Source organism: Pseudoalteromonas distincta (assembly GCF_000814675.1).
GTDB classification, from domain to species: domain Bacteria; phylum Pseudomonadota; class Gammaproteobacteria; order Enterobacterales; family Alteromonadaceae; genus Pseudoalteromonas; species Pseudoalteromonas distincta.
This window is the reverse complement of sequence record NZ_JWIG01000008.1, coordinates 1-57,671: the sequence shown is the minus strand read 5'-3', so window position 1 is coordinate 57,671 and position 57,671 is coordinate 1. Positions and strand designations below refer to the sequence as shown.

Sequence of the window (57,671 nt, the reverse complement as noted above, 5' to 3'; positions counted from 1 at the left end):
CTGCATCAGGCGCTTTAGTTTGGCCTTTAGGGCGATGAAATGTTTGACCCGATACGTCAATAGATGAAGAGCGACCATGATAACCAATAGGTACCCATTTATAGTTAGGTAGTAATGGGTTATCAGGGCGAAATAAACTACCCACAGCAGTAGCATGATAAATAGAAGTGTAAAAGTCGGTGTAATCACCGATACGACAAGGCAAAGAAAACTCTATATCAGACTGTGCAACCAATGTATCGCTAAGCGCTTGTTGGTGCTCAGAGCCTGCTCTTAGTGCTTTTGAAAGCGCTAAACGAAGAGCTGACCAATACTGCTTTCCTAAACCCATAAATGTATTTAAGGTTGCTTCACTTGCTGCATCTGCGGCTGTTTTAGCGTCACCTGTTAAAACATTTAATTTACTCAGTTTTGCTAAATCGATTACTTGGTCACCAATTGCAACACCACCACGAAAGGCCTCATCAGACCCTTTACGACGAAATTCTGCAAACGGTAAGTTTTGAATCGGGAAGTCGCAATTATCAACATTAGCTGATTCTACCCAGCTGGTTAAATTAATATCGTGGGTTTCGTTAATTAGGCTCATTACATTTCCTTTGGATTTTACTGTATGGCGACAAGGTATAGTTTATTTAATCATACTTGTACTTGGCGCCATACTTTTTAAATATTAAAACGACAAAAAGCAGCGAAGTTCGCTGCTTTTAATTTACTCAAATATTTTATAAAACGCCGCGACGCTCTTGGTCACGTTCGATTGATTCAAATAATGCTTGGAAGTTACCTTCACCAAAGCCACCATCATCAACGCGTTGGATCATTTCTATAAAGATTGGACCAAATAAGTTTTTAGAGAAAATTTGTAATAAATAACAATTTTCACTTTGGCTATCTACGAGTATCTGATGCTCACGAATTTTTTCTTTATCTTCAGCAACCCAAGGTACACGGTCAAAAATAGTATCGTAGTACTCTGGGATAATATCTAAAGTGGCAATTGTTGATTTATCAAGCTTATCAAGAGAGCTTACTAAGTCATCTGTTAAAAACGCTAAATGTTGAACGCCTGGGCCGTTGTACTCACCAAGGTATTCATCAATTTGGTTGTTATCGTTACCTTTACCTTCGTTTATTGGAATAGAGAAGGTGCCGCATGGCGATTTAAGTGCATAGGAGATAAGCGCTGTTTTTTGACCTTTAATGTCAAAGTAGCGTACTTCAGTAAAACCAAATACGTCTTTATAAAAGTTAGCCCATTTTTCCATGGTGCCTTTATAAACGTTATTGGTTAAATGATCGATTCGGATAAAGCCTTTATCTTCTACAACATTTTGCGTTTCTAAGTCTTCAAAATCACTTTCGTAGATAGTGCCTTTGTCGCCAAATTGTTCAATAAAGTAAATTAGGCTGTCGCCAATACCATAGATTGCAGGGTAAGGCATATTTTTATGCGTTGAGTCGGTCGCTGGTTTTGCACCACGTTCTACTGCAGTTTCAAATGCTTTTTGCGCATTCTCAACACGCCAACCCATTGAACAAATAGCAGGGCCATGGCTTTTAGCAAATTCTGCAGAAAAACCTTCACGCTCGTTATTCAGTAAAAAGTGAATATCGTTTTGGTTGTAATAAACAATGTCTTTACCTTTGAATTTTTTAAGCTTAGAGAAGCCAAAATCAGTAAATACTTTATCCATATAATCAGCATCAGGTGTTGCGTACTCGGTAAATTCAATACCGACTAAACCTAAATAGTTATTTACTTCACTCATTATTATTACTCCCGCAATTAAGCACTGCGATTATGTGTTGTTGTCATATTGCAGTAGATAATCAACCAGATTTTTAATTTGGGGAAGAGGGGGGCGCTATTTAGTATGTAGTGCATGTGTAAATTTTATAGGACGGTTATTATAAAGTTACGTGTTTGTAATACAGTTAAGTAAAATGAAGTTATATGGTATAAATTCAAGTGGGGGTACTTGTTTTTAAGTTATTGTATTTAAATACTAAAAAGGAGGTTTAACCTGCGCTAAACCTCCTTTTATAATTAATAAGCAAAAGCCTTTTTGTATGTAATTGTTTACACTTTAAGAGCCGTTACCAAAGAACTTGTTCCGTTGTTCTATCCACACGTTAGTTTTAATTGCTGGAGCTGCTTGGTAATGGCGCTCAATGGTTTGATTTAGCACTCGCGTCGGTTGCTCAAAAGACAGCTTTTGTTGTGCGCCGCCCATACTTTTAATTTCATCTCTGGTCATAGCACGTCCTGCATAAAGCAGCGAGTTTAAGTACCCTGGTACTGTTTCGTAATTGTTATCTGTAAAAAGCAATACAGATTGATTGAGTGCCCAGCGACTATCGATTTCGCCATCCTCTTTTACGCCAGCAAGTTCTCCATCTATATAGACTTCAAATACCCCGTTGGTTGGTGCTGTATAAAATACAAAAGCTATACGATGCCAAGAGTCAGGTTGTGTATTGCCAAAATAGCCGCTATCGCTAGTTGCTTGTCCATAGCCGCCGCTTGGGTCAATAAACATATCGGCATCATCATTAAGATAATCAGTTGTATTGGCTTGCATAATTGCACGGTAAATATCTTTACCTTCTGCGGGCCAGTATAAATCCATTACCAAGGTGTAGTCAGACACCATTCCTTCATTTGCAAAGTCACCATTTGCAGGTGTGTTTAAATCAATAAGTAAGCCTTCTGTTGGAGCGTGGCGAGAAAACGCCATAACACCTGAAGGACCATCACTTAAATCATCAATATTTAATTGAGTAGTGGTGCTATATTGTGTCTCTGCAGTGCCCCAATTTGTTTCATCTGGATCAAAGTAGCTAAGTACCGAAGGTCCAAAATCAGCTGCTAACGGGTTGTTAGTATCGTCAAAATTCCATACGGTTACATTTGCTAAGTTGTTGCATGAATAAAGTTCGGTGTCAGTGTCAAGGTGAAGGCACTGACTTGTTCTAGCACGTGCATATTTATCAAGTAGCCACCAAGCTTCAGCTATCGGTTCTACGTTTGAGAATGTAACACTATTAAAAAATAAATCAGGATTCAAAGCTGCTCCTTTAAATAGTGCAACTTCGTAATTATTAGTGGGTTGTATATCTTCAGGTTTAAGTAAAAACCAATCTGGTTGACTTGCAAACATCGTTGTTAAGTCGCTTCCCGATACTGTTACTTTATATATAGAGTTAAACCCTGGCGTATTTGATGGCTGCCTTTCTACGTAAAAAGCTTTATGGAAGTCTTCTTGAGTCAGTGTGCCGGGTGTCCAGCGCTTTTGTACTAGTTCAGGGTTAAGTAATGCTGCGTTAATTGTGCTTGAATGTTTTGCGGCTAAGGCGGTGATTTCGGCTAGCTGCGCATCAGTTGGATAGTTTTCAGAAATAGCGATTTCCGTTTCTGCATCGGGAGCATAACGCCCCATTATCTCATCTATAGCTAGTTTAGTTGTCTCATCGCGCTCATCAATTGTATCGGTTTCAATCGTTTTGTAATCAACAACTGGGGATGATTTATCAGCTAAATTAAAATTAAGCGTTAAGTCAGTAATACCCTTAGCGTAAAAGTCCGGTTGTAAAACAATAGCGCCGTTATCAAGGGTTGTGTAGCTTTCCCCACCGTGTGTATGGCCGCCAAGTACTAAGTCTATACCGGGTACGTTTGTTGCCATATCAGTATCTTGGCCGACACCTAAATGGCTCAACATAATCATGTAATCTACATCATCACTGTATTGGTTTACGATGCTTTGTGCGATTTGTTGCCATTGCCAGCTCATTTTAAATTGTTTAATAAAATCAGGGATCGGATCATCTTGAATTGGTTCATCTAGCTCATTCCATGGCACTGAGGTCATGCCAAACACACCAAGTGTAATACATCCTACTTGAACTTTTGCAAATCCTACGCCTGCAAAATCTTGTCGTTGCTCTGCTTCATAACGAGTATTACTAGCAAGTACAATTGCATTCTCGTCTTGGGAATAACTTAGTAATTTTTCAGGGCCCCAAGCATAATCATGATTTCCAACGACTCGTAGGTCAAACTGCATTGCTTTTATAGCTTCTTCTGTTGCGGTACCTTGTGATAATTGCTCAGCAACGGTGCCTTTTTCATAGTCGTCACCACCGTTTGTAAATAAGGTGTGCGGGGTTTGGCTTGCTACTTGGTTGTAGTAGGCTTTGATCCGGCTGAAATATTGCTCTTCATAGCCAAAGCGAGCATGTAAATCTGCAACGTGAACAAACCTTACCGATTGCTCTGTTGCATTAGCGTCGCAAGTTGGGCCGATATTTGCGAAAGCTTCATTGCGCTGCATTTGTATTGCATATGTGCCCAGTGTTGTTACTTGAGCGCTAACAAATCTATCTAAAACTATTGAATTTGTAACAGTATCCCAGTTAGCGCCTGATAGTTTTGCGATAAACAGTTGTCCGCCTAATGCATAGTCATCAGGGATTTTTATTGTGATGGTAATAGGTTTTTCAAGAGTAAGCGTGGAGGGCGTAAGCGCATGTAAATCAGAAATTATATTTTGTTGTATATTCGTCTCATCTAATAATGTTTTCTCGTAGGTAAGCTCTACATCACTAGAAATAGCACTGGAAGGTGCATTAAATATAAAATTGCCTTCGTCTAAAGTAGCGTCTAAACCATTAGCGCTTGATAGCGTTAATTTGCTAGGTTCAGGCTCAACAGGATCGTTTGGATTAACCGTCACTTCATCACCGCTACCACAGGCAGTTAGAATAAAGCTAAGAAATATAAATATAATAACACGTGATATCGTTAACGATTGCATCTACGGATGTCCCTGAGTCTATTCAATAACCAATCAGGATATAATATCAGTTAACGGGGGCAGGGCAAAGTTGAATAAAAAATTCCCCCATAGAAGCTATGGAGGAATTGTCTTAGGTTATATTGCTACATTTGAAATAAACAATAATTAAGAGACTTTCTCTTCTAAACCTTGTTTTTCCCATACTTTAGCTTTAAAAGTCATTAGTACTAAAACAACACCAACACCAATGCTAAATAATGCAATTTGTAAGTATAAGTTAGGAATTTCATCAACATTATTCGGATCGAAATTACCAGCAAGTAAACCTGCGATGATGTTACCGATTGAGTAAGTTAATACAAACACACCCATCATTTGGCCAGTGTAACGTTTAGGCGATAACTTACTTACAGCACTTAATGCTACAGGGCTTAAACAAAGCTCACCCACTGTATGTAAAAAGTACGTAGTAACAAGCCAGTAAGGCGCAACTTTTAAGCCTTCAGCTGCGTAATGAGCCGCCATAAACATAACTAAAAAGCCTGATGCCATGATAATTAAGCCAATTGCACATTTAACGCTGTAGCTAGGTGATACTAAGCTTTTAGATAAGTTAATCCAAAGCGCTGCAAAAAATGGCGATAAAGCAATAATAAACAGTGAGTTTAATGATTGAAACCACGTTGTAGGGATTTCAAAAGTACCAATAAGACGGTCAGTATAGTCGCGAGCAAATAAGTTTAATGATGAACCAGCTTGTTCAAAGCCAGACCAAAAACATGCAGATGCAATACATACTAAAAATAGTGCCCACATTCTTTGTTTTTCGGCATCTGTTAAATTACCTGTAAAGTAAATAACTCCAAAATAAACAAAAAAGATAATAGTAAATACAATCGCTGTGTAACCTGCAACCACTGTTGGATTTATTACAATTGCGCCGGTCATTGCAGCCGTAGTAACTGCAGCAGCTGCAATTACAAATGCAGCAATACCGCCCCATGCACGTGAAGTACCTTTAGAGCCTAATGGATTAGCAGGTAAAGCACTGTGCTTTGGTAGGTTATTAAGTGTGAGTTTGTACTGCACTAAACCAATGGCCATACCTACAGCTGCCGCACCAAATGCCCAGTGCCAGCCTACGTTCTCCATAAAGTAACCACATACGTAGTAACCTATTAAAGAACCCATGTTAATACCCATGTAATAAATAGCGTAACCGCCATCACGACGCTCATCAGCATCGCTATATAATTGGCCTACCATTGCACTGATATTTGGTTTTAGTAAACCAGTACCTGTTGCTACAAATATTAAGCCAATAAAGAAAGAATAATCATGTGGAATAGCCAAAATAATATGGCCAATCATAATAATTATGCCGCCATACCAAACTGCTTTTTGACCACCAAACAATCTATCAGCTAGCCAGCCACCCGGTAAGCCTAAAAAGTATACTGCGCCTGTGTACAAACCATAGATTGCAGCAGCTGATGCAACAGTAAAGGCAAGGCCTTCTTCTTGTAAGCTTGCTGTCATGAATAATACGAGCATAGCTCGCATACCGTAATAACTCATTCGTTCCCACATTTCAGTGAAGAACAATGTCGAAAGTCCTTTAGGGTGGCCAAACCAACCACTATCTGGAGCTGAACTCATATTTACTTCCTAACTTTAAGAATTGTTGTAATGGCCTTATAATTTTTTGCTTTAGCTATCTTAGTATTTAGTCATACTAAAATGCTCGACCATCAGTTTATTATTTGTAGCTAAGATAATGATTTGCTATATGGTAGTAACACCAGAAGGTAAGAGACACACCCTTATCCTAGTTACAATTGGGCACAAGTATACATATACCTTAGTGCTAGGGGAAGTATTGCGCGGTGTATCACCTTATGCCAAGTTAGAACTCAGCATAAGGAACAATAGGGGTACCTGGGAACTCAAGCGTTCCATAAACAGGGTTAAAATAGTAACGTATGTAAAGTTGACCAAAGTTTGGTTCGTAAAAGTCAGAACGATCGATGGCTAAGTAGCCACCAAAAAACCAATTCGGCGTTATTCTATACTCAAAACTACCTTCAAGATTATATGAAACACCAGAACTTGTTTCACCTTCAAATACAGGGTCAACACCTGTTATTGATTCTCTATCATACGCAGCTATTTGCAAATCGCTATCGTTAGGGAAGAAATCAATAGATTGAGTTTTTGTTTGCGAGTACGAAACACCGGTTTTTAATCGATAAACAAAATCATCGCCCCAACGCGCGTCATAAGTGAGAGGCACGGATAGACCAACATAGTTTTGCGGACTGTAATAACCACCATGGCCCCATGTTTCTTCACTTAAATTATACTTGTATGCCCAATGTAATAAGCTAGCGCCTACGATAAATTCACGCTTTTGATTGCTTATTACACGGTAATAAGTACCGCCCATCATACGATAGCGTTGGTTGTCTTTTACATTTTGGCCTTTATAGAGAGTAAAGTCGGCGCTTGACCAAAAACCCCATTTTCCGCCTAAGTCGTGTGATACATTAGCTGTTAGGCCTGTAGAGCGTACGCCCCCCCAAACTTCACCTGTATTTACATCTTTCAAGCCCGCATAAGAAAGCACTGAATTTGTAACTGGGCGCTTTTCAAGTTCTAGGCTGTATCCAAAGTCGCCAAAACTGTCTGCGTAATTTACACCCCACACAAAGTCTTCAATTAAAAAGCCAAGAGGGGTAGTGCCTACATCTACACGCCAGTTTTCGTTTTGCCAACCAATACCTATATCTACACCACTTTCCTCTGGTGTCACTTCATCGACTGAACAAGTGAAAATACATAAAGCACCTTGTCCGTAGCGACTACCAGCGAACTGCTCATCAAAGCGAGTTGTTTGTGCGCTAATAGTAGTCGGGTCTACTTTAATAAAACCTTGGCCTTGCCAAAGTGGAAAGTAAGCTTCAATTGGTACTAAGCCCGCACCAAGTGTTGCTTCACTTTCGGTGCTTGTTTGTCCACTAAAGTTAACACCAATGGCAATGTATGCTTGGTTTTTGTTTTGCTCGTTTATTAGCTCACGTTTAGCACCGTTTACATACCATTGATCGTTTTCATCTATTTTTAAAAGCGCTCCGTAAAGCTCTTTTTCGTTTAAAGTACGATTAGGTGACAGGGTTTGTGCGTACCAAGATTGTGCTTGTTCGGTTTCATTAAACTTACTGGCTACTTGAGCACCTAAATAGCGTAACTCTTGATCGTTTGGTGACTTTTCAATAAGTTGCTTAGCTAAATAAAGTGCATCCCCTGAGTAATTAAACTCATTAAGAGATGACATGATTTGGCGTTGTAAATAACCCTCTTGCGATGTGGTTTGCGCTATCGCTTTTTGCGTAACTTCTTTTGCTTGAAAGTCATCTCCAAGTTCTATGTATGCATTAGCAATAGCGAGAAGCGCTTGAGGCTCAATAGTTTGACTACTTTGTACTTTTCGCTGATATAAGATAACGGCTGCTTCATATTGTTCTAGCGCTAAGTTTGCATTAATAAGGGCAGTTGTTGTTGCTGGAATATCTTTATATTTTTGATCAAGCTGATTGAGCTTAGCAATTAAGTCACTGCCGGTATAAAACTGGTTGAGGTAGTTATTTTGTAACTGCACATATTGAGCCGTTTCGTTTTCAGAAGCGCTCTCTGGTAACACGTAATCCTCAAACCAGCGTTTTATTTCAACTTGGTTATCTTGCTCTAGTATCCACTGGCCTTGTAAAAGGTGCCAATAAGGCGACAAAGATGAGTCAGATGAAAGGGCACTTGAAAGCAATTTAAGAGCATGTCGTTTTTCATCAATTTTGTACCAACTATTAGAAAGCTCAGCTTGCATTTCAGGTGTTAGCTCTCTCGCTTCTAAGTTACTTAAATGATAGATGGCGACAGATTTGTTTTTTAAATCAAGATATTGCTGGCTTTGAGTAAGAGACTCGTTAAGCAACAATTGCTGTTCTAAAGCAATAATGTCGGTATCTCGATTTTTAAAAGGAATATATTTAAGTGTATCCAAAGCTCCTTCATAATCATTTATAAAGCGCAAAAATAAAGCATGGCTATATCTAATCTGGGGGTTTAGCGGGAACTGCCACAATACATTATTAAATAAATCACGTGCTTGTTGAGTCAGGCCTTTTTGTTGGTATATAAAAGCTAAATCGTAATATAACCAAGGTTGTTCAGGTGAAAGCTCAATAGCTTGCTTAAGTAATTCTTCTGCTTTTTCTAGCTCTCCACCATTAGTATACTGGCTTGCTTTATCCCTTAGAGTATTACTGGTAGCTAGTGCATATGAGGGGTAGATTAAATCTCGTTGCTTTGCGTTTAATGAATTATAAAAGTTGCGAATTGATTTTTGGTTTTGATCTAGTTGCGCGATATTTAATAAGCCAAGTAAGGCATTTTCATACAAAGGATTGGTTTTTAGGGCTGCTTGATAGGCGGTAGCTGCTTGTGTGTAATTTCCTTGAGCTACTAATAATAGGCCTTTGTTATAAAGAAAAGCTTCTTGGTCATGATTTAATTGCTCAGCTAGATTTAGTTTTAATTGTGCTGTTTTAAAATCAGATTGCTCTATAGCATCTTCCATTTCAGACATATACAGCCAAAACTTCGCAACTGTCGCGAGTTCTTTAAGTCCTTCACGCTCATCAAAGTTAGGTGTATATTTTTGCGCGGTAAAAAAATAGTAATATGATTTTTTGTAGTCGCTTTTCGCTAAATACAAATACCCTAAGCTGCGCATAATTTCTTTATCGGTTGGCCGCCCTTTTAAAGCATTTAATAGTAGGGGCTCAGCTTCTTTTAATTTTTTATTATTAAGTAAACGATCGCCTTTGAGCCAAAGCTGATACGCGGGATCGGCAAGTAATGCTTGTCTTACTTTAAAATCTCGTTGGAAATCTTCATATTGTAACTTACCTTTACTACTAAATGGATACACAGAGAAGTAACGTTGGTATTGCTCAACTGTATTTTGAGTAAGATCCATACTCTTAAGAGCTGCAAGCCAAATAAACTCAACTTCATTAATAAAAGAAGGGCTAGTTCCGTAATTACTTAAAATATCTATCGCTTTACTATTTGCTGGGTTTTTCCTCAGTAAATGGCGAGCATAAGGTATTTCTACTTGAGCGATATTAGAATAGCTTTTTAATAACTTTTCATAGCCTTTTTTAACACTTTCCCATTGGTCGCTGTCTTGTCCATACCAGCTTAAATGCTCAAGCTCGTAATTAAGTGTAGGGTAGGTGTTTTTAAATATTTTATTGTATATTTCACGGGCTTGTTCATAACGTCCAGCTCGAGAAAGTAGCCTAGCTTCATGAATTAAAGACTTATCTTTACCCTCAATACGAGAGAGTATTTTAAGCTTTTCAACGCACGGAGCCTGTTTGGTAAGCCCGTTATCTATTTTGCTTAATAACTGGTTGGCTTTCACTGATTCGCCATTGGCAAAATCATAACGCGCTACTGCGCACTGTGTTTCTATTCGGGCAGGGGCAATGGCGACTAGCTTTCGTAAGCTATCTTCAACTAGTTTTTTATTTTGCTGTGCTTCACCAATACCTATTTGGCTTAGTAACCAATCAACAGATTGCGTATCAATATCGTTGACTGTGTTAGCGCTTAATCCAGAGCTAAGTGCTAATGTGCAAGCGAGGGCAAACCTTAACGGCATTCAGTGCTCCATACCGGTTGTAGCGTCCCATCTGCTGTAATTGAAAAACGCTTATTTAAAGCACTTGTACCAAACAAGTTAAGCACGCTGTCGTAATAACGAGTTTGAGTAAATGATTTATCAATCATTAGTTTTTGCTGAATCGCCATTACCGTAGAATTATCGTTATTAGTCGCCAGTAAAGGTAATAAAGCTGAATTAAAGCCCAAAGGGCCTCTTTTTTCAGATTTTCCAGATTTAGCAAAGGTATTTAAAGGCACGTAACCACGTTTATTAATTGTTTCTATAAAAGGGTTGAATTGCGCTAATAGCTCTTGTTTATAAGGCGCATTGTCTGCCATCATGCTTGCCCATAAGTACACTCTGATGGCGTTATAACTGCCCAAGTCGCTCGTTTTTTTATCGTAGTAAAAGCCATTATTTGCATCAAACATTACCCAGTCAGGGCTAACACCTTGCTTAGCTGTATCTAAAATTAGCTTTGCTGAGCCTTCGTGTAATTGATGCCAAGGCGAGTGTGGGTAGAGCTTTTTAAACTGCTGGTAAATAAATAATGGTGAGTAGCTCGGGTTTAACTTAAAACGTTCATTATCAAATTCAAAACCTGTAGGAGCGGGTAGTAATGATAAACCTAGGCCCGAGATATAAGCGGTTTCTTCACGCATTATTCGCTGTGCAAGTACAGCTGCTAATATGCTGTAGCGGCGCTCATCCCAAAGAATAGCTGCTTGCGATAAGCTGTATGCTATCCATAAGTCAGAGTCAGACGCAGGGTTTGAATCTAAAATCCCGCCAACATTTTGATTATTAACACCCCATTGCCATGCCGGTAAACGAGTGCTTAAATCACCTTCTGATAAATGTTCTTGCGTCCAATCAAGCACTAGGTCAAACATTGCTTTGTCATTTGCTACAACAGCAAAAAACAACGCATAAGATTGGCCTTCAGAGGTTGTGATATTTTGCTCACTCCCCAAGTCAATAACGCGGCCATCTTGGCTTATAAAGTTACTTTTAAACGTTTGCCATGCATCCCATGGTTGGCATTGCTCTATTTGTGCATTGGCATTAAAGGTAAATAATGCAATCACGGTAAAAAATACATTAATGAGTGACTTCATTACTTATCTCCTTCAGCTAAGCGCTTGTATGTTAATGCTTGTAGTAATCGCCATATAATAAATGAGATCAGCAGTAGTGTTAAAATAGACAATAGTGCCAGTACAAATGGGTGATCCGATAAATGGAACCAAATTAGGGTATGTACAGGAATGTGACCAACAAAATATTGCTCATCAGTTTTAATTGTTTTAATGCCTTGAGAGTTTATGACCGCAGCACTGCCTTTAATTTGCGCAAGCGCTTGTGAACTCATTAACGCATCATCTAGTAGAGTAAAGGCTTTTTGTGATGTTGCACTGAGCGATACTATTGAGCGCTCTGAATCAAACGGTGATTGAAAGCCAGTAATAACGGCCATATCACCACTACTTTTTATACTTACTTGGACTTTATTTGTTGTCTGCTCATCGTAAGCACCGTTGTATATGGCTTGTTTTATAGCGCGCTGATTGTTATCAAGCAAGATATTAGTTTGCGCATCTTCATCTAAGTTATTAGCAATGCTATTAGGTTTTGCGATTACTAAGATGTCTTTATCATCTAAGTTGGCATCTTCATTTAAGTGAGCAACGCTTATTCTATGAGCGGGGTAACCTGTGATAGCACCAAAGTGGCCTGTTAAATTAAACAATACAGATAGCGCTTTAGATGATGGAACTTCATCTATCAATACTAAAGTTTGTTGTAAGTCTGCGTATTTTGTAAATGGGAATCCGCTGTTTGCAAATACATTTAAATCAGGCAAAGCTATGTAATGGTCAAACCCACTTACATCAATGTTAGAGTTTCCATCAATTACTCCGTATTCGCCACCAGGTGGAGCAATGGCACACTCGCCTTTTTTAAGTACTGCAAATCTAAAGTCAAAATTTAACTCATTTCGGCTGGCAAGATTAATACCATCTAATGAAAAGTCTTCAGCGCTTTGCGTTGTGTCTGTATTAGCGATTAAAGGCAGCAAGGTTTTTGCGGTAGTTAACGATGTGTCTTTTTTATCAAGTAAAAAACCACTTATAAACTCTTGGTTTATTAACATGTTTAAACGTGAATTTAAGGTTTCGCTCTCTGGCGTATTACGGTATTGCAAAGTAATAGGAATGCCTTTTTCACGCCAAGTAAATAAATCAGGTGCAAAACGAACATTTAGTTTTATAGGACCATTGTTAAGACCCTCAGCCTGTAACTGAGTTGGATAGTCAATAAGCTCGTCAAAGTGCACGGGACGATCGTTTCTAAGCCATCTTGGCGCATCATAAGCTTTACGCAGTGGGAGTTTGTTAATTGCTTCGATACTTGCACTTCGGCCAGTCATAATCTTATGACCAAACACAAGACCAGTAACCGCTGTTTTTAAGTCTTTTTCGTCACGCCCCAAAATTAGCAGCATTTTATTGTATCTGTGAATAGGGCTTGAAATTAGCTCGACGGTTGGCTTTTCAACATCTGGATAATCTTTTAAAAAATCAGGTTTTGAGTCATTAGTAATAAACACCACACTGTGCTGCTCTGGTGCTTTATTTAAAACTACTGGAAAGTTAGTGCCACGCCAGTCTGCTTGTGCGCCAAACCAACTAGATAAAGTGGCTGCCGCTTCTATAGCTTGTGTATTAGGTGTGCTTGCAAATACAAAAGGTAAGTTTAATTTGTTGTAATCTTTAGCATCAAAAAATGGTTCTGGTAAATATTCAAGGCGGCTATCAATTGCTAACTGTTTTTGATCAAGCGTTATGTGGCTTGATTTGTTTATTTCAGTCCAAATTGAGCGGCTAAAGTAATCTTGGCATCGTAAATCATAGTAACCAACTAGTTCAAAGCGAATTTGGTTGTAGTCTTGAATGTATTTAGCATTTAGGTCAAGGCTATGACTTACCGTATTTTTTACAACACTTAGCTGTTCATTAATAGGTAATACTGTTACTAAGTTATCGTTAAAATAAACTTTTAAGTGCGATACATTAGCCAGCAATGAAGGTGAGTTAGTGTACGAAAAGTTAAGCTTTAAATTAGTGCTTAATTTATCAATTCTATTTGTGAAATCGACACGAGAATTATTATTCACGCCGTCGAGTTTATAGTCATTGAATCCTAATTTTTCAAAGCTAAGGCGTAAACTAGAAACCTGGGCACTCTCAGGGTAGCCATTTACAAACAGGGTTTTGTCGTGCATAGGCTCGATAGCGAGCACTTTATATGCGCTACTAATAAGTAACAATGTTAGAAATGTATTAAGTAACTTTTTAATCATAATTATTATGCACTATCGGTTTTTTTGGAGTAAATGAATTTATGTAAATGACAATATTAGTCATTAACTTAATAACTGGTTGTAACGCTCTTGGAGCATGAAATAATAAATTACTAAAGCCCCGTAAACTGGTTTTTTGTACTTCTTTGAAGCTATACGATGGACGGTCATGTCTAAAGTTATTTTGCCAATCTAGCCAAGCATCTGCTCTTGAGAAGGTACATTGTATAAAAGCTCTCTGTTTTTCGAGAGATAAGTCTTTAAGTGTAAGGCCAATTTGTTTTTTGCGGGTATTACATACATACGTTGTAAACGAAAATTGCTTATTACCACGACTCATTAACAATTCAATTTTATCGTTAACACGACATAAATGCGCGTGTTCTGTCTCTATGCCCACGCCGTTATCTGAATAATCCGTTATTTTTACTTTCAAAGTATGACCATTCGCTAAACGAACGCCGGCAGGAAAGTTTGCCTTTATACGATGCGAGTGCCTCACTTGACGAGCTTCAGCTGCAACAGCAACGGCAGCACCTAAAATTATAATATTATAAAAAGCCCAACCCATACTTATTATAAGTACGCCAATCTGGCTTGGGTCACCTAAAAATAGACGTAATACACCCACTAATATACCAAGTAAATTAATAAGTAAGAGAATTAAATACGGTTTAGAAATACCCCAGTCGTAATGCTCTTCATCATTTAAACCGCCTTTTTCGGTTACATTAAACTTACCCTTATTAGGATTAAATAAAGCAACGGTGGTTGGTTTTAATATGTACCAAGCAAGTACTGACTCATACACTTCACCCCAAAAGGAGTAACGGTATTTACCTTGAATACGTGAGTTAGTCGCTTTGATTTGAATTAATGTCGGCACTACATAAATAAAAATAGCTAAAAATGGGGCATAAATTATGTACGCATTAAAATATATTAGCGCTAAAGGGGCTGTTAAAAATACAATACGAGGAATACCCGATAAAAAGTGCAGCATTGCGTTTATGTAGCATAATCGTTGAGGAATGCTTAAACCCTTACCCATTAATGGGTTATCAAGTCTAAATATCTGCGCCATACCACGCGCCCACCGAATGCGTTGACCTATATGCGCTGACAGGCTATCGGTTGCAAGACCTGCTGCCTGTGGAATATTTATATAAGCAGTTTTATAACCAGCGCGCTGCATACGAAGTGCCGTGTGAGCATCCTCCGTTACTGTTTCAAACGCAAAACCGCCAATATCATCAAGCGCAGCTCGTTTTAATACGGCGCAAGAGCCACAAAAGAAGGTCGCATCCCACATGTCGTTACCGTCTTGAATAAGCCCATAAAACAACATGTTTTCGTTAGGAATTTGACTATGGTTGTTAAGGTTTCGCTCAAACGGATCTGCAGAGAAAAAGTGATGCGGTGTTTGCACCAAGCATACTTTACTGTCTTTTAAAAACTGCCCCATCGTCATTTGTAAGAACGAGCGAGCAGGGACATGGTCACAATCAAAAATTGCGATATATTCGCCATCGGTATAACGCATAGCGCTATTCATATTGCCGGCTTTAGCATGATTGTTATCCGAACGAGCTAAATAGCCCACTCCAATTTCCTCTGCAAATTCCTTAAACTCTGGGCGCTTACCATCATCTAATATATAAACATTTAATTTATCCACAGGCCAATCGATACTTAAAGCAGCCAGAGTAGTGGGCCTTACAACGCTTAACGGCTCATTATAAGTTGGAATATATACATCTACTGTTGGCCATAAGTCAGTGTTTTTTGGTAAAGGCACTGGTTTTCGCTCAAGCGGGTTAATTGTTTGGAAAAAACCTAAAATCAGTACAAGCCAGGCATACGTTTCAGCAAGTAATAAGCCACCACCTAGTGCAAGTGCAAGTGGATCATCCCAATTTAAAGTCTCAGTGTAACGCCACCACAAGTAACGAGAAGACGTAGTTACTGACAGGGTAATCATGACAATGGTTGCCATTTGGCCTTTTACTCGTTTAAGCGCATACGCAACTAGTAAAATAAAGCTTATAAAAACGGCTTGAGCTTCCAAGCTAAAAGGAATTGTAATAAATATTGCTAATAAAAATAGAATAAACGCGAGAATGACGTATTTGACTAGTTTATTTTGCCATACACGCGCATCCGCCATGGTTTTAAACGCACTTTTTTTAGGGCCTTTTTTGTTTTTTGATAGTAAGCGCTTTAACAATCTACCTAGCTTTAAATCAAACCAACGTAATTGCCTTAAAAGGTAGCTAACACCATCATAAAAATAATTAACAGCATCTTCTTTTACAGAACTAGATTTAAGCTGGTTTTTAAAAAACACTAAAAAAACACTTTGTATAATAAAGCGTAATATATTTGAGTAAATGTAGGTTCGGTAAGGCAACCTTAAATGAGGGTAGTAGTCATAAAGGGTATATTCAAAGCTGATTTTATGCTTTTTAATATTTATAAACAGTGAGCTTAAAAGCGTAATAAAAGGCATTAAAAAAGCTTCAATAACATTTACTTTATGTTGATTAAAGTAGCTATGAAACTTGAATAAAATGTACCGGACTAACTTATCAGTAAATAAAATGCTCAGCAGCAAGTATAAAGTGCTGTGAATAGGGCGCTGATAAAATAATGTAATGCTCATTTTATAAGGTCGCTTTACTAACTAGCCAACCAGCTAGTGTTTCAAAGTCATCGTTTGCGACACTATATGGCGCACAATTAAGCGCTACATTTCTGTATGCGGTTGACTCTTTAATAACTTCGTCACTGTTGATAAAAAACGGAGCCATAAGGGGGAGCGTAGATTGCCAAAGAGAAAACAAGTCAAATTCTAGCGTAGATGCAGAGTTATAGCGGTTAACTAAAAAATAATGCTTCCAATCAGTATCTGAATTTTTGAGTGTTTGTAGGCGTCTATAAATTAAGCTGTGACAAATAGCGTCGCAATTAACCAGTTCAATTACAATATCGTTTTTCTCTAACGGGTAGTGGAGAAGGTTAATATGTGCAGGGCAGTCAAAAATTACCCACGCTTCTTGGCTATAATTTAGTTTTTTGCATCTATTTACCATTTTAGTGATGTTATCGATGCTAGTATCAGTGCTGTCACCGAATGGTAAAAATATAATGCCATCGTCATCTTGATGAAAATGCACAAGTGCATCTTCAAAGCTCGCTTCATTGCTCCAGCCTTTGGTATATTTCCATGGCAGGCCAAAATGTAAACCTAGGTCACTTTTTGCATCTAGATCGATTGCAATAACGTCAACGTCAGACTTTTTTAGCACGCACGCTAAATTTGCAACCACAGAGGTAGTGCCTAAACCGCCTTTGATACCTTTAACGAAAACTCTTTGCAACGGATGTTTTACCTATCTTTAATTGAACTAACTTATGTGTTTAGTTCGTTGTTTATTTCTTTAAGTAATGCGTACTTATTAATTGTATTATTATTTTGCTGTTTGTTTACAATTTCTATGTAGTCATCACTCTTTCCACCAAAACGTAGTGCAAGGTTTTCTATGTCACTTGATGTTAACGTTTGTGAGTTTTTAGGCGTCAAGTTATTCATTCTTACCTTTACAGTTACTTTAATTATTTTGATTAAAAGTGGACAATATTTGGCTATTATATATAGAATAACGGTTAAAACTAGTAAAAAAGTATTTTTTATAGGGCGTTTTAAGTGCATAACTTTAACATAACGGGATTAGAGCCTGCTGCAAAAGAGTTAAAATCGGCTTCAAGTTATGCTGTTTTAGCCCCTTTAGACAATTTTGTAATCGAATTGGCGTTACATTCAATTAACCAAAGCTTGGTTAATGATATATATATAGTTTCCCAAGAGGTTGAATCATTTTTTGATTCTTCTTTTTCTGCATCGTTAAATTATGCTTATAAGCATAATAGAGTACACCCTTTTTCGTTGGCCTCAGAAACACAGAATCATTCTATAGAGAAAATTAATTCAGGTATTATAAAAGAAATAAGTGCTTATAAACGCCTAAGCAAAGCGCTTATTTTTGTTCATTTTAATACAGCACAGTTAAGCAGTACTGACGAGAAAAGCTTAGAGTTGATGATGAGGCAGTACAACGATTTTGTTCGTAGTACGGGAGCTACATTATTATTTTTAATTTCGGGACCTGATATTGCAAATTATCGCTTTTTATTTAGACGATTAAACAATGTATTTGATGGGCTGGTATTTGTTGATAACGACTCTGCGGTTCGAGTACTTGAATATGATTATTGGCGTCACAGTAGGGGGGTTATTGCTGGTGAACATTACCAAATATTATTAAGTGGTAATCAGTTTGTTGTTCAAACTGGAACGGCAAGCGAAAGTAAAACACTTAAACACTCAGACTTTGCCGATGAAGACGATGTTTGGCTTGTGCAAAGTGCTGTGCCCGAAGGTACTAAGTTACCGATGCATTATAAAAGCGTAAAAGATAATAATGATTTATTTAATAAAGGCCCAAAAGTAGAAGCTGCCACCTTAATTTTTGCAGTAACGCGTTACACTGATTTGGCGCTATTGGGTAAGCAGTGTTTTGAACTTAGAAAAAACTGCGGACGATGGTTAAAGCTTGTTATTCAAAATGTTGATGGTGTTATTCGCCATCAAGATGAGTGCTTATTTTTAACCTTGGGTGTAAATCTAATTTTGTATAGCTTTTCAGAGCCTTCGCGTTTGCTTTCACAAGTGCAATCTATTCAAGGTTTTAAGTTTTCAAGGCCTTTACCTTCCTCAGTTGAGGATGTTTTGAAATACACTGAAAATACCTTTTCGAAAGGATATTTACCTTTCATCGAGTTTACGAAACAAGTAGAAATTCATAGTGACTCAGCCGTTAATTTAGGTGTTAGTGGTGTGCTAGTGAAACTTGAGCTACTACCAAGAATTGACCCTATTCATCCTTTGCATTTATTTCATATTAAGCGCGAAGGTGATGTATTTAGCATTGCAGATAATACAGTTTATTTATATTTGCATGCTTGTAGAGAAAATGACGTTGATAATGCAATTAAGCATTTGTTTAAATTAAAAACGAGTGATTTTTTTGTACAGCAAAATATAATTTCTGACCACTTTTACATTCAACAAGAATGTAAACAGTTAAGGCGATTTTATAAAGGTAAGAGTGTTGTAGATTTCTCGCAAAAACTTGCTGAGAATGATAGCTATAAATTTGCACCTGATATAGCAAACAGCGTTACTGAAAATATTAACACCCCAGAATTTTCTAGTAAAAGCCGCCCAGATGCTAAGCCTTTTATAATGAAACTAAGAGATAACTTATGAGTATGAATCAGCTTTTAATTACCGTGTTTCTTGCAATGGTGCTTGGCGCGGTGCTTTGTATGCTAGGCAAATATATTTTATCTCAAATAACAAAATATTATTATAAGCTTACTTTTAAACATGAAGTACTAGAGCCTTATACACCAAATACAGTAAAAAAGGATAAGCAGTGAAATTATCAGGTTTAGGGGTTTGGAACCTTTATTTTTTAGTTAAGTTTGCTCTGTTTTATTACGGTGCAATTGATTTTAACGTACTAACTAATGCCGCTTTTGCTGCATTGCTTGCGATTAAATTTAAGCAGCCATTAATAGAGAAGGCAAAACATATACTAGGTGCTGTGTTTGCTGTGGTATTACTTTATCAAGACTCATGGTTGCCACCAATAAATAGGTTGACTAAACAAGCAGGTAACGTTCAAGATTTTAGTTTTGGTTATTTTATCGAGCTATTAACCCGAGTTATTAGCGTTGATATGTTGTTGGCTCTGTTCGTAATTAGTGTGTGTTTTTGGTATACATCGCAATGGATACGCTTTACCACCGTGACTATTGTTGGGCTGTTAGTTGTAGGGTGGCAAGGAGACAACTCTCAATCACAATTCGTTAATAATGTGGCTAACCCTGAACCGGTTACTCAAAATCAAAGTAATCCTCAAACGCAAGTGATCACTCAGGCAGCGCAATCTCCTGATCAAAAGTTAGCTGATTTTTACCAACAACAAAGCTTACTAATGAGCCACTTTCCAAACCAAGTGAATGGTGAGCTGTTTGATGTAATTATTTTGAACATATGCTCAATGGCTGTTGCTGATTTAAATGCTATTGGTGTAAGTGTTACTGATATGTATAAAGACTTTGATGTGGTGTTTTCAGACTTTAACTCGGCTACGTCATACAGTGGACCCGCTGCGGTAAGACTGCTGCGCGCTAGTTGTGGGCAAACGAGTCAAACAGCATTATTTAAAGAGGCACCTGAACAATGTCACTTGTTTAAAAACCTAGAGAAACTAGGTTATCAAAACAATGTTGTGATGAATCACGACGGACATTTTGATGAGTTTAAAGGCTTAATAAATAAGTACGGTGGCCTAGATAGTACACCATTTAATATCGATTCAATGCCAGTGGCGCTACGAGGTTTTGATAATAGTCCTATTTACTCAGATGAAGCTGTGCTGGATGGTTGGTTAGAGCAAGCTGATGACTGTAAGCCGTGTGCGATGTACTACAACACCACAAGTTTACATGATGGTAATCAGCTAGAGAATCAACCAAGGGTTAATAGTAAAGAGACATACCCAATCAGACATAAAAACTTGTTTGCTGATATTAACCAATTTGTAAAAAAACTAGAAAAACGTGGTCGCAACGTTATGTTAATGATAGTGCCTGAACACGGCGCTAATTTAAAAGGTGACAAAGTACAGTTTGCAGGTTTACGTGAAATCCCAAGCCCTGCAATTGTGTCGGTACCTGTAGCAATTAAATTTATAGGCCCAGACGTACAAAACTACTCGCAAATTGTGGTTGATGATTCAACAAGTTACTTTGCGCTTTCAGAGCTGGTAAGCAAGGCGCTGCAAACTGATGTATTTGGTGGGAATAATAGTGTTGCTAATTTGCTTGAAAACCTACCTACAGCACCTAAGGTTGCTGAAAACGAAGGCACAATAATGATGTATGTTAACCAAAGACCATTTATACAATTAGATGGTGGTGATTGGTCTGCTTACCCACAAGGTAAGTAGTCACATAATAAAATTTAACAAATAGCACTGGTATAGTTAAATATCAGTGCTACTTTTCTTCATTTAATTACATTTCAACTTATCGCTTTCGCAGTCTGTTTCGTCCAAAAATGTTTACAATAAGCTACCTTCTCAAAGCGACTTAGCGTATTATTCAGCTAATATAGTTTTTCCTTCTTTGAGGATGTATGCGTCTAGATATTCACTGTGCTGATCGAATTGGTATTGCTCAAGAAATCCTTAATATATTAGTTAACTACAGCGTTGATCTAAAAGGAATTGAAGTTGATTCTGTAAATTGTCGTATGTACGTTAGTTTTCCCGAAATAGAATTTGAACAATTTCAAAAAATTATGCCATCGATACGTTTAATCGACGGCGTACATGACGTGCGTACCACTGCGTTTTTACCATCTGAGCGTGAACACAACGAATTAAATACTTTGCTACGCGCATTGCCTGATGGCGTTATCTCTATTGATGCTAAAGGTTGGGTACGCTTATGCAACGATGCAGCATGTAAGGACCTACAGTTAATTGAAAAAGAAGTTATTGGTGCAAATATTAATAACTTACTTAAAGGCTTTAACTTTACACGTTGGCTAGAAGGTAAAGAAGTGCTCGGGCAAACCACACGCGTTGAAGTGGCGGGTGAGGATTTTATTGCAGACATTTTACCAATTGCAGTCCCTCAAGGTAGTGAAGGTGATGTGCTTGCGGGGGCGGTTATTAACATTAAATCGCAAAGCCGCTTAGGGCAGCAGGTCAGTGCATTTAGACGCTACGGGCAAGAAAGCTTTGCTACCATTCATAACTTTAGTACAGCAATGCGCCGAGTTGTGCGCGAAGCACGCAAAATGGCGCAACTAGAAGCCCCTATTTTGATTACTGGTGAAACTGGCACAGGTAAAGAGTTATTAGCTAGAGCATGCCATTACGCATCTAATCGCTCTGTTAAGCCTTTTATTGCGCTGTCGTGTGCTTCACTTCCTGATGATGTTGCTGAGTCTGAATTATTTGGTTATGCCGGGTACGAAGAAAACGCAGCGCCAAAGCGTGGTGTATTAGAGCAAGCTGATGGTGGAACTGTATTTTTAGATGAAGTTGGCGAAATGTCGACTCAACTACAAACTAAGTTACTGCGTTTTTTACAAGATGGTACGTTTAGAAAAGTAGGCGATGAGAACGAAGTTAAAGTAAATGTACGTATTGTTGCCGCTACTCAAAAAGACTTACCTGCAATGGTACAAGAAGGGGTTTTTAGAGAAGACTTATATTACCGTATAAACGTGCTTACTTTAGAAATAGCGCCACTAAGAGATAGAAAAGCAGATGTAGGGCCACTTGCAGAGCATTTTATTCAAAAATATGCGCAACAAAATGGTCATGCAATTCCTGTTTTATCACAAGAGTGTTTAAGCTTTTTACAAGAGTACCCGTGGCCTGGAAATGTACGTCAGCTCGAAAATGCAATTTACCGTGCAGTGTCGTTACTAGATGATAGCGAGCTTCGCGTAGAGCATTTGCAGTTACCAACTTTTACTCATGATTTAGGGTATTTAGAGTCTGATTTTGAAGGCTCACTAGATCAAGCTGTTAAACGTTTTGAAGCGACTTTACTTCGCAAACTCTACCCCGCTTACCCAAGCTCACGTCAGTTAGCTAAGCGATTGGGCCTAAGTCACACCGCGGTAGCTAATAAGTTACGTGATTACGGGATTAATCGAAAAACAGTAAAGGTGTAATTGACTTAAAGAAATTAAAATATGGGGACTAATTTTTAGTGCCCATATTTTTTGTTACCCCATCAATTGCAATCGTCTCAATACCTTCTTCGTTAAAGTTCATTACGATACTGGCGTTATTACGAGTGAAAAAATAGCTACGGCCATTTAGCTCAATAACATAGTCACCTTTTACAGGATCGCTAAACTGCTGCTTTTTTAGAGTGACTGTATGTTCGCCAATTTGCCATTCAAACTCCTCAATAAACCCATTATTAAATTCTTGAACCCATACTTGGTTGTCATCTTTTGAAAGCGTGATGGCGACAGAATAAGAGCTAGGAATTTGCTCCATATTGTAACTTTTAGATCCAATAGTGAATTTCTCAGCTTTTTGCTGCCATTCAAAACCAAATTTAAATTCTTTAACTACACCGGTAGGGTAAGTTACTGAGCCTTTACCTGGTAACGAAAAATCGGCAAAAGCATTGTAGCTAGGGACTAATAGGGCCAGTGCAGCGATAGTTTTTAGTTTTAATTTCATTAGCTATCTTTTTTATTGTAATAATGATTTAAGATTAAAGTAGAATATTCGTCTTCGCAAGGGGCTATGCTACACTCGAATAAATTTAACTGGTAAGACCTTTTTTGTGAACTTATATATTCGACTTTTATTATTATTTTTCAAAATTAAACGCAATAAGCAATATCAAAATCTACTTGATACAGTAGATATTGATTACAAAGCTTTGCCGACTGATTGTGATATTAATCTACATTTAACGAACTCACGCTATCTTGCGATGATGGATTTATCTCGCACGTGGATGACGGAGCGTGTTGGCTTACTAAAGCAAATAATGAAGCGTCGTTGGTTTCCGATTGTTAACGCAACTGCTATTACTTATATCCGCGATATTAAACCTATGCAGCGATATACAATAAGTACTAAGTTAGTTGGCTGGGATCATAAATACTTTTATATTGAGCAAAAGTTTCACTCAGAGCGAGGCTTACATGCTATTGCTTATGTACGCGGTGTATTTAAAAGTAAAAAGGGTATTATAAGTATTGAAGAAATGCTTGAAGTTGCTGGTTTTGACGGGCAAACACCTATATTGCCAAGTGAAGTAATGCACTGGAAAGAAATGTTAGAGCAGAAAAAGTTAAGTAACCTGCCCTAATCTCTACAAATGAAAAAAAGGCCTTTCGGCCTTTTAACACACATTGTAATTGGGTAACTATGTACTACTTTATATTTGCTTTAAAAACTGTACCTAACACCGAACATTGCAACAACTGGGTCAAGCTCAACAGTTGATGTAAGTGCTTTTGCACCATTAGCATAAACAGTGGCATCGGTATCAATATCCATAATTGATACCATGGCGTGTAAACCCCAGTTTTTATCAATTTTATAGTTAGCACCTACCTGAGCCATAAAGCCAAACGAATCATCTAACTTTACTTCTACATCGTCTGTTCCTAGTGTTGCTTTAAGTGCTTGAGAGGGTTGCTCATCAAAAAATGCAGTGTAGTTTATGCCTACGCCTATAAAAGGTCTTAGCGCATAGCTTGTATCTAAAAAGTGGTATTGTGCAACCAATGACGGTGGAAGTTGTTTTATATCTGCAATTTTATTGCCTGCTAAGCCGCCTGCGCCATTTACATCGTGTGAAAACGGTGTTGCTGCTATCAGTTCTAACACCCATTGATCGTTAAATGCATAATCTACGGTGATACCTAGTTGAGTGTCTGAATCACCTTTAAGGCCTAGCGTAGGTGCTTCATTAATCGCTGAGCTACTGTTATCAGGGTTTACGTTAATAGCGCCAACATTTACGCTAAAGTTAGCGTGTGCAGCTGGAGAGAGTGCTAATAAAGAGGTTAATAATGCGATGCTAATTTGAGTTTTCATGTTGTTCTCCAAGAACTACTATTTAATTAGCGCTATTATTACCGAGCAATAAATATGAAAACCTGTTCTAGATCAAAGTTTAAAAAGCATTTGAAGCTTATAAAATGTTTTATTGATTTAGATTAATTTTAGTGTCGTTATGCTTTTGTAAAGATTGACATATTTATTTAATTAACAGTCACATGAATATAAGGCAGGCACTGCCTTGCCATAATCTCGTGTTTAATCAGGGCCTTAATAAACAAGAAAATATCTTTTTAGCAGGGAACGAAAATAATTTAAACACCCGACACTTAAAAAAGTATTGGAAGACTTAAATGCGATTGAGTCGGTATTTATAATTAAATATAAACCGAGTACTTTATAAGGCATAAAATACTCGGTGCACTGACTTTAGTTATCAATAGTTATTCTAAATAACGTTTAGCTTTGTTTTCTTTAACACTTTTAAGATCGACTAATACCAATCCATCAATACAATTATTAAAATCGGGATCAATGCTAAAGCTTAAAAATTGTACGCCGCCAGGATTGCAAAGCTCAGTATATTGTTTAAATAAAGTAGGGACTTGAGCGCCCATATTAGCTAACACATGCTTTAACTCTACAAAATCTTCTTTAACATCGTTTCCATTAAAAAGAATATTGCATTGAGTTAGCTGTTGCTCAGTTAATTTAAGCTCATTATTAGGTGTAGCTAGTTCTATGCTGCTTTTATAGTAATGTTGATAGTAATAAACGAGCATGGCTTTGGCTTGCTCAGGTAGAGCGTTGGACACGCTTACGGCCCCAAATAAATACCTATACTGTGGGTAGTTTTTTATAAAAGCACCAATACCGTACCATAAATAGTCAAGACTCTTACGTCCCCAATACTTAGGTTGTACAAAACTTCGACCAAGCTCAATTCCTTGGTGTAGATAGGGCGTCATAGCGTCGGTGTAAGAAAATAAACTATCGGTATATAAGCCTTCACGTCCATGCTTTTGTATTACCTGTTGTGCGCAGGCTAATCGATAAGCACCTACTAGCTCTAGTTGCATAGGGTCCCACAGTACAAGGTGTTGGTAATCCATATCGTATTTATCTATATCACGACGCTTACCGCTTCCTTCACCTACTGCTCTAAATGCTATTTCTCTCAGGCGTCCTAGCTCTCTAAAAATAGGTGAACTACCTACATATTGATATAGATGAATGTGCATGCCATCGTGTGTTTTACCCAGAAGCTGACATTGCTCAATTGCTCTTTTTAGTTCTTTTCTACACTCAGGCACAGCAATAGGTGTTTGTGTTTTTAGCGGCAGTGTTTTTTTAGTTGTAAGCCTATAAAGCTGTTTACGTATGAGGTTTACAATTTCTTTATCTTTAAGGTTTTCTATTAAGTAGGACTCAGGAGGGATAGAAGCACCAATCTCAAACTCTAAAGATTTTTTGCGCTGCTTAAACATTTCTGTCACTAATAATAAACTTGCCAGAGGCTTATAAATCATTGATGTACCATAAAAAAGTGGACTATTTTTGGCTTTAATAAAAATAGGTAAAATGGGGCAGTTGGCTTTTTTTGCCATACGTAAAAAACCGCTATTCCATTTGCAATCCTTAATGCCGGTTGGTCCTAGGCGCGACACTTCCCCTGCAGGAAATATAAGTAAGGCACCTCCACCTTTTAAATGGTTTTGTATATTACTAAGCTCTTGCTTTTTACTCATACCAGATAAGTTATCAACAGGGAGTAAAAGAGAATGCATTGCGCTGACCGACATTAACATGCGGTTTGCGACTACTTTTAAATCTTGCCTTACTGTAGAGAGTACTTTGATAAGTGCTAAAGCATCTAATGAACCAATAGGGTGGTTAGCAACAATAACAAGTTTACCCTCGTTAGGAATATGTTCTATCTGCTTAGGTTTATAGCGCGTATCAAAATTGAGTTCATCAAGTACTTGCTCAACAAATTCTAACCCTTGTAGGTGAGGGTACGTATTACCAAAGGTGATAAACTCTTGTTCATGCAATAAGTAACCTAAACCCTTTTTTACTAAACCTTTTACTTTTGGAGAGTTCTCTAGTTGTGGTAAGTTTGCTGCAATTACTTTATCAACACTTATCATATTAACCTCATATTCCGTTTGGTCTATTCGCTATACATGTAAGATTAAAAAAAGGGTGTGACAGTTACTTTGCAGTAGTGTGACTTTTTAAAGTACTAAATTATAAACTGTGAATTGCTAGGAGAATTTATGTCGGTATTGGTGGCTATAACGGGGCGCAACAACGAAAAGCTAATAACGAAGTTACAAGAGCGATTACCAAATACATTGATAGAGCAATGGCCTGATTGCAAAAACGCAAATAATGTGGATTTTGTACTTGCGTGGAATGCTCCTGAGTCTCTGTGGCCGCAGCTGCCTAACTTAAAAGCTGTGTCGTCATTTGGTGCAGGCGTAGACAGTATCGATTTAACATTATTACCTGAACATGTCGAAGTAGTACGTATTGTTGATATGCAACTAGCTGAAGATATGGCGGAATATGTACTTACACATGTCTTAGCTCAAAAATTACGCTTAAAAGAGTATTACACTAAACAAACACAGCAAACATGGAAGCCAAAACGAGCTTTTAGTAATAAACATGTTGGTATACTTGGATTTGGCGAATTAGGTAAAGCATGTGCGCAAAAACTTGTAACTAATGGTTTTAAAGTAAGTGCCTGGGCGCAAAGTAATAAAAACACGGCTAATGTCGAGGTTTATTATGGCGATGAAGGACTTAGCGATATGCTTTCTGACGTTGACTACCTTGTATGTCTATTACCCCTTACGCAAGCAACTACAGGCATTATTAATCACTCAATGCTCGCTAAGCTACCTTCACATGCTGTTGTTATTAATGTGGCACGTGGCGCTCATGTGGTTGAGCAAGATTTATTAAATGCATTAAATAGCGATAGCTTACGCGCTGCTACCTTGGATGTTTTTGACCAAGAACCTTTAACGCAGAACCATCCTTACTGGGGAAACCCCAAAATAACACTTACACCACATTGTGCAGCGCTATCTGATTTAAATAGCGTTATAGACCAAATAGCCGATAATATTGAACGTTTGAATATGGGCTTAGCACTCAATAATTCAGTGGATAGAACTAAAGGTTATTAGCTGATAGCTAATTAGTTTAAAAAACAGCTTGTTAACATTTGTAATTTTCATTAGTGTAAAAGATATTCTCACTAATAAAAATATAAAGAGGGTGTTATGAAATCCAGTCAAAGTGGGGCTAAATTAAGCCTCGTTGTTATTTCAATTATTGTGCTAGGTGTTTCAGCTTGGTTTAATCAGGCTAACGCTGAAGATAGTCCATCTAAAACACAAACCCAAAGTGAATTAACAATAGCAGATTAACCTAGCTTATTAGGTATTTTCAGTTTTCGTCTTTCTTCTCGTTTTTCTCAACAGTACATGCACAGCACCATTATTGCAGTGGTGCTTTAGTGGCGTTTAATACTGTCCTGATCTAACGTGTTTCTAATATTTTAAAAATTAGCAATAAAAAAGCCCAGCAATGCTGGGCTATTAAATATTCTAAGGAAAAGTTGTTAACTTTGGGTTACATTAAATTGCCCGAATGTATAAACTTTAAACAAGTAAAACGTGTTGATCAACACTAAACTCATATTTGAAATAACGCTCGACGACATAAGATCTAGGCTAAATGATAAGAACAATAAACCACATGCACTAATGGCGGCAACGCGCAGCAGTGTTATCTGGTTAATAAAGAATGCACCTAAACCTAGTGCAAGTAGTGTAGTATTTAAAAGCCAATCTAGCTCGTTTAGCATGGTCGTTTCAATAGTTCAGTTGTTGAAAAAAGGAGCGCCATTATGTTGATCTTTTGCACACCTTTCAACCAAGTAATTTTAAATTTTCAGATTAGTTTTTTTAATGCTAAAAGTAACTGCCAATTGCCGAAAACAAACCATTGTCAGCAATTACTTGATACTTTTGACAGCTCTGTGGTTTTTGTAAATCACTGCATAAATAAAGGGATTCACGGCTAGAATCATAGTTGGGGTGCAAGTTGGAATCAATTAAAGTAGCTCCGTAACCTAAAAGTCCAGGCCAGTATACACTCTCACTTACCATCCCTAATTTTTTATAGGTGAGCAAGGTTGGTTTTGGAAAAGCTAAAATTATTACAATAACAATGGCCAGAGATATAAATAGCCCCTTTTTTGACTTTGTTTTTTGGCTAGTGCCATTGTTTATATTTGTTTTTTCCTCTGCGGGTATAGAGCGCTGAGTAGGGCGTTGCGGCTTTCTTTTTTGCGCTGTTTTTTTTCTTGTTGGTGCTTTACCTAGCAACGACTGTTTATTTGGGGTTTTAGACATAAAGCAAATCTGGCCTTTTTTCCGTAGGTCTCTATAATTAAATGAGCAAATTTATATACTAAGCTAATTATTATGATAACTTAAAGTTAGCTTATAGCCTACGAGGAATAAAGATGAATACGCAGCTATCAATTTTAATTGTAGATGACGTTAGCACAGTGCGTAGTTTTTTGAGCCAAACGCTCATGCACTTAGGGATAGATAACGTAAAGGAAGCATCTACTGCCTCACAATGTATTAGTGAGTGCCAGGCTGCAAATTATAATATCATTTTTTTAGACATTGAATTGCCGGACGGCGATGGCAAAGATTTGATTGCACAAATCAATGAATTAAGCCCTGAGACAAATGTAGTAATGGTATCTGCACATTCAGGTATTGAAAATGTTAAGGATGCAATTGATAAAGGCGCTAAAGGATTTGTAGTGAAGCCGTTTACACCTAAAAAAATAGCGGCAATGCTTAAGAAGTTTTATCCAGACTTGGAAAATGTATGACACTAATCTGTTTAAATATTTATGTCGACTGTTATTAAAGTATGAGATTAAATCTTAGATAAAAAAAAACCGGCAAAAGCCGGTTTTTTATATTCTATCAAAAACAAATTATAGAGCTTTAATCTTAGCTGCTATACGGCTCTTATGACGAGCTGCTTTGTTTTTGTGAATTAGACCCTTAGTTGCGTAACGGTCTAGGATAGGTGTAGCAACAGAAAAAGCTTGCTGTGCAGCTTCTTTATCGCCCGCTTCAATAGCAACAATTACTTTTTTGAAGTAAGTGCGCATCATTGAACGACGGCTTGCGTTGTGCTGACGGTTTTTTTCGCTTGTGATAGCGCGTTTTTTTGCAGACTTGATGTTAGCCAAGGTTTGCTCCTAACAATCTTAAAATAAAGCTTAAATTAAAGGCCGTGGAATATGCCTGTTTCTATCATGGATGTCAATTTAAATTTAACAATCCAAGAAAAACTGCACCATATAACGAGCATCAATTTGCCGCTTTAGCAGTTAATATAGACATTGTAACAAAGCACAGACCCCCAGCCTAGTGCTTTAAAGCGATTTATAAAAAAGACTGTGGCATAATCGCCTATCTTGAGGATTTTTGAGTAGGTTTAAGGTGTCAAAAGGTTTATTTCGCTCTGGTATGATTGTTAGTTGTATGACTATGATATCGCGTATTTTAGGGCTCGTTCGAGATGCTGTCGTTGCCAATTTATTAGGCGCAAGTGCAGCGGCTGATGTTTTTTTATTTGCTAACCGTATTCCTAATTTTTTACGCCGTTTATTTGCAGAAGGTGCCTTCGCACAAGCATTCGTACCTGTGCTAAGTGAAATTAAAGAACAGCAAGGAGACGACAAAGTCAGACTTTTTGTTGCACAAGCCGCAGGCACATTAGGAACCATTTTACTAATTGTCACTATTATAGGTGTTGTTGCTTCTCCTGTTATTGCAGCATTATTTGGTACCGGTTGGTTTATAGATTGGTGGCAAGGCGGACCTAATGCCGAAAAATTTGAACTTGCAAGTTCACTACTTAAACTTACATTCCCTTATTTATTTTTTGTAAGCTTAGTTGCACTTAGTGGTGCGGTAATGAATGTGTATAACCGTTTCGCTGTTGCTGCATTTACACCAGTTTTACTTAATGTTTCTATTATTACGTGTGCAATTTTTTTACATGATAAATTTTCGGTAGGTGCTTATTCACTTGCCATAGGTGTATTTGTTGGTGGTGTAGTGCAGCTACTATTTCAATTACCGTTCTTGTATCGCGCTAAAATGTTGGCGCGTCCGCGCTGGGCATGGCAAGACGAAAACGTAAAAAAAGTACGAAAACTTATGCTACCGGCTTTGTTTGGTGTCTCTATTAGTCAAATTAATCTGTTGCTCGATACCATGATTGCGTCATTACTGATGACGGGTTCAATTGCGTGGCTTTATTATTCTGACCGCTTAATTGAATTTCCGCTGGGATTATTTGGTATTGGTATTGCGACAGTTATTTTACCTGCGCTTTCTAAACTACATAGCAGTAAAAAAAGTAGCGACTTTCAGCATACTCTCGATTGGGGAGTTCGTTTTGTTATATTTTTAGGCCTACCAGCAATGGTAGGTTTAATGATCATCAGTCCACTTATTATTACCGTGTTGTTCGACCACGGTGCATTTAAAGAAGACAGTATTGATCATGTCAAAGCTGTAAGCTTAGGCGTAGTCGCATATTCGGTCGGTCTTGTAAGCTTTATGCTAATAAAAGTACTCGCTCCTGGCTTTTATGCTCGTCAAGATACAAAAACACCGGTGCGTATTGGTATTATTACCTTAGTACTTAATATGGTGTTTAACATTATGCTGGCTCCTTTCATTGGTTATTTAGGGTTGGCACTTGCTACTTCGTTATCGGCTAGCTGCAATGCATTTTTATTATACAGACAGCTTAAAAAAGAAAATGTATACCAGTTCTCATCAATGAGTATGCGTTTTACACTTAAATGTGTTGTTGCAAGTATTGTTATGGGAGCTGTCACATGGTTTGTGAGCAGTTACTATTATTGGGCTACATGGGCCTTTACACAGCAAGTAATATTATTAGTAGCGCTAGTGGCTTTGGCAGGTATTAGCTACTTTGCAATGCTATTTGTGATGGGCGTTAGACTAAATACGATAAAAAGTGTAGCAATTACTGAATCAAACTAAAAAAAAGATTATAATCGGCAACTCTGCGGCTTTAATCATTTTTTAGCCGTAATTAATAGCTCGCTAAACAAGGCATTAGGTGGCATGGAGTTAATTAGAGGTATACACAATATTCGCCCACACCATTTTGGTTGTGTGTTAACTATTGGTAATTTTGACGGCGTTCATTTAGGCCACGCAGAAGTATTAAAAGGTTTACTTAGCGATGCTAAAGCGCATAGTTTGCCTAGCACTGTAATGCTGTTTGAACCCCAGCCACAAGAGTTTTTTGCTAAAAACAATGCCCCTGCACGGTTAACGCGCTTACGAGATAAGTTACGTTTATTGAGTGATTTAGGTATTGAGCGAGTTATTTGCATTAGCTTTAATCAGCAATTTGCAAACATGCATGCTGAGCAATTCGTTAATGAGATTTTGATTAAAAAGTTAGGTGTTAAAGCACTTACTGTTGGTGATGATTTTAAGTTTGGAAAGCAACGCCAAGGTAACTTTCACTTACTTGCTAGCATGGGTAAGCAAGCGGGCATGGATGTAAAAAGCACCGCGAGCTTTCGTCAATTAAATGCTAGAGTAAGCAGCACTTTAATACGAGATGCTTTAGCATCCGGTGACTTAGCGAGTGCTAAAATAATGCTTGGTCACGATTATGCTATTTCTGGTCGTGTTATACATGGCTGGAAAAGAGGACGTGAACTCGGTTTTAGAACGGCAAATATTGCCCTAAAACGCCAAGTGTGTCCTGTCAACGGAGTGTTTGCAGTGCAAGCAACGATTGCAGGAAAACAGATTTTTGGAGTTGCAAATGTAGGTAATAAGCCGACATTTAATGGAACTCGTGCATTATTAGAAGTTCACCTTTTTGATTTTGCACAGGATATTTACGGACAATTTATGCATGTGGAGTTAATAGAAAAACTTCGCGATGAGAAAAAATTCGAGACATTAACACAATTAACGGCGCAAATAGCAACTGATGTTGCTGCCGCTAAGCAGTGTTTTGGTTTAAATCAGGTAGCCGATAGAGACGGAATGTAGGATAAATGAGCGACTATAAACATACTTTGAACTTACCGGAAACACCGTTTCCAATGCGTGGCAATTTGGCACAACGTGAACCAAAAATGCTTAAAGCATGGTATGAGGACGACCTTTATGGTCAAATTCGCAGCGCTAAGAAAGGTAAAAAAACCTTTATTTTGCATGACGGCCCTCCGTATGCAAATGGCGATATCCATTTAGGCCACTCAGTTAATAAAATATTAAAAGATATTATTGTTAAGTCTAAAACATTATCTGACTTTGATTCACCATTAGTTCCAGGTTGGGATTGTCATGGTTTACCAATCGAGTTAATGGTTGAGAAAAAAGTAGGCAAGCCGGGTGTAAAAGTTACTGCGAGTGAGTTTCGTGAAAAATGCCGTGCATACGCTAAAAAACAAGTTGAAGGTCAAAAAGTTGATTTTAAACGTTTAGGCGTATTTGCAGATTGGGATAAGCCATATTTAACAATGAACTTTGACTTTGAAGCGAATGCAATTCGTGTGCTTGGTCGTATTATTGAAAAAGGTCATTTGCATAAAGGCGCAAAGCCTGTGCATTGGTGTACAGACTGTGGCTCTGCATTAGCAGAAGCAGAAGTTGAATACCAAGATAAGCAGTCTCCAGCAATAGATGTGCGTTTTACATTTGTTGATCAAGGTGCTGTTGTTAGTGCCTTTGATCTGGCTGATGGTCATAAAGGAGAAGGCAGTGTTGGTACTGTTATTTGGACAACAACACCGTGGACGCTTCCTGCAAACCGCGCTGTGGCTGTGCATGCCGATTTAGAGTATGCGTTAGTACAGGTTGAAGATGAAGGCGTACAACAACGTCTAATTTTAGGTTCTGAGCTTGTTAAAGATGCTATGGACCGTTTTGGTTTTAATCACTTTCACGTACTAGGGTATGTAAAAGGTGCAGCGCTTGAAAACTTGCAAGTAGCCCATCCTTTTTATGATTTTAATGTACCAGTGATTGTTGCAGAACACGTAACTACTGATTCAGGTACTGGTGTTGTACATACCGCCCCAGGCCATGGTCAAGAAGATTTCGTGGCTGGTTTAAATTACAACCTTGAAGTGGCTAACCCTGTTGGTGCAAATGGTGTTTATTTACCAGATACCGAACTTTTTGCAGGTCAGCACGTATTTAAGGCAAATGCGAGCGTAATTGAAGTATTAAAAGAGCGTGGTGCGCTTATGCATCACCATGCGCTTACGCATAGTTACCCGCATTGTTGGCGCCATAAAACACCAATCATTTTCCGTGCTACACCACAATGGTTTGTAAGTATGGATCAGGCTAACTTACGTCAAGATTCTCTTGCTGAGATTAAAAACACGCAGTGGTTACCAGAGTGGGGCGAAAGCCGTATTTCTAACATGGTTGAAAGCCGCCCAGATTGGTGTATTTCTCGCCAGCGTACTTGGGGCGTTCCTATTGCATTGTTCGTTGATAAAGACACCGGTGCACTTCACCCAAATACACAAGAGCTAATTGCTCAAGCAGCAGAGCTTGTTGAAAAGTCTGGTATACAAGCATGGTACGATTTAGAACCAGCTACTTTACTTGGTGAAGAAGACGCCAAGCAATACATGAAAGTGCAAGATACGCTAGATGTATGGTTTGACTCAGGTGTGTCACACGCTTGTGTAGTAGATGCACGTGAAGACTTGGTTGGTCCAGCTGACTTATACCTTGAAGGTTCTGATCAGCACCGTGGTTGGTTTATGTCGTCAATGATGACATCAGTTGCGATTAATGGACATGCACCATATAAGCAAGTGCTTACGCATGGTTTTACCGTTGATGAAAACGGCCGTAAAATGTCTAAGTCGTTAGGCAATGTTATTTCACCACAAAATGTGATGAATAAACTAGGTGCTGACATTCTACGTTTGTGGGTGGCTTCTACCGATTACACGGCAGAAATGACTGTGTCGGATGAAATATTTAAACGCTCAGCCGATCGTTACCGCCGTATTCGTAACACTAGCCGTTACTTGCTTGCTAACCTAAATGGTTTTAATCCAGAAACAGATCAAGTAGCTGTTGATGATATGGTTGAGCTTGATAAGTGGATTGTTGGCCGCGCAGCTCAGTTGCAAGACGAGATTTTAGCCGCATACGACAGCTACCAAATGCTATTAGTAACTCAAAAGCTAATGAACTTCTGTACGGGTGAGCTTGGCTCGTTCTATTTAGATGTTATTAAAGATCGTCAATATACAGCTAAGAGTGATAGCCATGCACGTCGTTCTTGTCAAACAGCGCTTTATCATATCGCAGAAGCAATGACGCGTTGGATGGCACCTATTATGAGCTTTACCGCACAAGAAATATGGGAAGCGTTACCGGGTGAGCGTAGTGACTACGTATTTACATCAGTTTGGTACGATGGCTTACAAGCGCCAACAAATAGCCAATTTAGTAACGATGATTGGTTAGAGATTTTAACTGTACGTGACGAAGTAAACCGCTTATTAGAAGCTGCACGTAAAGAAGAAGTAATTGGTGCAACACTTCAAGCAACGGTGAATTTATTTACGGGTAAAGAGCTTGCCGCTAAATTAAACGCGCTTGGTGATGAACTGCGTTTTGTATTGTTAACATCAGCCGTGAATGTTACTGAAGTTGATAGCCAGCCTGCAGATACACAAGCTACCGAAATTGAAGGTTTGTTCATTAGCGTTGCTGCAACAGATGCTGCTAAATGTGAGCGTTGTTGGCATTACAGCGAAGATGTAGGTGTTGAGCCTGCTCATCCTGAAATTTGTGGTCGTTGTGTAAGTAATGTTGACGGCGAAGGTGAAAAGCGTCAATTCGCTTAGGAGTTATTCTTAGTGAGCAAACTAGCCCAAAAAAGTGGTTTAGTGTGGCTTTGGTTGAGTCTATTACTTTTAGTAATAGACTTTGCCAGTAAAACACTTGTTGTAGGGACTATGGCTTATCAAGAGTCTATAAACTTACTCCCTGTTTTTAGTATTACTTATGTACATAACTATGGTGCTGCTTATAGCTTTTTAAGTGAAGCGGGTGGTTGGCAGCGTTGGTTTTTAAGTGCAATTGCCGTTGCTATTAGTGCTTTGCTTGTGTGGTGGCTAAAACGCTTACCTGCTACAAATAAAGTACTATGCGGTGCTTATGCATTGGTACTTGCTGGCGCTATTGGTAATTTATACGATCGTATTGCGTATGGTTATGTAATCGACTTTATTCACGTTTTTTATAAAGACTCACATTTTCCTGTATTCAATATTGCCGATTGCGCTATTTGTATTGGTGCAGCATTATTGTTATTTGACGCCTTCACCGGCGAGAGTCCAAAGGAGCATAAAGCATGAGCCAAGCTGTAATTGGTGAAAACTCGCAAGTTATTTTCCATTTTTCTATTAAATTAGAAGATGGCTCTGCCGCTGATTCTACCAAGGTGCACAACAAACCTGCTAAATTAACAATGGGCGATGGCAGCTTAACGGCAAACTTCGAAAAGTGTTTATTAGGTTTAACTGCAGGCGAAAGTAAAACGTTTGAATTAGAACCTGAAGATGCGTTTGGTCAGCCAAATCCAGATAATATTTACTACGTTGACCGTAGTAAATTTGGCCCAGAAACACCAGCCAAAGTAGGTGCAATTATTGCGTTTACTCAACCTGACGGTACTGAGCTTCCTGGATTAGTTCGCGAAGTGCAAGGTGAGTCGGTAACGATTGATTTTAATCACCCTTTATCTGGCCAACGTTTAACGTTTGAAGTTGATATTATTGAGGTGGAAGGTTAATGGAAATATTACTAGCTAATCCACGCGGCTTTTGCGCTGGTGTTGACCGTGCTATTAGTATTGTTGAGCGCGCTCTAGATATTTTTGAAAAGCCAATTTATGTGCGCCACGAAGTAGTACATAACCGTTATGTGGTTGATGGATTAAAAAGTCGTGGTGCGGTATTTGTTGAAGAGCTTGATCAAGTACCTGACGACAGCATTGTTATTTTTAGTGCACATGGTGTTTCGCAAGCGGTTCGCTCAGAGGCTAAACGTCGTGATTTAAAAGTATTTGATGCAACATGTCCGCTTGTAACTAAAGTACATATGGAAGTTACACGTGCGAGTCGTAAAGGTATTGAGTGTATTTTAATTGGACACCATGGCCACCCTGAAGTAGAGGGAACAATGGGACAATATGATAACTCAGCCGGTGGCATTTATCTTGTTGAAACCGTTGATGATGTTGTTGCGCTTAATGTAAAAAATGCTGAAAATCTTTTTTATTGCAGCCAAACAACACTCTCAGTTGATGACACAGCAGATGTTATTGATGCACTGCGCAATAAATTCCCATCAATTGACGGACCTCGTAAAGATGACATTTGTTATGCAACGCAAAATCGTCAAGACGCTGTTCGTGACTTAGCTGATAAAGTTGATGTGCTATTAGTTGTTGGCGCTAAAAATAGCTCTAACTCTAATCGCTTACGTGAACTTGCAGATAAAATGGGCACAGTTGCTTATTTAATTGATGACGCAACTGATGTACAAGAGCAGTGGGTTTCAGGCTCTAAATCAGTTGGCGTAACTGCGGGTGCATCTGCGCCAGAAGTACTTGTACAACAAGTAATAAGCCGATTAAAAGATCTTGGTGGTACGCAGGTTGTTGAGAACCCAGGTGAAGTAGAAAATATAGTATTTGCTGTTCCTGTAGAGCTACGTTAATTTAAATATATTAAACATTTAGATTAAAGGAGAGTCGTTATGAGCAAGTCACTTCAAAATGATGGTTTGCTTTTTTCGGCTCTTTTTAATGAGCGAGGCGTATTAGCCACGCTTATTGTTTCTCAAGTTATTGCTATTGTTTTAGCTTTTGCACCTAATGTAGAAGGAGATATTTGGCTACGACTTGGGATCATTAGTTTGTTTATGCATTTAATTGTTTTAGTCGGTACCTCTTCTTTATACTTCTGTAGATTTTTCTTACAAAAACGTACTCAAACTTTTCAATTAAGTCTATTTTTTGCCTTTTTTTTATTATCTACCTGTATTTTTAGTATTTTATTTTCTCATTTTGCTTTTGATATAGATGATACAAATAACCTAATTTATTTCACACTTCGCAATTGTATTATAGTGGCTTTACTGGCTGCTTTATTCGTCCAGTTTTTATTAATTCATTTTGAAAAAGAGCAGCAAACTAAAGCACTTTCTCGTGCAGAGCTTGATGCCCTACAAGCTAGAATACGTCCTCATTTTTTATATAATAGTTTAAACACTGCTGCAGAGCTTACTCATCATGATGCCGATGCGGCAGAGCAGGCTATTTTAGCATTAGCCGCCTTATCGCAGGCTGCAATGCACTCGGGGAAGAATGTATCTCTTGAAGATGAAATAACGTTGAGTAAGCAATATATCGCACTTGAAACGTGGCGTTTTGGTAATCGCTTAAGAGTTGATTGGCAAATACCTAATGAACTACCCGCATTGAGCATTCCTTGCTTAACCCTGCAGCCATTAATTGAAAATGCGGTATGCCACGGCGTTGAAACAAGTGAGCATGGTGCAGAAATAAAAGTAGAGCTACATATCACTACCGGCTATATAACCATGATTGTTTCTAACCCTATAACAATTTCTAATGCTCAAACTAGGCCTAATAACGGAATGGCGCTTGAAAATATTCGCCAACGATTAAATATTTATTATAAAAATAAAGCGCAGCTAACAATTACTAATAAAAATGATGTGTTTAGGGTCAAGGTCGTTATCCCTAAGCTAATTGAGGGCAGTGTATGAATGTACTCATTGTTGATGATGAGCCTCTTGCGAGATCTCGCTTAATCCGTTTGTTAACACACGATAAAAGCATAGTTGTACAAGGTGAGGCAAGTAATGGTAAGGAAGCTCTAGTACTTGCTAAAAAGCAAACGCCTGATTTGATTTTTTTAGATGTTGATATGCCTGGTATGAATGGTTTACAAGTTGCTAATGAGCTCAATAGTTTAACTCTACCTCCTGCTATTGTTTTTATAACTGCTCACCCTGAGCATGCCTTCGATGCTTTACAATTAAGCGCTGCAGGTTATTTAGTTAAACCTATTTCAGAGCAATCATTGCAAAAGGTGCTTAAGCAAGTCGGGCGCTTAAATAAAGTACATATTCAAAAACAACAAAATGTAAAAATCTCTTATCAGCTAGCTGGTACTCTACGCAGTGTTGATATAAATGATGTTTTGTATTTTAGTGCCGAAGAAAAGTATACCAAAATGATATTCTGTGGTGGAGAAGCTTTACTTGAACAAAGTCTAAAACAATTAGAGTTACAATTTCCTACACATATTTTGCGAATTCATCGCAATACACTGGTTAATAAACAAAAAGTAATTGCTTTGCATTCAAAAGCGAATGGCAATCATATGATTGAGCTACAAGGGTGCAGTGAGTTATTGCCAGTGAGCCGCCGTGAGCTTAAATTAGTAAAAAATTCGCTTTAGGCTTACCTTGCAATTAACCTCCCCCTGATTTAAATACATTTGAGTCTTAATTATCAACGGTGTTATTGAATAAACAGGTTTAATTAACCGTTTATCAACAAATATAACCGCTTGTCTTAGTCCTCATTGATTCCTCAAATAAATAGCATAAACTTATAATCAGATAATTTTTATTTGGTTCTATTATGCAGTCATCTCAAACAAAAGTGCAAAGAGGCTTCACTCTGATTGAAGTGTTAATTGCATTTATTATTCTTAGTTTTGGTCTTTTAGGCGCAGTTGCTTTGCAAGCAAAAGCAAAGCAGGCGAGCTTTGACTCTATGCAGCGTGCAGCCGCCGTTGCGCTTGGTACTGATATTGTGCAGCGCATACGAGCTAACGATACCATTACCTCTATTAAACTTTATGGTTCTTATAACGGCGATAAAGCAATAAAAAGTGATAGCAAGGAGACCGAATCATCAGCTTGCTTTGCTAGTGATAGTGAGTGCGACACTGAGCAGATAGTATCTCTGGACGTGGCACAATGGAAGCGTGCTATCAGCGCACGTAGTACTGAGGATAAATATAGTACCGGCTCCTTAGATGATGCCACCGTGTGTATTAGCCAAACCTCAGCCGCTAATACGGGCGGTAAAGGGTTTAATATTGAAGTCGTTATATCGTGGCAAGGGCGACAAGAGTTTAAAGCAAATACAGATACTGGAAAAGTAGCTTGTGGCGATAAGGCTAATAACAAACGTCGCTTAGTGGTTTTAACCAGCTACATATATGTGAGGAGCTAACATGAAGCAAAAAGGGTTTACTCTTGTAGAAGTTATGATTTCACTATTTATTGGTGGTTTGATTTTAGGTGGCGTTATGTTTACTTTTATTAGTATGAAATTAACCACAAAAGACACAATGGCAATAGGTGAACTCCAAGAGTCAGGACGCTTAGCTATAAATATTATGCAACGTGATATTGAGCAAGTAGGTTTTTGGGGAACTTATTACGATGACTCGTTCACAGCTGTAAATACAACAGTTAGCTCTTTAGCACCCACTAAAGATTGCGTTGGTGCTGATGGAACTAATAACGGAAGTTTTCCAGATTTAACCAGTAGTAGTAATTTTCGTACTATATATGCAGAAACAGCTGAAAGTACAAGTGAATTAAACTGTATAGGTGATGCAACTCAAGGGAGTGATATTCTTCAACTCAAGTTTCTACAAGGTAACTTACAATATGTGCCTACCTATAATGATGATGGCACAATTACTTATGAAAACAAAACAACGGGTAAAGATAATAGCGCAGTCTATTTCTTTATTGCTGAGCAAGAGCAAGCGAAATTTGTAACTGGTGAATATACTCCGACAAACGATAATGTAACTATATGGCCATATACTCATCACGTTTATTATATTTCAGAGCAAGAGTATGAAGTTAATAATAAAAAAATAAAAGTACCTGTATTAAAACGAAAACGATTAGTAAAAGGAAAAATGACCAATGAAACGATAATGGAAGGTGTTGAAAACATGCGTTTTATTTTTGGTCTTGATACTAACAGTGATAGCAAGGTTGACACTTATAAAAGCATTGAAAAAATAGCCTCTTCTGAATGGGAAAACCGTAAAGGTATTTTAACTGTACAAGTGTTTTTACTAGTTAGAGCATTGCAACCAGATCCGGGCTTAAAAATAAAAAATCAAAAATATACCTTAGGTGAAGGTGCAGGTAAACGAGATCTAACTTTTAATGATAATTATAGACGCACTGTTTTTACAACAACTATTCGTTTAAGTAATGTTGGAGGTAATCTATGGAAAATTTAAAGTTGTTACCAAGTAAGCAACAAGGTGTGGTGCTTTTAACAGCATTAATTATGGTGATAGCTGTTACCGGCATTGCAGTTACTCTTATGAGTAGTAGTACAATTGATATTAAAATTACTAATGCAGCACAAGAGCGAGAAGTTGCAGAAAATCAATTGATTGGCGAAGTGCAAAGAGTGATTGCGTCAGAAGCTAAAGAAGGTGCTGATAGTGACTTTTTTCTTACTCCAGATGAGATCGCTACAGATTCGGGTAAGCTTGATAGTGATGGTAATAAAATAATGATACCAGAGAAAGACATTACAGAGCCTGGACACGAAATGAAGAGCATAATGACGAATTTAAATCGCGGTTCGCTAGAGCTTAATTGCCCTCGTAGTTATAGTTTTACAGCGGGTGTTTCATGCAACATGGTTCAAGTATCTACTACTATAGAATATGGCTCTAAAAGCAAGCACCAGTTAACTATAGTAACTGGTATAGCTCAAGAGATGGCCAGTACGGGTAAGGGGATTTAAGATGAAATTTAAACTTTATATAGCACTCGTTTTATTATTTACATCAGCAATTAATATGCAGGCATACGCTGAGGATATCGAGCTTTATGTAAATAAAGATGCTAACTCAGATGAAAAACCGCGAGTATTATTAATTTTTGATACCTCCGGGAGTATGGCCTTTTCTTCAAGTACAGGGGATGACTGTGGGCAAAAGTATTATAATGGGCCATATATCCTTTGTTCTGATAGCAGGCTTGAAGCTGCTCAAGAGGCTATGAGTAAAGTAGTCGATGATAATAAGGATTCAATCGATTTCGGATTAATGCGCTTTAACGGGACCGATGGTGGCTATGTATTAAATGGAATTGGTAGCCCTGCCTCTGATATTGACGCATCTATAGCATCACTTCCAGCTAGCGGTGGAACGCCTCTCGCTGAAACTTTATGGGAAGCATATTTATATATTACAGGAAAAGAGTTGGACTATGCTCTTCTGGTAGATCGAGATAAAAGAGACACAGGTATAGAATCTGCAATTATTACTCAAGAACAAGTTCAAAGATGCGAAGATGTTCCTTATAAATATTGGAGTAGATGGTACGGAAGATGGGTCTGGGGGACTAAAAAGGAATGCACATCTGTTTTAGAAGATGTTGTTTCTAGCTATTCTTATATATCACCTTTTGCTGATAGCGCAGCTGAAGCTAAGCGTTGTGATAATTCAGTAAATATTATCTATATGACTGATGGTGATCCATCACCTAAATACAATGGTTATTATCTAAGCTCTTCCAGTGACAATGATAGTGATGGTTCTATCAGCACAGAGCATAATAAGCTTTTTGGCCGAGAGCTAACTATACAAGACTATATTGGTAGAGAACTTGATAAAGATGACTTTCGCTATGATAACTACTTACACCAATTGGCTAAAATTATTCATGGAACAGACGACACTGTTGTCGATCTGTACCCATCTACTCCCGAGATAAATGAAACGGGTCGTTTATATACGATTGGATTTGGTTCAGGAATGAGCACCGAAGGTCAATATCTGTTAAAGCGAGCTGCTGAATTAGGCGGGGGAGAAAACTTACCAGCAAGTACACCAGATGAATTGTCTCAGTCGCTAAATAATGCTGTAGCAGCGATTAGACAGGAAAATAGTACTTTTACATCCCCTTCTGTTGCAAGTAATAATGTAGATCAAACGCGTAGTCGAGACGCCATATACTTAGGTATGTTTTATCCTGAAAAGCATACTAGATGGCGTGGTAATCTAAAAAAACTGAAATTATCAGGTAACAAAGTTATTGATTCCAAAGATATAGAAGCGTTTGATAGTGATGGCCTTATAAAGACGAGTGCGCATACATTTTGGAGTCCTGATGGAACTTCCGATGGTAGCTCTGTAAAAGAGGGTGGAGTCAATGCTGCATTAATAAGTAGTGACAAAGCTCGTAAAATACTTACAAATGCAAATACTAATACATTATTAGACTTTAATTTTAATAAGATTAAAAATGCCTATGGCAATAAGCAAAAAGCAGCGGTTGCTTTTGATGTTGATAAATCTGACTTAAAAAATATTATTAACTGGGCTCGCGGGTATGATAATAAACAAAATAGCGAATCTGACGCTTTACGCGATGATATATTTGGTGACCCACTGCACTCAAAACCAGTTGCGATAGACTATGGTAACGGTGACATTCGTATTCTAATTGGTACTAATGCTGGCTTTTTACATATGTTTAAAGATGATGACACTAACAATAAAGTTAGTGAAAGTTGGGCGTTTATTCCATCTGAACTATACAAAATTATTGAACCTCTTCGTGATGAACATAGTACTAAAGAATACGGCATAGATGGACCTATTAGTGTTTATTTCAACAATAAGAGCCTTAATGGTGAAGGTTTAAATGATGGAACTATTAACGCAACTAAAGGTGACCAAGTCTGGGCTGCTGTAGGTATGCGCAGAGGTGGTCGTAATTATTATGGTTTGGATATTACAAAGCCAGACTCTCCAAGTTTAATGTGGACTATTAAAGGCGGTGAAGGGAAATTTAAAAACCTTGGCCAAACGTGGTCTAAGCCCCAAGTTGCTTATATAAAATCAAAAGGAAATACTCCCCTTTTAATATTTGGGGCTGGTTATGATACCAATAAAGATTCGAATGACGCCGATAACGCTAATGTAAAAACTGAGGACGAAGTTGGCCGCGGCATTTATATCGTTAATGCAAAAACAGGTGAAAAAGTTTGGATTTTAGCACCTAAGGGAGATGCATCTAAGGATGCCGAATTTAAAGGAAAATATAGTATTGCTGCTGATGTAACGTTATTGGATTCTAATTATGATGGCTATACAGACCGGATATATGCGGCAGATACTGGTGGAGGTATCTGGCGTATAGATATATCAGATGAAGGAAAATTTAGTCATTTTCAGTTAGCAGATCTTGGTATTCATGCCGATAGACGCTTTTTTTACAAGCCCGTGGTGGCGAGAACTATGTTTAGTAAAGTAACTATTAAAGATGGTGTAGTCACTCGATTAGATACACCTTATGATGCAATTGTGATTGGTAGTGGTAATCGTTCAAATCCTAATGGAGAAGGCACTGCTGATGAATTATTTATGATTAGAGATGAAAATACAGTTACTAAATTATTCGAATCTGCGCCTAAAGCTATAACGCATAGTATGTTAATGGAGATGAATGATGATGAATTTGGCAGCGCTTTAAATAGTGTAACTGAGTTTGTAAAATTAGAAGATGAACTTGCGAATGATTTTGTTGGGTGGCGTTATAAACTCGCTACTGGTGAAAAGTCGTTAGCTGCGGCAACCGTTGTTGGTGGCGTTGCTTATTTTACATCTTTTACTCCGACGTTGGATTCATCAATTAAAAATCAATGTTCATTAAGTGGAGGAGGGGGCTCTCTTTACGCATTTCATTTGCACTACGGTACTAAAGTTTATGACGATCTGAAATTTGCTACAAGTACAGAGGTGCCAGATACGCCACAACTTTATTTTGGTTCTTCATGTGCAGATAGTGATGATAACGGAAAGTGCGATGATGATCCTGATGAGGAAGTAAAAAGTCAGTTTTATCTAATTGGGCCGGGTATCAAAGGTGAAAATGCTGAAAACCCGCTCCAACCACTTGAAATTACAGGCCCAGGATTAAAAGTTGTAGATGATAAAATACAACTTGTTAATGACAAAGCATTAGGGTTTGGTTTTAAAACTCAGCAAACTTATATATATAAGCGTGAAGAGAATGATGAAAATATACAGAATGAAGACGATTAAGGAGGCTTAAATGATAAAAAAACAACGTGGTTTTACCTTAATTGAGCTGATGATAGCCGTTGCTATCGTCGGCATACTTGCAGCAATTGCGCTGCCTAATTATACAGAATATGTAAAACGTGCCTCACGTGCAGAGGCAGTTGCAGCATTATTAGATGCAGCAAACAAGGAAGAGCAGTATTTTGTTGATAATAGGGAATATACAGAGAAATTTACAGATTTAGGGTTGCAAGACAAAACCGAGAATAAACATTTTGAATTAACGATTAAAGTGACCGATAAAAATGCTTTTACAATCACTGCTAAACCCGTGGCAGGGCCGGTAAAAGGAGATGGTGATTGCACCGAGCTATCTATAACTGATATAGGTACTAAAGGCGCGCAAGGGGCAAAAACAAACGAAGGAAAGGATGTTGACTACTGTTGGGGAAGATAACTAGAGTTACTTTTTCTGGCATTTATCAGTTGATTTAATACGAATTCTACCCGTTTGACTTACAGATAAAGCCAATCCTTTGAGATTGGCTTTATCGCTATTAGGGCAATATATAAAAGTCCCATTTTGGAAGCCATTTAATGACCCGTCAGGACGAAACGTAATAGCGCTACGGGGGTACTCTAAAGTATCGGCATCATGAACATCCTCGAAAGTGCTTAAGAGTAGTTCATCATCATCTAACGAGGTTGATTTATCTTTGTCGATAAAGAGTGACATTTGGCCATTCCACTCGTCTTTTGTACATTGACTGTCTTTTAGTGCACAAAGCGTGACGTAAGTAGCATTTTCAATTGCATAAAGGCGGCCATAATTTATATTTCGGTGTAGCAGATTCACATGGTTATCTAATCGGTTTTTAGCCAATAAGTCTGGATAAAACCACATCGATAATTGACTGATTACACTGACAACAGTAATTGATACCATTAATTCGAGAAGTGTCACTCCCTTGTTTTTTGATATTGATAATCTCATCCTTGAAGACCTGAGTTAATAAATGATTAACTCAGTCTAGTAAATGATACAAATATGGCAAGATAAGTTTGTATGTTTTTTAGTCGCACGTTTCGTCAGTATCACCAAGATAAAAAGCTGTACCAGAGACAGATACGCTAAGTGCTTTATTGCTTTTGTTATCACTATTAGGACAATAAATAAAACCGGTCAACTCATCAACTTCTGGGTCGATAAGATTTGTTGTAATTCGTCCGCTAGTATCAAAACGAAGATAGCTATCACCCGTGAATTTTATTTTGTCATTAGAAGACACATCCGACATTACGCGCAGTAGGCTATCATTTGCACTATCATAGTTATCATTATTATTAGCATCTATAAATAAGATCACAGTATTAGTTGAGCCCCACCCACTTTTACATGTGAGATTGGAAGTGCCAAGATTTTTTGCACTGGGAACAGGACACACAATGACTATTTCATCTGTACTTGCTGCTTGAGAGCGTGCATAGCTAATATTTCTTTTTAATTCCAACAAAAAGTTCTCAGCTCTATTTTCTTCTAGCATATCGCTACTATTCCAAATCGCAATTGATGCAATAATGCCAACGATAGCAACGGTTACCATGAGTTCTAAAAGGGTGAACCCGTTTTGTTTGTTTTTCATATTAATCTCATTTACTGCTAGTCATTTAAGTATAGCTATTTTTATATAATAAATTATACCATGATCGGTTGTTTTATCACCGTAATTCAATTGCTTTGTTTGCTATGAACACTATGATTGTCTAAAATCGAGGCAACTGGAGCTTTCAAAAGTAATCAATATGAAAAAAATAGAAGCAATTATTAAACCTTTTAAGTTAGATGATGTGCGTGAAGCGTTGTCTGATGTAGGTATTACGGGGATGACGGTAAGCGAAGTTAAAGGCTTTGGGCGTCAAAAAGGTCACACTGAGCTATATCGTGGCGCAGAGTATATGGTCGATTTTTTACCTAAAGTAAAACTTGATATTGTATTGACTGATGAAGATGTAGACCGTGCAATTGAAGTTATAGTAAAAACGGCGCAAACAGGAAAAATCGGTGATGGTAAAATATTTGTCACAGATGTTGAGCGTGTAATACGTATTCGTACTGCAGAGGAAGATGAAGAAGCGATTTAAGCTTGTTTTTCTATGTAGTAAAAAGGCGCTTAGTAAGCGCCTTTTTTATTTAGTGCTTTTATTTAGTTCTTTTATTTAGTTTTCGTGTTTGCTTTGCGTGCTCACTAAGCTCAGTTAAACCTAATTGGTCGTAACTTTTCTCCATCATTTCAAGCGCGGGATCTAAGTAACTGCTTTGTGAATAATGCTCAACAACAAACTTACCTCTATTAGCGGCAGCTAAATAAGCTTCACGTTCGTAATAGTAAGTTGCTACTTTTAATTCATAACGTGCCATGCGGTTTAAAAGCCACACTAAACGACGCTTAGCTTCAGGCGCGTAATCACTTTTTGGAAAACGTTTTACTAATGTCGATAAATCTGTAAATGCAACACGAGTACGGTTAGCATCACGGTCGGCTCTATCTACACCAAAGTACTCTTGGAACGCATTTTTATCTGCTTTAATGTTTACTAAACCACGCATGTAATACATGTAGTCTAAGTCTTTATGATTTGGGTTTAAGCGAATAAAGCGGTCAATGGTTGCAAGCGCTTGTTCAGTATTACCTGATTGATAATGTGCATAGACTAAGTCCATTTGTACTTGCTTAGAGAATGGGCCAAACGGGTAGCGAGAGTCTATTGCACTCAAAAGTTCAATTGCACGAGCATATAAACCAGAATCTAGCGTTTCTTTTGCATCTTCATATAAAGCGTGTGCAGACTTATTCGGTACACGTTGAATGTCTTCTTGGTCTGGAGCAGACGAACAAGCGCCTAAACTAAGTACAGAAACTGAAAAAACAATGGCAAATGCACGTTTCCCTATTTTATTTATCATTTTATTTGTTACCTTCGATGTCTTCGGCTAGGCCAAGTCGGTAAAACCGAGTAAACTATGCGTATTATATTATGCTTTTATTAAAAGCGATTCTAACCCAGTCGAGCAAAGCTTGCACTGGTAAATTGGGTAAAGTTACTAATGTCAGAGCAAATTTCTCTTCAAGCCGACGTTCCAACCGAATTAGGTGGTAAACGTCTAGACCAAGTATTAGCACAATTGTTCCCTGATTATTCACGTTCTCGTATAAAAACGTGGATTTTGGATGATAAAATCACTGTAGACGGTGAAATTTTCAACACTCCACGCGAAAAGCTACTAGGTGGTGAAGTTGTAAGTGTTGAAACAACAATTGAAGCACCACGCGAATATGAAGCACAAGATATCAAATTAAACATTGTTTATGAAGACGATGATATTTTGGTAATTAATAAACCAATGGGCCTAGTGGTTCACCCAGGTGCGGGTAACCCTAATGGAACAGTGTTAAACGCATTGCTACATTACTACCCTGAAATAATTAACGTGCCACGCGCAGGTATTGTGCATCGTTTAGATAAAGACACGACCGGTTTAATGGTTGTAGCTAAAACGATTCCAGCACAAACGCATTTAGTAACAGCGCTGCAAAAGCGTGAAAACTTTACGCGTGAATATGAAGCACTGTGTAATGGTACTATGACTGCAGGTGGTATGGTTGAAAAAGCGATTGGCCGTCATCCTACTCAGCGTACGCATATGGCCGTACATGAACTAGGTAAACCGGCAATTACACATTATCGTGTTGCTGAAAAATTCCGTGCTCATACTCGTTTACGTCTGCGCTTAGAAACAGGCCGTACTCACCAGATTCGTGTGCACATGGCGCATTTAAATCATCCGCTAATTGGCGATCAATCTTATGGCGGCCGTCCGCGTCCACCTAAAGGTGCAACACCTGAGTTATTTGAGTTACTTCGTAGCTTTAGACGCCAAGCACTACATGCTGTAAAATTGAGCATTGCGCATCCAATCACGGGTGAAATGATGACATGGCAAGCACCTATCCCAGACGATATGGTTGCTATGACACATGCACTACGTGAAGATACTAAAGCTAATCCTGATATCGATAGATAATGCACTTATTGTCAGCGACATGGCAAAACCTTCATAAAGTAGGAACGTTAAGTACTACTTGTGGAGGTGGTGTTTCAAAAACCCCATTTAAAAGTTTTAATTTGGGATTCCATGTTGGAGATAATCAAGATCATGTATCAAAAAACCGCTCACTATTAACCAAACACTTACCTAAACCTGCCGTGTGGCTAAATCAAGTTCATAGCTCTGATGTTGTTATTGTTGATGAACATTTTGACTCTAATAAGTTACACAATGCTGATGCGCTTTATACTCAGTTATTAAATCAGCCTTTGGCTATCATGACTGCCGATTGCTTACCTGTTTTATTAGTGAGTGATGATGAAAAGGAAGTTGCAGCTATACATGGCGGCTGGCGAGGGCTTGAGCAGGGAATTATTAAAAATACTTTAGAATGTTTTAGCTCAAAGTATGAAAATATAAATGCTTGGCTAGGGCCTGCAATTGGGCCAACTCAATTTGAGGTTGGGGCTGAAGTGCTTGAGTTATTTCAAAAAAGGTCTTCTTCATTTATTCAAGCATTTACACCACAAGCTAATGGCAAATATCTTGCTGATATTTATGGCATTGCGCGTACTTTACTTACCCAGCAAGGCGTTAAAAGTATTACAGGCGGCGACTATTGTACAGTCTCTCAAAGTGACTTATTTTTTTCTTATCGACGGGATGGACAAACCGGACGTATGGCAAGTTTGATCTGGCGCAAGTAATTAGCACCTTTAGCTATTATATTTCTCTCTACACCTTGAACAAACACCTAAACATACCCATTAATTAAGCAATTAGATTATTTAATAGGTAACACCATGCGTTTAGATAGATTTACAAGTAAATTTCAATCTGCGCTTTCTGATGCGCAATCGCTAGCCCTTGGCCGCGACCATCAATTTATTGAACCCGTACATTTAATGTACTCATTACTGCAGCAAAGCGGCTCCAGTGTGCGTGCGTTATTTGCCCAAACGGGGGTCAGCGCAGATGAACTTAACACCAAGCTTTCTCAAGAAATAGAAAAACTATTTAAAGTAGAAGGCGTAGGTGGCGACGTGCAGCTATCAAATAATATGGCTTCACTTATTAACCTATGTGACAAGTATGCGCAAAAACGCAAAGACAAATACATATCAAGTGAATTGTTTGTACTGGCAGCATGCGACGATAAAGGTCCACTTGGCGATATATTCAGATCGTTAAATATTACCTCCACTAAAATTGAAACCGCAATTAAAGCGATTCGCGGTGGTCAAAAAGTTGATGACCCAAATGCCGAAGAAACACGCCAAGCGCTTGAAAAGTACACGATTGATCTAACTGAGCGAGCAGAGCAAGGTAAGCTTGACCCTGTTATTGGTCGTGATGACGAAATTCGCCGCACGATTCAAGTACTACAACGCCGTACTAAAAATAACCCTGTATTAATCGGTGAGCCAGGTGTTGGTAAAACAGCAATAGCAGAAGGTTTAGCACAGCGTATTATTAATGGTGAAGTACCTGAAGGATTAAAAAACAAACGTGTTTTATCGCTTGATTTAGGAGCACTAGTTGCGGGCGCTAAATATCGCGGTGAATTTGAAGAGCGTTTAAAATCAGTGTTAAACGAATTGGCTAAAGAAGAAGGCCAAGTCATTTTATTTATTGATGAAATACACACTATTGTGGGTGCAGGCAAAAGTGATGGCGCAATGGATGCGGGTAATATGCTAAAACCAGCTTTAGCACGCGGTGAGTTACACTGTGTTGGCGCAACCACGCTTGATGAATACCGTAAATATATAGAGAAAGACGCAGCACTTGAGCGTCGATTCCAAAAGGTACTCATTGAAGAGCCGTCGGTTGAAGATACCATTGCAATATTGCGTGGCTTAAAAGAGCGATATGAGCTACATCATTCAGTAGAAATTACTGATCCCGCGATAGTTGCTGCGGCGCAGTTATCTCACCGCTACATTAGCGATCGTCAGTTACCAGATAAAGCAATTGATTTAATTGACGAAGCGGGGTCTTCGATTCGATTACAAATTGATTCAAAACCAGAGTCGTTAGATAAGCTTGAGCGTCGTATTATCCAATTAAAATTAGAAGATAATGCACTTGCTAAAGAAAAAGATGAGGCGAGTCAAAAACGTCGCACTGAAATGCAAGAGTTGATCACCGACCTTGATGGGCAATATCGTGAGCTAGACGAAATTTGGAATGCTGAAAAAGCATCACTTCAAGGTACACAAGTAATTAAAGCCGAGCTTGAACAAGCAAGATTAGATTTAGATGTAGCGCGAAGAGCAAGTGATTTACAGCGTATGTCAGAGCTGCAATATGGGCGAATTCCAGAGCTTGAACGAAAACTTGATTTAGCCTCACAAGCCGAAATGCAAGAAATGACTCTGCTTAAAAACCAAGTAGGTGAGGATGAAATTGCTGAAATTTTATCTCGCTGGACAGGTATTCCTGTTGCAAGAATGCTACAAGGTGAGCGTGAAAAGCTGCTGCAAATGGAAGATAAGTTACACAGTAAAGTAATAGGGCAAGATGAAGCGGTCGTTGCTGTTGCTAACGCAATAAGACGCTCACGTGCAGGACTTGCAGATCCTAATCGCCCAATTGGTTCTTTCTTGTTTTTAGGTCCAACTGGTGTGGGTAAAACCGAGCTTACAAAAGCACTGGCTGGTTTTATGTTTGATACCGAAGATGCCATGGTGCGTATCGACATGTCTGAGTTTATGGAAAAGCACTCAGTTGCACGCCTAGTGGGCGCACCTCCAGGTTATGTGGGTTATGAAGAGGGCGGTTATTTAACAGAAGCTGTTCGTCGTAAACCTTACTCAGTTATATTGCTTGATGAAATAGAAAAAGCACACCCAGATGTGTTTAACATTTTACTGCAAGTGTTAGATGATGGCCGATTAACTGACGGACAAGGTAGAACCGTTGATTTTAAAAATACGGTTATTATCATGACATCAAATTTAGGCTCAGATATTATCCAAGAACAAGCGGGTAATAATGACTATACGACCCTTAAAGCTAAAGTAATGGAAGTATTGATTAATGAGTTTAGACCTGAGTTTATTAACCGTATTGACGAGACTGTTGTATTCCACCCGTTAGCAAACGAGCATATAAAAGAAATAGCTGATATTCAGTTAATGAAATTACGTGAGCGTTTAACAGAGATGGGGTATCTGCTTGAAATAAGCGATGCTGCACTTGAGCGAATTGCAGCAAGTGGGTTTGATCCTGTGTACGGTGCACGCCCGCTTAAGCGTGCTATTCAGCAAACGATTGAAAATCCGCTAGCACAAAAGCTACTTAATGGGGACTACATACCAGGTAGCGTGATTGTTATTGATGCAAATGACGACGCTTTGGTATTTACCAAACGCTGATTATAAATAATTAAACTCTAAAGCCGCTAAAATAGCGGCTTTTTTATGTCGACTATATTGCTAGGTATTAAACTTTAAAGGTTAGTAATAAATTGTTCACTCTACGTGAGCCTTCAACAAGCTCAGCTGCACCTTTTGCCACATTAAAGCTTAAACTTAAGTTGTTATCGCCAAAGTCTTTAATTTGCGAAACATTATTACTAATGTCGTTACTAACCATTTGTTGCTCTTCTGCAGCGGATGATATTTGTATTGCCAAGTGAGATATTTCACTGATTTGGATAAAAATACCCTCTAATTCAACTTGGGTTTTATCGGTTGTCAAAACACAGTTATCGGCTTGTGCTTTAGTGCTTTGCATTACTTTGGACCAGCTAAATAAAGTGTCTTGTATTTCTTTAATAGAACTATGGATTTGTGTCGTAGCATTTTGAGTGCGTGACGAAAGAGTCCTTACCTCATCTGCGACTACTGCAAAGCCTCGACCATGTTCTCCCGCTCTAGCTGCTTCAATCGCTGCATTAAGAGCAAGTAAGTTAGTTTGATCGGCAATTCCTTCTATTTCACTCATTACCTTACCAATTTTATCTGCTTCAGAGGCTAAGCTGGTGGCTGTATTTGCTGCTTGTTCTACTTGAGAAGCTAAGTCAGATACCATTTTACTATTATCAGCAATGTGGTCTTTTATCTCTGAGCAACTTTGATGGGTGTTATTCACTTTATCCGCTGTTTGAGCGGTATTTACTGATATTTCACCAATGGTAGAACTCATTTGAGTCATCGCTGATGCAATTTGTTCTAAACGCTCACCTTGAGAAGAAATCCCTTTTTCGGTGAGTGTTGATTGTTTGTCTAAATCAGTTGCGATGCCATTAAAGCTTAATGTTGAGTCTTTCATACGGCCAAGGACTGTGCGCAATTTTGCACTTAGCATTTGCTCTCTATAATCACTTACACTGTGCGGTGTATGGCCGCTGTAAATATAACGAGAGATTGAATCGGCTTTTGCTTTTTGTTCGCGTAATATTTTAGGGGTAACAATGAGTTCGTCATAATTTAGCACAATAACTAAAGCACAAATAAATAGGCTAATTGCAGCAATGGTGATTGATGCCGCAACAGCAATAAAAATCAGCCAAAATAATAGGCTTATAAAAGTAAGGCTTTGTCGTATTGTGGTGTGTTCTCGTAGTTTAAATAATGACTTGTTGGTATTTATTTTGTTGTAAAGTGTTTGTGCACGTTGCTTAAGTTGAGAGCTTGCTTTGGTTCTTACAGATTGATAACCAACAAGTCGGCCATGTTCAAAAATGGGGGTTACAAAGGCATCTACCCAGTAATAGCGGCCATCTTTACAGCGGTTTTTAACCATACCGCGCCACGAGTGTTCTTGTTTTAATGTTGCCCACATTTCTTTAAAGGCTGCTTTTGGCATATCAGGGTGGCGCACGATATTATGATGCTGACCGATAAGCTCTTGTGCGCTATATCCTGCTACAGCACAAAACGCTTGATTGACGTATGTTATTACACCTTTAAGATCAGTAGTGGAAACCAGCTCTTGTGATTCATCAAAGTATACTTCTTCATTTTTTAAGCTTTTATCATTGTGCATTATATTTATTATCATCCTTTATTGTTGCAGTCATTATATTGCTTACACCCTACAAAGCAAAAAATAGCGTCCTTCCTTCTATGCTCATAAGACAAATAATTGTATTTATTGATCTAGATCAAGTTTAAATACCGGACAGCTAAATTGAACTGATTTTGCATAAGTTCCGGTCTATTACTTTAAGCTGATATTTTACTTATTTGATTTATAGTTAAATACGTATTTAAAGCATTTGTATAATGCACATAGCAATGGCAATATTACGACTTAATATAATGATGTTGGTCATATTAAGTGCATGTATAAAGTGGGGAAATAATTATTAAATTTGAAAGTTATATAGTTCTTAGCAATTTATACCAGTTGCATTAAATAAGTGATCTATTATAGCGCTAAGAAAATAGCACAATAGCAAGGCGAAAATTATGACATATAGTTGTTCTATATGAGTAATTTTTAACGCAGTGAGTGCGCTATTTAATGCGATAGAATGATCATATTTTCAATAAAAATTGGTATTAATCTTGAGTCTAAGTAATTAGTCCCCATAACCTTATGATTAAGCCACGTGGCCCGAGGAAAGATTTTTTGACAACACATGATTTAGCTAACGCACTTGAAGCGTTATCAGTAAATGAGCACCAACATGCAGTTAAAGGCATTAAACGTGGCATAGAGCGAGAGTCGCTAAGAATACAAGAGAATGGTGCTATATCACCTAAAGGTCATCCAAAAGGGGTGGGCAGTGCATTAACTAATGGCCATATCACAACTGATTTTTCTGAATCTTTACTTGAATTTATTACTCCAGTTAGTGAGTCGTCAACGCAAACTCTTAAGCAATTAAAAGATCTTCAAAAGTTCACTCTAGAAAAGATGGACGATGAACTGCTTTGGCCTATTAGTATGCCATGCTTTATTGAACACCAAGATGATATTGTTTTAGCTCAATTTGGTAGTTCAAATACTGGTCAAATGAAAACACTATACCGTAAAGGATTAAAAAATCGTTACGGAAGTATGATGCAAGCAATTGCAGGTGTTCACTTTAATATTTCATTCCCAGATACGCTTTGGCAATCGCTTCATTCGTTACAACAAAGTAATGCAAGCCTTCAAGATTTTATTTCAGAAGGTTATTTAGCGCTTATTCGTAACTTTAAACGCGAACTATGGCTAATAAGTTACATGTTTGGTGCATCGCCAGCATTGTGTAACTCATTTTTACAAGGTCGAAAAACCGATTTACCATTTAAAAAACTAGGTAAAGGTACACTTTACTTAGAAGTTGGTACGGCACTGCGTTTAGGCAATTTAGGTTATACAAATAGCGCTCAGTCGTCACTACGCGTAATGTATAACTCGTTAGATGAATATGTAGCAGGCCTTAAAAAAGCAATCAACACACCATCAGAAATTTATGGTGATCTTGATGACTACAAGAGTGAAAACCCTAAGCAGTTAAATAAAAATATTCTGCAGATTGAAAACGAATTTTACTCGCCAATTCGTCCTAAGCGTAATGCTAAAAGTGGCGAAACGCCAACGGATGCACTGCTTCGAGCAGGCATTGAATATGTAGAAATTCGCGCATTAGACGTTAATCCGTTTAGCGAAGTTGGTATTGATATTGAGCAAATTCACTTTTTAGATGTGTTTTTAACGTATTGTTTATTAAAAGATTCAGCTCCAATGGATTGGAAAGAACAAGCACGCAGTACTGAAAACCTCGACACAGTAGTCAATCAAGGTCGAGAAGAAGGGCTAATGCTTAACTTTAATAACACACAGCGTAGTCTTCAGTCGTGGGGCGATGAAATATTTGCACAGCTCACTGATGTCGCTAAATGGATGGATAATGCTTATGGTGTTAATTATTACTCCGATACTATAAAGCGCATGGCTACGTGGGTGCATAATCCAGAGCTTACTTATTCTGGACGTTACGTGTCGCAATTAAAAGAGTCTGGTTTAGACAACGGTCACTTTGCACTAGCACTGGCTAATAAATACAAACAAAGTCACGCAGACACTGATTACAGTGAGTTTTTAAAGCCTTGGCTGGAACAACAAGTTGTAGAGTCTAACGAAGCACAAACTGCAATTGAGCAAGCAGATACTCAGTCATTTACCGCCTTTTTAGATGCGTATTTTAGCGGTAAATAATCCTAATACTTAGTAAAATTTAAGCAAAAAAAACGCAGCCTAAGTAGGCTGCGTAAATATATATTCAGGGATGAACTAATGCTGTACTGCTGCATTCATTGAGTCAGACCCACACTTTTTAGAAAAGTTCTGTGAGATCTTAGAAAAATGAAAAAAAATGCAATTATTTTATCTCTTGCCATTACTTTAGCTGGTTGTGCAACAGCGCCTCCAAAGCAACCTAACGATCTATGTAAAATCTTTGAAGAAAAACCTGATTGGTATTTTGACGCAAAAGATGCGCAAGAAAAATGGGGTTCTCCTAAGCATGTACTCATGAGTATGATGTATCAGGAAAGCTCTTTTAAGCATGATGCTGCTCCGCCTATGGAGTACTTCTTATGGATAATTCCAACCGGTCGCGCAAGTGATGCTTATGGTTACTCACAGGCTAAAACACCAACATGGTCAGATTATATTCGTGAAACAGGCAACAATGGTGCTGATAGAGACGACTTTGACGATGCAATCGACTTTATGGCGTGGTTTGTTTATAAAACGCATAAAGTAAATAAAATCTCTAAATGGGATGCTTACGCACAATACCTTAATTATCATGAAGGTTGGGGTGGCTATAAGCGTGGCACATATAAAAAGAAAAAGTGGTTAATGGGTGTAGCAAACAAAGTTAAACACAGAGCGAGCCGTTATGGCGCGCAATTAAAGCGCTGTGAAGACGAGCTTGATAAAGGTTGGTTTGAACGTCTTATATTTGGCTAGAGAGTTATTAATGGATATAAAAAAGGAGCCAATCGGCTAATGCCGATCAGTTAAGAAAATGACCGGTTGACCGATCCAAACGATCATGCAAAATCCGTAGTTAGGAAACTAACTACGGATTTTTTGTGAATATAGAACAAGCACTGCAAGCAACACTTGAAGAAAGCAGCCGATACCATACCTTTGAAAAATTATCAGAAATTCTTGACCCTGAAATCATTGAACAAGGTTTTCAACAAGCAGGGATTGCAACCGTTCGTAAGCGAAGATTACCGCTTGAAGCCGTTTTGTGGTCAGTTATTGGCATGGCATTGTTTCGAAAAGAATCAGTTTGGAATATCGCTAATAAGCTAGATATCATGTTACCTGGCAAGAACCAACTCGTTGCTCCAAGTGCGATGGTACAGGCGAGACAAAGGTTAGGTGATGATTCCGTTAAACACGTTTTCAATAAATCTGCTCAATCAATGTATAAGCAACAGTCATTCGAAACATGGAATGGTTTGAACCTATTAGCTGTTGACGGTGTTGTGTGGCGAACAGCCGACACGCCTGATAATCGTAAAGCCTTCTCTTCAGGTAGCAACCAATACGGTGATACAGCCTTTCCTCAAATACGCATGGTCTGTCATATGGAATTGACCAGCCATCAACTTCTCAGTAGCGAGTTTGATAACTATAAAACCAACGAGATGAAATTAGCTGAGCGTTTAATTGAACGTACACCAGATAATTCACTGACTATGTTTGATAAAGGATATTATTCTTTAGGCCTGTTAAACC

Annotated in this window: 47 protein-coding genes (1 of these 47 running past the window's edge); 27 read left to right on the top strand and 20 right to left on the bottom strand. The window is 38.2% G+C overall.

What is annotated here, in order from left to right; translation table 11 throughout:
• The 10 genes from fahA to bcsR form a co-directional block, all read right to left on the bottom strand.
• Positions 1-589: the start of a fumarylacetoacetase gene (gene fahA / locus QT16_RS06070; RefSeq protein WP_039487124.1), read on the bottom strand. The gene continues 725 nt to the left of window position 1, outside the view; 589 of the gene's 1,314 nt are visible here — the first part of the coding sequence; the start codon lies at positions 587-589; its stop codon lies beyond the left edge, outside the window.
• Positions 590-725: 136 nt separating this feature from the next.
• Complete coding sequence (hppD, locus tag QT16_RS06065; RefSeq protein WP_002958202.1) at positions 726-1,772, bottom strand: 4-hydroxyphenylpyruvate dioxygenase; 1,047 nt, start codon at positions 1,770-1,772, stop codon at positions 726-728.
• A gap of 318 nt (positions 1,773-2,090) precedes the next feature.
• On the bottom strand, positions 2,091-4,820 hold the full coding sequence (locus tag QT16_RS06060; RefSeq protein ID WP_039487119.1) for a metallophosphoesterase: 2,730 nt from the start codon (positions 4,818-4,820) through the stop codon (positions 2,091-2,093).
• Positions 4,821-4,967: 147 nt separating this feature from the next.
• Positions 4,968-6,461 (bottom strand): peptide MFS transporter, encoded by a 1,494-nt coding sequence (locus QT16_RS06055; protein WP_039487117.1) that lies wholly within the window; start codon positions 6,459-6,461, stop codon positions 4,968-4,970.
• A 247-nt stretch (positions 6,462-6,708) separates the two neighbouring features.
• On the bottom strand, positions 6,709-10,527 hold the full coding sequence (locus tag QT16_RS06050) for a cellulose synthase subunit BcsC-related outer membrane protein (RefSeq protein WP_039487114.1): 3,819 nt from the start codon (positions 10,525-10,527) through the stop codon (positions 6,709-6,711).
• Positions 10,518-11,648 (bottom strand): cellulose synthase complex periplasmic endoglucanase BcsZ, encoded by a 1,131-nt coding sequence (bcsZ, locus tag QT16_RS06045; RefSeq protein ID WP_039487113.1) that lies wholly within the window; start codon positions 11,646-11,648, stop codon positions 10,518-10,520. Before bcsZ ends, QT16_RS06050 begins: the two co-directional genes overlap by 10 nt.
• Positions 11,648-13,894, bottom strand: a complete 2,247-nt coding sequence (bcsB, locus tag QT16_RS06040; RefSeq protein ID WP_039487110.1) for a cellulose biosynthesis cyclic di-GMP-binding regulatory protein BcsB — start codon at positions 13,892-13,894, stop codon at positions 11,648-11,650. The genes bcsZ and bcsB overlap by 1 nt, the downstream gene beginning before the upstream one ends.
• On the bottom strand, positions 13,887-16,556 hold the full coding sequence (gene bcsA, locus QT16_RS06035) for a UDP-forming cellulose synthase catalytic subunit (RefSeq protein WP_039487108.1): 2,670 nt from the start codon (positions 16,554-16,556) through the stop codon (positions 13,887-13,889). The genes bcsB and bcsA overlap by 8 nt, the downstream gene beginning before the upstream one ends.
• Position 16,557: 1 nt before the next feature.
• A complete protein-coding gene (gene bcsQ, locus QT16_RS06030; RefSeq protein WP_039487106.1) occupies positions 16,558-17,274 on the bottom strand; it encodes a cellulose biosynthesis protein BcsQ in 717 nt (238 codons plus the stop codon).
• A gap of 32 nt (positions 17,275-17,306) precedes the next feature.
• Positions 17,307-17,486, bottom strand: a complete 180-nt coding sequence (gene bcsR / locus QT16_RS06025) for a BcsR/BcsP family cellulose biosynthesis protein (protein ID WP_002958211.1) — start codon at positions 17,484-17,486, stop codon at positions 17,307-17,309.
• 114 nt (positions 17,487-17,600) lie between these two features.
• On the opposite strand from bcsR, the gene bcsE reads away from it, so the two are divergent.
• The 3 genes from bcsE (at position 17,601) to tyrR (ending at position 22,718) form a co-directional block, all read left to right on the top strand.
• Positions 17,601-19,223 carry a cellulose biosynthesis protein BcsE gene (gene bcsE, locus QT16_RS06020; protein WP_039487103.1) on the top strand — a complete coding sequence of 541 codons (1,623 nt, stop codon included), beginning with the start codon at positions 17,601-17,603 and terminating at the stop codon, positions 19,221-19,223.
• Positions 19,224-19,392: 169 nt separating this feature from the next.
• Positions 19,393-20,973, top strand: a complete 1,581-nt coding sequence (bcsG, locus tag QT16_RS06015; protein WP_039487101.1) for a cellulose biosynthesis protein BcsG — start codon at positions 19,393-19,395, stop codon at positions 20,971-20,973.
• A 188-nt stretch (positions 20,974-21,161) separates the two neighbouring features.
• Positions 21,162-22,718 carry a transcriptional regulator TyrR gene (gene tyrR, locus QT16_RS06010; protein ID WP_002958215.1) on the top strand — a complete coding sequence of 519 codons (1,557 nt, stop codon included), beginning with the start codon at positions 21,162-21,164 and terminating at the stop codon, positions 22,716-22,718.
• A 28-nt stretch (positions 22,719-22,746) separates the two neighbouring features.
• Here the strand turns inward: tyrR and QT16_RS06005 are convergent, their stop codons facing one another.
• On the bottom strand, positions 22,747-23,241 hold the full coding sequence (locus QT16_RS06005) for a hypothetical protein (protein ID WP_039487099.1): 495 nt from the start codon (positions 23,239-23,241) through the stop codon (positions 22,747-22,749).
• Between the two features lie 106 nt (positions 23,242-23,347).
• On the opposite strand from QT16_RS06005, the gene QT16_RS06000 reads away from it, so the two are divergent.
• A complete protein-coding gene (locus QT16_RS06000) occupies positions 23,348-23,881 on the top strand; it encodes a thioesterase family protein (RefSeq protein ID WP_002958217.1) in 534 nt (177 codons plus the stop codon).
• Positions 23,882-23,961: 80 nt separating this feature from the next.
• Here the strand turns inward: QT16_RS06000 and QT16_RS05995 are convergent, their stop codons facing one another.
• Positions 23,962-24,615 (bottom strand): OmpW/AlkL family protein, encoded by a 654-nt coding sequence (locus QT16_RS05995; protein ID WP_039487096.1) that lies wholly within the window; start codon positions 24,613-24,615, stop codon positions 23,962-23,964.
• A gap of 407 nt (positions 24,616-25,022) precedes the next feature.
• Positions 25,023-26,729, bottom strand: a complete 1,707-nt coding sequence (olsF, locus tag QT16_RS05990) for a bifunctional ornithine lipid synthase OlsF (protein ID WP_039487094.1) — start codon at positions 26,727-26,729, stop codon at positions 25,023-25,025.
• Between the two features lie 129 nt (positions 26,730-26,858).
• On the opposite strand from olsF, the gene QT16_RS05985 reads away from it, so the two are divergent.
• Complete coding sequence (locus tag QT16_RS05985; RefSeq protein ID WP_039487090.1) at positions 26,859-27,779, top strand: 2-hydroxyacid dehydrogenase; 921 nt, start codon at positions 26,859-26,861, stop codon at positions 27,777-27,779.
• Between the two features lie 96 nt (positions 27,780-27,875).
• Positions 27,876-28,022 (top strand): hypothetical protein, encoded by a 147-nt coding sequence (locus tag QT16_RS20875; RefSeq protein ID WP_002958221.1) that lies wholly within the window; start codon positions 27,876-27,878, stop codon positions 28,020-28,022.
• Between the two features lie 194 nt (positions 28,023-28,216).
• Here QT16_RS20875 and QT16_RS05975 read toward each other — a convergent pair whose 3' ends face one another.
• Positions 28,217-28,462: a hypothetical protein gene (locus QT16_RS05975; RefSeq protein ID WP_002958222.1), complete on the bottom strand. Its 246-nt coding sequence runs from the start codon at positions 28,460-28,462 to the stop codon at positions 28,217-28,219.
• A 106-nt stretch (positions 28,463-28,568) separates the two neighbouring features.
• Positions 28,569-29,012 (bottom strand): hypothetical protein, encoded by a 444-nt coding sequence (locus QT16_RS05970; protein ID WP_024603734.1) that lies wholly within the window; start codon positions 29,010-29,012, stop codon positions 28,569-28,571.
• A 113-nt stretch (positions 29,013-29,125) separates the two neighbouring features.
• Between QT16_RS05970 and QT16_RS05965 the strand changes: the two genes are divergently transcribed.
• The gene (locus QT16_RS05965; RefSeq protein WP_002958224.1) at positions 29,126-29,509 is read left to right on the top strand and encodes a response regulator; all 384 of its coding nucleotides are present in this window, start codon (positions 29,126-29,128) and stop codon (positions 29,507-29,509) included.
• Between the two features lie 108 nt (positions 29,510-29,617).
• Here the strand turns inward: QT16_RS05965 and rpsT are convergent, their stop codons facing one another.
• Positions 29,618-29,878, bottom strand: coding sequence for a 30S ribosomal protein S20 (gene rpsT / locus QT16_RS05960; protein WP_002958225.1), 261 nt, complete (start codon positions 29,876-29,878; stop codon positions 29,618-29,620).
• Between the two features lie 295 nt (positions 29,879-30,173).
• Here rpsT and murJ point away from each other — a divergent pair, with 295 nt between their 5' ends.
• From murJ to QT16_RS05895, 13 genes are all read left to right on the top strand, one after another.
• Positions 30,174-31,712 (top strand): murein biosynthesis integral membrane protein MurJ, encoded by a 1,539-nt coding sequence (gene murJ, locus QT16_RS05955; protein WP_039487232.1) that lies wholly within the window; start codon positions 30,174-30,176, stop codon positions 31,710-31,712.
• A gap of 84 nt (positions 31,713-31,796) precedes the next feature.
• A complete protein-coding gene (gene ribF / locus QT16_RS05950) occupies positions 31,797-32,747 on the top strand; it encodes a bifunctional riboflavin kinase/FAD synthetase (protein ID WP_024596625.1) in 951 nt (316 codons plus the stop codon).
• Positions 32,748-32,752: 5 nt separating this feature from the next.
• Positions 32,753-35,581 carry an isoleucine--tRNA ligase gene (ileS, locus tag QT16_RS05945; protein WP_039487084.1) on the top strand — a complete coding sequence of 943 codons (2,829 nt, stop codon included), beginning with the start codon at positions 32,753-32,755 and terminating at the stop codon, positions 35,579-35,581.
• A gap of 12 nt (positions 35,582-35,593) precedes the next feature.
• Positions 35,594-36,094, top strand: a complete 501-nt coding sequence (gene lspA, locus QT16_RS05940) for a signal peptidase II (protein ID WP_002958230.1) — start codon at positions 35,594-35,596, stop codon at positions 36,092-36,094.
• Positions 36,091-36,531 (top strand): FKBP-type peptidyl-prolyl cis-trans isomerase, encoded by a 441-nt coding sequence (gene fkpB / locus QT16_RS05935; protein WP_002958231.1) that lies wholly within the window; start codon positions 36,091-36,093, stop codon positions 36,529-36,531. Before lspA ends, fkpB begins: the two co-directional genes overlap by 4 nt.
• Positions 36,531-37,460: a 4-hydroxy-3-methylbut-2-enyl diphosphate reductase gene (ispH, locus tag QT16_RS05930; RefSeq protein WP_039487082.1), complete on the top strand. Its 930-nt coding sequence runs from the start codon at positions 36,531-36,533 to the stop codon at positions 37,458-37,460. Before fkpB ends, ispH begins: the two co-directional genes overlap by 1 nt.
• 39 nt (positions 37,461-37,499) lie before the next feature.
• On the top strand, positions 37,500-38,534 hold the full coding sequence (locus QT16_RS05925) for a sensor histidine kinase (protein WP_010555108.1): 1,035 nt from the start codon (positions 37,500-37,502) through the stop codon (positions 38,532-38,534).
• Positions 38,531-39,232 (top strand): LytR/AlgR family response regulator transcription factor, encoded by a 702-nt coding sequence (locus QT16_RS05920; protein WP_039487078.1) that lies wholly within the window; start codon positions 38,531-38,533, stop codon positions 39,230-39,232. The genes QT16_RS05925 and QT16_RS05920 overlap by 4 nt, the downstream gene beginning before the upstream one ends.
• A 185-nt stretch (positions 39,233-39,417) precedes the next feature.
• Positions 39,418-40,017: a type IV pilus modification protein PilV gene (gene pilV / locus QT16_RS05915; RefSeq protein ID WP_039487075.1), complete on the top strand. Its 600-nt coding sequence runs from the start codon at positions 39,418-39,420 to the stop codon at positions 40,015-40,017.
• 1 nt (position 40,018) lies between these two features.
• A complete protein-coding gene (locus tag QT16_RS05910; protein ID WP_010555105.1) occupies positions 40,019-41,053 on the top strand; it encodes a PilW family protein in 1,035 nt (344 codons plus the stop codon).
• Entirely contained in the window at positions 41,041-41,571 is a 531-nt protein-coding gene (locus tag QT16_RS05905; protein WP_039487071.1) for a pilus assembly PilX family protein, read from the top strand. The genes QT16_RS05910 and QT16_RS05905 overlap by 13 nt, the downstream gene beginning before the upstream one ends.
• A 1-nt stretch (position 41,572) precedes the next feature.
• Positions 41,573-44,881: a PilC/PilY family type IV pilus protein gene (locus tag QT16_RS05900; protein WP_039487069.1), complete on the top strand. Its 3,309-nt coding sequence runs from the start codon at positions 41,573-41,575 to the stop codon at positions 44,879-44,881.
• 10 nt (positions 44,882-44,891) lie between these two features.
• Complete coding sequence (locus QT16_RS05895) at positions 44,892-45,317, top strand: type IV pilin protein (protein WP_039487067.1); 426 nt, start codon at positions 44,892-44,894, stop codon at positions 45,315-45,317.
• 6 nt (positions 45,318-45,323) lie between these two features.
• Here the strand turns inward: QT16_RS05895 and QT16_RS05890 are convergent, their stop codons facing one another.
• Together QT16_RS05890 and QT16_RS05885 are read right to left on the bottom strand one after the other, a co-directional pair.
• A complete protein-coding gene (locus QT16_RS05890; protein ID WP_039487064.1) occupies positions 45,324-45,854 on the bottom strand; it encodes a GspH/FimT family pseudopilin in 531 nt (176 codons plus the stop codon).
• 79 nt (positions 45,855-45,933) lie between these two features.
• Positions 45,934-46,503, bottom strand: a complete 570-nt coding sequence (locus tag QT16_RS05885) for a GspH/FimT family pseudopilin (RefSeq protein ID WP_039487062.1) — start codon at positions 46,501-46,503, stop codon at positions 45,934-45,936.
• A gap of 160 nt (positions 46,504-46,663) precedes the next feature.
• Here QT16_RS05885 and glnB point away from each other — a divergent pair, with 160 nt between their 5' ends.
• Complete coding sequence (glnB, locus tag QT16_RS05880) at positions 46,664-47,002, top strand: nitrogen regulatory protein P-II (protein ID WP_002962211.1); 339 nt, start codon at positions 46,664-46,666, stop codon at positions 47,000-47,002.
• A 58-nt stretch (positions 47,003-47,060) separates the two neighbouring features.
• Here the strand turns inward: glnB and QT16_RS05875 are convergent, their stop codons facing one another.
• On the bottom strand, positions 47,061-47,825 hold the full coding sequence (locus tag QT16_RS05875; RefSeq protein ID WP_002962210.1) for an outer membrane protein assembly factor BamD: 765 nt from the start codon (positions 47,823-47,825) through the stop codon (positions 47,061-47,063).
• A gap of 141 nt (positions 47,826-47,966) precedes the next feature.
• Between QT16_RS05875 and rluD the strand changes: the two genes are divergently transcribed.
• From rluD to clpB, 3 genes are all read left to right on the top strand, one after another.
• On the top strand, positions 47,967-48,944 hold the full coding sequence (rluD, locus tag QT16_RS05870; RefSeq protein ID WP_002962209.1) for a 23S rRNA pseudouridine(1911/1915/1917) synthase RluD: 978 nt from the start codon (positions 47,967-47,969) through the stop codon (positions 48,942-48,944).
• Complete coding sequence (gene pgeF / locus QT16_RS05865; protein WP_039487058.1) at positions 48,944-49,675, top strand: peptidoglycan editing factor PgeF; 732 nt, start codon at positions 48,944-48,946, stop codon at positions 49,673-49,675. The genes rluD and pgeF overlap by 1 nt, the downstream gene beginning before the upstream one ends.
• A gap of 96 nt (positions 49,676-49,771) precedes the next feature.
• A complete protein-coding gene (clpB, locus tag QT16_RS05860; protein ID WP_039487056.1) occupies positions 49,772-52,348 on the top strand; it encodes an ATP-dependent chaperone ClpB in 2,577 nt (858 codons plus the stop codon).
• A 67-nt stretch (positions 52,349-52,415) separates the two neighbouring features.
• Here clpB and QT16_RS05855 read toward each other — a convergent pair whose 3' ends face one another.
• Positions 52,416-53,963, bottom strand: a complete 1,548-nt coding sequence (locus QT16_RS05855) for a methyl-accepting chemotaxis protein (protein WP_039487054.1) — start codon at positions 53,961-53,963, stop codon at positions 52,416-52,418.
• A gap of 588 nt (positions 53,964-54,551) precedes the next feature.
• Between QT16_RS05855 and gshA the strand changes: the two genes are divergently transcribed.
• From gshA to QT16_RS05840, 3 genes are all read left to right on the top strand, one after another.
• Entirely contained in the window at positions 54,552-56,129 is a 1,578-nt protein-coding gene (gshA, locus tag QT16_RS05850; protein WP_039487051.1) for a glutamate--cysteine ligase, read from the top strand.
• Positions 56,130-56,276: 147 nt separating this feature from the next.
• Complete coding sequence (locus QT16_RS05845; RefSeq protein ID WP_002962200.1) at positions 56,277-56,888, top strand: transglycosylase SLT domain-containing protein; 612 nt, start codon at positions 56,277-56,279, stop codon at positions 56,886-56,888.
• Between the two features lie 131 nt (positions 56,889-57,019).
• Positions 57,020-57,671: IS4 family transposase (locus tag QT16_RS05840; RefSeq protein ID WP_238719420.1), on the top strand; the 652-nt coding region annotated here is incomplete at its 3' end.

Bases quoted from the DNA above. Each gene is read 5' to 3' on its own strand.
- hppD (WP_002958202.1), bottom strand. From the start codon at position 1,772: ATGAGTGAAGTAAATAACTATTTAGGTTTAGTCGGTATTGAATTTACC.
- QT16_RS06060 (WP_039487119.1), bottom strand. From the start codon at position 4,820: ATGCAATCGTTAACGATATCACGTGTTATTATATTTATATTTCTTAGC.
- QT16_RS06055 (WP_039487117.1), bottom strand. From the start codon at position 6,461: ATGAGTTCAGCTCCAGATAGTGGTTGGTTTGGCCACCCTAAAGGACTT.
- QT16_RS06050 (WP_039487114.1), bottom strand. From the start codon at position 10,527: ATGCCGTTAAGGTTTGCCCTCGCTTGCACATTAGCACTTAGCTCTGGA.
- bcsZ (WP_039487113.1), bottom strand. From the start codon at position 11,648: ATGAAGTCACTCATTAATGTATTTTTTACCGTGATTGCATTATTTACC.
- bcsB (WP_039487110.1), bottom strand. From the start codon at position 13,894: ATGATTAAAAAGTTACTTAATACATTTCTAACATTGTTACTTATTAGT.
- bcsA (WP_039487108.1), bottom strand. From the start codon at position 16,556: ATGAGCATTACATTATTTTATCAGCGCCCTATTCACAGCACTTTATAC.
- bcsR (WP_002958211.1), bottom strand. From the start codon at position 17,486: ATGAATAACTTGACGCCTAAAAACTCACAAACGTTAACATCAAGTGAC.
- tyrR (WP_002958215.1), top strand. From the start codon at position 21,162: ATGCGTCTAGATATTCACTGTGCTGATCGAATTGGTATTGCTCAAGAA.
- QT16_RS06005 (WP_039487099.1), bottom strand. From the start codon at position 23,241: ATGAAATTAAAACTAAAAACTATCGCTGCACTGGCCCTATTAGTCCCT.
- QT16_RS05995 (WP_039487096.1), bottom strand. From the start codon at position 24,615: ATGAAAACTCAAATTAGCATCGCATTATTAACCTCTTTATTAGCACTC.
- olsF (WP_039487094.1), bottom strand. From the start codon at position 26,729: ATGATAAGTGTTGATAAAGTAATTGCAGCAAACTTACCACAACTAGAG.
- QT16_RS05985 (WP_039487090.1), top strand. From the start codon at position 26,859: ATGTCGGTATTGGTGGCTATAACGGGGCGCAACAACGAAAAGCTAATA.
- QT16_RS20875 (WP_002958221.1), top strand. From the start codon at position 27,876: ATGAAATCCAGTCAAAGTGGGGCTAAATTAAGCCTCGTTGTTATTTCA.
- QT16_RS05975 (WP_002958222.1), bottom strand. From the start codon at position 28,462: ATGCTAAACGAGCTAGATTGGCTTTTAAATACTACACTACTTGCACTA.
- QT16_RS05970 (WP_024603734.1), bottom strand. From the start codon at position 29,012: ATGTCTAAAACCCCAAATAAACAGTCGTTGCTAGGTAAAGCACCAACA.
- QT16_RS05965 (WP_002958224.1), top strand. From the start codon at position 29,126: ATGAATACGCAGCTATCAATTTTAATTGTAGATGACGTTAGCACAGTG.
- murJ (WP_039487232.1), top strand. From the start codon at position 30,174: ATGACTATGATATCGCGTATTTTAGGGCTCGTTCGAGATGCTGTCGTT.
- ribF (WP_024596625.1), top strand. From the start codon at position 31,797: ATGGAGTTAATTAGAGGTATACACAATATTCGCCCACACCATTTTGGT.
- ileS (WP_039487084.1), top strand. From the start codon at position 32,753: ATGAGCGACTATAAACATACTTTGAACTTACCGGAAACACCGTTTCCA.
- fkpB (WP_002958231.1), top strand. From the start codon at position 36,091: ATGAGCCAAGCTGTAATTGGTGAAAACTCGCAAGTTATTTTCCATTTT.
- ispH (WP_039487082.1), top strand. From the start codon at position 36,531: ATGGAAATATTACTAGCTAATCCACGCGGCTTTTGCGCTGGTGTTGAC.
- QT16_RS05925 (WP_010555108.1), top strand. From the start codon at position 37,500: ATGAGCAAGTCACTTCAAAATGATGGTTTGCTTTTTTCGGCTCTTTTT.
- QT16_RS05920 (WP_039487078.1), top strand. From the start codon at position 38,531: ATGAATGTACTCATTGTTGATGATGAGCCTCTTGCGAGATCTCGCTTA.
- pilV (WP_039487075.1), top strand. From the start codon at position 39,418: ATGCAGTCATCTCAAACAAAAGTGCAAAGAGGCTTCACTCTGATTGAA.
- QT16_RS05910 (WP_010555105.1), top strand. From the start codon at position 40,019: ATGAAGCAAAAAGGGTTTACTCTTGTAGAAGTTATGATTTCACTATTT.
- QT16_RS05905 (WP_039487071.1), top strand. From the start codon at position 41,041: ATGGAAAATTTAAAGTTGTTACCAAGTAAGCAACAAGGTGTGGTGCTT.
- QT16_RS05900 (WP_039487069.1), top strand. From the start codon at position 41,573: ATGAAATTTAAACTTTATATAGCACTCGTTTTATTATTTACATCAGCA.
- QT16_RS05895 (WP_039487067.1), top strand. From the start codon at position 44,892: ATGATAAAAAAACAACGTGGTTTTACCTTAATTGAGCTGATGATAGCC.
- QT16_RS05890 (WP_039487064.1), bottom strand. From the start codon at position 45,854: ATGAGATTATCAATATCAAAAAACAAGGGAGTGACACTTCTCGAATTA.
- QT16_RS05885 (WP_039487062.1), bottom strand. From the start codon at position 46,503: ATGAAAAACAAACAAAACGGGTTCACCCTTTTAGAACTCATGGTAACC.
- glnB (WP_002962211.1), top strand. From the start codon at position 46,664: ATGAAAAAAATAGAAGCAATTATTAAACCTTTTAAGTTAGATGATGTG.
- QT16_RS05875 (WP_002962210.1), bottom strand. From the start codon at position 47,825: ATGATAAATAAAATAGGGAAACGTGCATTTGCCATTGTTTTTTCAGTT.
- rluD (WP_002962209.1), top strand. From the start codon at position 47,967: ATGTCAGAGCAAATTTCTCTTCAAGCCGACGTTCCAACCGAATTAGGT.
- pgeF (WP_039487058.1), top strand. From the start codon at position 48,944: ATGCACTTATTGTCAGCGACATGGCAAAACCTTCATAAAGTAGGAACG.
- clpB (WP_039487056.1), top strand. From the start codon at position 49,772: ATGCGTTTAGATAGATTTACAAGTAAATTTCAATCTGCGCTTTCTGAT.
- QT16_RS05855 (WP_039487054.1), bottom strand. From the start codon at position 53,963: ATGCACAATGATAAAAGCTTAAAAAATGAAGAAGTATACTTTGATGAA.
- QT16_RS05845 (WP_002962200.1), top strand. From the start codon at position 56,277: ATGAAAAAAAATGCAATTATTTTATCTCTTGCCATTACTTTAGCTGGT.